This is a genomic window from Streptomyces marianii, from assembly GCF_005795905.1.
Lineage (GTDB): Bacteria > Actinomycetota > Actinomycetes > Streptomycetales > Streptomycetaceae > Streptomyces > Streptomyces marianii.
Genome location: NZ_VAWE01000002.1, coordinates 227917 through 282733, shown reverse-complemented (window position 1 = coordinate 282733; position 54817 = coordinate 227917). Strand labels below are relative to the sequence as shown.

Annotated in this window: 62 protein-coding genes and 1 pseudogene (2 of these 63 running past the window's edge); 20 read left to right on the top strand and 43 right to left on the bottom strand. The window is 69.6% G+C overall.

The genetic code is table 11. The features are described 5' to 3' along the window. From FEF34_RS41775 to FEF34_RS39260, 3 genes are all read left to right on the top strand, one after another. Positions 1-854 carry the 3' end of a hypothetical protein gene (locus FEF34_RS41775; protein ID WP_171053383.1) on the top strand. Its footprint begins 3688 nt before the window's first position, so only the last 854 of its 4542 coding nucleotides appear in the window; the start codon falls outside the window, past its left edge; its stop codon occupies positions 852-854. Positions 855-1178: 324 nt separating this feature from the next. After that, positions 1179-1493: a hypothetical protein gene (locus FEF34_RS39265; RefSeq protein WP_138058231.1), complete on the top strand. Its 315-nt coding sequence runs from the start codon at positions 1179-1181 to the stop codon at positions 1491-1493. A 130-nt stretch (positions 1494-1623) separates the two neighbouring features. Then, on the top strand, positions 1624-1875 hold the full coding sequence (locus FEF34_RS39260) for a hypothetical protein (RefSeq protein WP_138058230.1): 252 nt from the start codon (positions 1624-1626) through the stop codon (positions 1873-1875). A gap of 86 nt (positions 1876-1961) precedes the next feature. On the opposite strand, the gene FEF34_RS39255 is transcribed toward FEF34_RS39260, so the two are convergent. Beyond that, complete coding sequence (locus FEF34_RS39255) at positions 1962-4565, bottom strand: MXAN_6230/SCO0854 family RING domain-containing protein (RefSeq protein ID WP_138058229.1); 2604 nt, start codon at positions 4563-4565, stop codon at positions 1962-1964. A 577-nt stretch (positions 4566-5142) separates the two neighbouring features. Here FEF34_RS39255 and FEF34_RS39250 point away from each other — a divergent pair. Both FEF34_RS39250 and FEF34_RS39245 read left to right on the top strand, forming a co-directional pair. Further along, positions 5143-5586, top strand: coding sequence for a hypothetical protein (locus FEF34_RS39250; RefSeq protein ID WP_138058228.1), 444 nt, complete (start codon positions 5143-5145; stop codon positions 5584-5586). 49 nt (positions 5587-5635) lie between these two features. Further along, the gene (locus FEF34_RS39245) at positions 5636-5968 is read left to right on the top strand and encodes an amidohydrolase family protein (RefSeq protein ID WP_138058227.1); all 333 of its coding nucleotides are present in this window, start codon (positions 5636-5638) and stop codon (positions 5966-5968) included. A 92-nt stretch (positions 5969-6060) separates the two neighbouring features. On the opposite strand, the gene FEF34_RS39240 is transcribed toward FEF34_RS39245, so the two are convergent. The 4 genes from FEF34_RS39240 to FEF34_RS39225 all read right to left on the bottom strand — a co-directional run bounded on the left by FEF34_RS39240 (position 6061) and on the right by FEF34_RS39225 (position 10034). Further along, positions 6061-6474 carry a hypothetical protein gene (locus FEF34_RS39240; RefSeq protein WP_138058226.1) on the bottom strand — a complete coding sequence of 138 codons (414 nt, stop codon included), beginning with the start codon at positions 6472-6474 and terminating at the stop codon, positions 6061-6063. Positions 6475-6542: 68 nt separating this feature from the next. Then, complete coding sequence (locus tag FEF34_RS39235; RefSeq protein ID WP_138058225.1) at positions 6543-7145, bottom strand: helix-turn-helix domain-containing protein; 603 nt, start codon at positions 7143-7145, stop codon at positions 6543-6545. Then, the gene (locus FEF34_RS39230) at positions 7142-9226 is read right to left on the bottom strand and encodes a hypothetical protein (RefSeq protein ID WP_138058224.1); all 2085 of its coding nucleotides are present in this window, start codon (positions 9224-9226) and stop codon (positions 7142-7144) included. Before FEF34_RS39230 ends, FEF34_RS39235 begins: the two co-directional genes overlap by 4 nt. Beyond that, positions 9219-10034: a hypothetical protein gene (locus tag FEF34_RS39225; RefSeq protein ID WP_138058223.1), complete on the bottom strand. Its 816-nt coding sequence runs from the start codon at positions 10032-10034 to the stop codon at positions 9219-9221. Before FEF34_RS39225 ends, FEF34_RS39230 begins: the two co-directional genes overlap by 8 nt. 909 nt (positions 10035-10943) lie before the next feature. Between FEF34_RS39225 and FEF34_RS39220 the strand changes: the two genes are divergently transcribed. Continuing rightward, positions 10944-11423, top strand: a complete 480-nt coding sequence (locus FEF34_RS39220) for a hypothetical protein (protein WP_138058222.1) — start codon at positions 10944-10946, stop codon at positions 11421-11423. A gap of 386 nt (positions 11424-11809) precedes the next feature. Here the strand turns inward: FEF34_RS39220 and FEF34_RS39215 are convergent, their stop codons facing one another. From FEF34_RS39215 to FEF34_RS39200, 5 genes are all read right to left on the bottom strand, one after another. Next, a complete protein-coding gene (locus tag FEF34_RS39215) occupies positions 11810-13042 on the bottom strand; it encodes an ATP-grasp domain-containing protein (RefSeq protein ID WP_138058221.1) in 1233 nt (410 codons plus the stop codon). Positions 13043-13079: 37 nt separating this feature from the next. Beyond that, positions 13080-13826: a nuclease-related domain-containing protein gene (locus tag FEF34_RS39210; RefSeq protein WP_138058220.1), complete on the bottom strand. Its 747-nt coding sequence runs from the start codon at positions 13824-13826 to the stop codon at positions 13080-13082. 322 nt (positions 13827-14148) lie between these two features. After that, positions 14149-14319: a hypothetical protein gene (locus FEF34_RS41770; protein WP_171053382.1), complete on the bottom strand. Its 171-nt coding sequence runs from the start codon at positions 14317-14319 to the stop codon at positions 14149-14151. Continuing rightward, positions 14316-14636, bottom strand: coding sequence for a hypothetical protein (locus FEF34_RS42210; RefSeq protein WP_199800776.1), 321 nt, complete (start codon positions 14634-14636; stop codon positions 14316-14318). Before FEF34_RS42210 ends, FEF34_RS41770 begins: the two co-directional genes overlap by 4 nt. Positions 14637-14936: 300 nt before the next feature. Next, positions 14937-15641: a hypothetical protein gene (locus tag FEF34_RS39200; RefSeq protein ID WP_138058219.1), complete on the bottom strand. Its 705-nt coding sequence runs from the start codon at positions 15639-15641 to the stop codon at positions 14937-14939. Between the two features lie 181 nt (positions 15642-15822). Here FEF34_RS39200 and FEF34_RS39195 point away from each other — a divergent pair, with 181 nt between their 5' ends. Further along, positions 15823-16617 carry a hypothetical protein gene (locus FEF34_RS39195; protein WP_138058218.1) on the top strand — a complete coding sequence of 265 codons (795 nt, stop codon included), beginning with the start codon at positions 15823-15825 and terminating at the stop codon, positions 16615-16617. A 273-nt stretch (positions 16618-16890) separates the two neighbouring features. Here FEF34_RS39195 and FEF34_RS41765 read toward each other — a convergent pair. From FEF34_RS41765 to FEF34_RS39150, 8 genes and pseudogenes are all read right to left on the bottom strand, one after another. Then, a pseudogene (locus FEF34_RS41765) lies at positions 16891-17647 on the bottom strand (phosphotransferase family protein). Positions 17648-17651: 4 nt separating this feature from the next. After that, positions 17652-18122: an NUDIX domain-containing protein gene (locus FEF34_RS39180; protein ID WP_171053380.1), complete on the bottom strand. Its 471-nt coding sequence runs from the start codon at positions 18120-18122 to the stop codon at positions 17652-17654. 32 nt (positions 18123-18154) lie between these two features. Beyond that, positions 18155-18622 (bottom strand): hypothetical protein, encoded by a 468-nt coding sequence (locus FEF34_RS39175; protein ID WP_138058214.1) that lies wholly within the window; start codon positions 18620-18622, stop codon positions 18155-18157. A gap of 56 nt (positions 18623-18678) precedes the next feature. Continuing rightward, positions 18679-19569: a Mom family adenine methylcarbamoylation protein gene (locus FEF34_RS39170; RefSeq protein ID WP_234043338.1), complete on the bottom strand. Its 891-nt coding sequence runs from the start codon at positions 19567-19569 to the stop codon at positions 18679-18681. After that, complete coding sequence (locus FEF34_RS39165; protein ID WP_138058213.1) at positions 19566-20054, bottom strand: hypothetical protein; 489 nt, start codon at positions 20052-20054, stop codon at positions 19566-19568. The genes FEF34_RS39170 and FEF34_RS39165 overlap by 4 nt, the downstream gene beginning before the upstream one ends. A gap of 232 nt (positions 20055-20286) precedes the next feature. Further along, a complete protein-coding gene (locus FEF34_RS39160; RefSeq protein ID WP_138058212.1) occupies positions 20287-20823 on the bottom strand; it encodes a hypothetical protein in 537 nt (178 codons plus the stop codon). Between the two features lie 71 nt (positions 20824-20894). Beyond that, on the bottom strand, positions 20895-21398 hold the full coding sequence (locus tag FEF34_RS39155) for a hypothetical protein (RefSeq protein ID WP_138058211.1): 504 nt from the start codon (positions 21396-21398) through the stop codon (positions 20895-20897). A gap of 177 nt (positions 21399-21575) precedes the next feature. After that, positions 21576-22283 carry a hypothetical protein gene (locus tag FEF34_RS39150; RefSeq protein WP_138058210.1) on the bottom strand — a complete coding sequence of 236 codons (708 nt, stop codon included), beginning with the start codon at positions 22281-22283 and terminating at the stop codon, positions 21576-21578. 400 nt (positions 22284-22683) lie between these two features. Here FEF34_RS39150 and FEF34_RS39145 point away from each other — a divergent pair, with 400 nt between their 5' ends. Both FEF34_RS39145 and FEF34_RS39140 read left to right on the top strand, forming a co-directional pair. Next, positions 22684-23115: a hypothetical protein gene (locus FEF34_RS39145; protein WP_138058209.1), complete on the top strand. Its 432-nt coding sequence runs from the start codon at positions 22684-22686 to the stop codon at positions 23113-23115. A gap of 303 nt (positions 23116-23418) precedes the next feature. Continuing rightward, positions 23419-23670, top strand: a complete 252-nt coding sequence (locus FEF34_RS39140; protein WP_138058208.1) for a P-loop NTPase family protein — start codon at positions 23419-23421, stop codon at positions 23668-23670. An 85-nt stretch (positions 23671-23755) separates the two neighbouring features. Here FEF34_RS39140 and FEF34_RS39135 read toward each other — a convergent pair whose 3' ends face one another. The 5 genes from FEF34_RS39135 to FEF34_RS39115 form a co-directional block, all read right to left on the bottom strand. Then, positions 23756-24544: a glycosyltransferase family 2 protein gene (locus FEF34_RS39135; RefSeq protein ID WP_138058207.1), complete on the bottom strand. Its 789-nt coding sequence runs from the start codon at positions 24542-24544 to the stop codon at positions 23756-23758. A gap of 33 nt (positions 24545-24577) precedes the next feature. Beyond that, a complete protein-coding gene (locus FEF34_RS39130; RefSeq protein ID WP_138058206.1) occupies positions 24578-24949 on the bottom strand; it encodes a hypothetical protein in 372 nt (123 codons plus the stop codon). A 27-nt stretch (positions 24950-24976) separates the two neighbouring features. Beyond that, entirely contained in the window at positions 24977-26323 is a 1347-nt protein-coding gene (locus FEF34_RS39125; protein ID WP_199800775.1) for a PTS transporter subunit EIIC, read from the bottom strand. Beyond that, complete coding sequence (locus FEF34_RS39120; RefSeq protein ID WP_138058205.1) at positions 26295-27545, bottom strand: MFS transporter; 1251 nt, start codon at positions 27543-27545, stop codon at positions 26295-26297. The genes FEF34_RS39125 and FEF34_RS39120 overlap by 29 nt, the downstream gene beginning before the upstream one ends. Positions 27546-27790: 245 nt before the next feature. Next, positions 27791-28165 (bottom strand): SH3 domain-containing protein, encoded by a 375-nt coding sequence (locus FEF34_RS39115; RefSeq protein ID WP_138058204.1) that lies wholly within the window; start codon positions 28163-28165, stop codon positions 27791-27793. A 458-nt stretch (positions 28166-28623) separates the two neighbouring features. Between FEF34_RS39115 and lexA the strand changes: the two genes are divergently transcribed. Continuing rightward, positions 28624-29337 (top strand): transcriptional repressor LexA, encoded by a 714-nt coding sequence (gene lexA / locus FEF34_RS39110; RefSeq protein WP_138058203.1) that lies wholly within the window; start codon positions 28624-28626, stop codon positions 29335-29337. A gap of 106 nt (positions 29338-29443) precedes the next feature. On the opposite strand, the gene FEF34_RS39105 is transcribed toward lexA, so the two are convergent. From FEF34_RS39105 to FEF34_RS39055, 12 genes are all read right to left on the bottom strand, one after another. Then, a complete protein-coding gene (locus FEF34_RS39105; RefSeq protein WP_138058202.1) occupies positions 29444-29776 on the bottom strand; it encodes a hypothetical protein in 333 nt (110 codons plus the stop codon). Between the two features lie 233 nt (positions 29777-30009). Continuing rightward, positions 30010-30906, bottom strand: a complete 897-nt coding sequence (locus FEF34_RS39100; RefSeq protein ID WP_138058201.1) for a nucleotidyltransferase domain-containing protein — start codon at positions 30904-30906, stop codon at positions 30010-30012. A gap of 210 nt (positions 30907-31116) precedes the next feature. Then, positions 31117-32022: an alpha/beta fold hydrolase gene (locus FEF34_RS39095; protein WP_138058200.1), complete on the bottom strand. Its 906-nt coding sequence runs from the start codon at positions 32020-32022 to the stop codon at positions 31117-31119. 2 nt (positions 32023-32024) lie between these two features. Further along, a complete protein-coding gene (locus FEF34_RS39090; protein ID WP_171053379.1) occupies positions 32025-32558 on the bottom strand; it encodes a GNAT family N-acetyltransferase in 534 nt (177 codons plus the stop codon). Between the two features lie 104 nt (positions 32559-32662). Then, positions 32663-32854 carry a hypothetical protein gene (locus tag FEF34_RS39085; RefSeq protein WP_138058198.1) on the bottom strand — a complete coding sequence of 64 codons (192 nt, stop codon included), beginning with the start codon at positions 32852-32854 and terminating at the stop codon, positions 32663-32665. Then, positions 32851-33261 (bottom strand): WhiB family transcriptional regulator, encoded by a 411-nt coding sequence (locus tag FEF34_RS39080; protein ID WP_138058197.1) that lies wholly within the window; start codon positions 33259-33261, stop codon positions 32851-32853. The genes FEF34_RS39085 and FEF34_RS39080 overlap by 4 nt, the downstream gene beginning before the upstream one ends. Further along, positions 33258-33428, bottom strand: coding sequence for a hypothetical protein (locus tag FEF34_RS41760; protein WP_171053378.1), 171 nt, complete (start codon positions 33426-33428; stop codon positions 33258-33260). The genes FEF34_RS39080 and FEF34_RS41760 overlap by 4 nt, the downstream gene beginning before the upstream one ends. A 49-nt stretch (positions 33429-33477) precedes the next feature. After that, positions 33478-34329, bottom strand: a complete 852-nt coding sequence (locus FEF34_RS39075) for a DciA family protein (protein WP_171053377.1) — start codon at positions 34327-34329, stop codon at positions 33478-33480. After that, the gene (locus FEF34_RS39070) at positions 34326-35714 is read right to left on the bottom strand and encodes a helix-turn-helix domain-containing protein (RefSeq protein ID WP_138058195.1); all 1389 of its coding nucleotides are present in this window, start codon (positions 35712-35714) and stop codon (positions 34326-34328) included. The genes FEF34_RS39075 and FEF34_RS39070 overlap by 4 nt, the downstream gene beginning before the upstream one ends. 88 nt (positions 35715-35802) lie before the next feature. Beyond that, positions 35803-36201 (bottom strand): hypothetical protein, encoded by a 399-nt coding sequence (locus tag FEF34_RS39065; protein WP_138058194.1) that lies wholly within the window; start codon positions 36199-36201, stop codon positions 35803-35805. Beyond that, positions 36201-37028 (bottom strand): sortase, encoded by an 828-nt coding sequence (locus FEF34_RS39060; protein ID WP_138058193.1) that lies wholly within the window; start codon positions 37026-37028, stop codon positions 36201-36203. Before FEF34_RS39060 ends, FEF34_RS39065 begins: the two co-directional genes overlap by 1 nt. Positions 37029-37157: 129 nt before the next feature. Continuing rightward, positions 37158-38405, bottom strand: a complete 1248-nt coding sequence (locus tag FEF34_RS39055) for a prealbumin-like fold domain-containing protein (RefSeq protein WP_138058192.1) — start codon at positions 38403-38405, stop codon at positions 37158-37160. A 266-nt stretch (positions 38406-38671) separates the two neighbouring features. Here FEF34_RS39055 and FEF34_RS39050 point away from each other — a divergent pair, with 266 nt between their 5' ends. Continuing rightward, positions 38672-39547: a helix-turn-helix transcriptional regulator gene (locus FEF34_RS39050; protein ID WP_138058191.1), complete on the top strand. Its 876-nt coding sequence runs from the start codon at positions 38672-38674 to the stop codon at positions 39545-39547. Between the two features lie 206 nt (positions 39548-39753). Here FEF34_RS39050 and FEF34_RS39045 read toward each other — a convergent pair whose 3' ends face one another. The 3 genes from FEF34_RS39045 to FEF34_RS39035 form a co-directional block, all read right to left on the bottom strand. After that, entirely contained in the window at positions 39754-40383 is a 630-nt protein-coding gene (locus FEF34_RS39045; protein WP_138058190.1) for an HAD-IA family hydrolase, read from the bottom strand. Positions 40384-40701: 318 nt separating this feature from the next. Beyond that, entirely contained in the window at positions 40702-41937 is a 1236-nt protein-coding gene (locus tag FEF34_RS39040) for an MAB_1171c family putative transporter (protein WP_138058189.1), read from the bottom strand. An 8-nt stretch (positions 41938-41945) separates the two neighbouring features. After that, positions 41946-42473: a hypothetical protein gene (locus tag FEF34_RS39035; RefSeq protein WP_138058188.1), complete on the bottom strand. Its 528-nt coding sequence runs from the start codon at positions 42471-42473 to the stop codon at positions 41946-41948. Between the two features lie 926 nt (positions 42474-43399). On the opposite strand from FEF34_RS39035, the gene FEF34_RS39030 reads away from it, so the two are divergent. From FEF34_RS39030 to FEF34_RS39015, 4 genes are read left to right on the top strand one after another with little or no spacing between them, the layout of a single operon-like run. Continuing rightward, a complete protein-coding gene (locus FEF34_RS39030) occupies positions 43400-43879 on the top strand; it encodes a hypothetical protein (RefSeq protein ID WP_234043336.1) in 480 nt (159 codons plus the stop codon). A gap of 46 nt (positions 43880-43925) precedes the next feature. Then, positions 43926-44480 carry a hypothetical protein gene (locus tag FEF34_RS39025; protein WP_234043335.1) on the top strand — a complete coding sequence of 185 codons (555 nt, stop codon included), beginning with the start codon at positions 43926-43928 and terminating at the stop codon, positions 44478-44480. Between the two features lie 15 nt (positions 44481-44495). Beyond that, complete coding sequence (locus FEF34_RS39020; RefSeq protein WP_138058187.1) at positions 44496-45716, top strand: MAB_1171c family putative transporter; 1221 nt, start codon at positions 44496-44498, stop codon at positions 45714-45716. After that, positions 45713-47278: an amidase family protein gene (locus FEF34_RS39015; RefSeq protein ID WP_138058186.1), complete on the top strand. Its 1566-nt coding sequence runs from the start codon at positions 45713-45715 to the stop codon at positions 47276-47278. The genes FEF34_RS39020 and FEF34_RS39015 overlap by 4 nt, the downstream gene beginning before the upstream one ends. 235 nt (positions 47279-47513) lie before the next feature. On the opposite strand, the gene FEF34_RS39010 is transcribed toward FEF34_RS39015, so the two are convergent. Genes FEF34_RS39010 through FEF34_RS39000 form a run of 3 tightly spaced genes read right to left on the bottom strand, consistent with a single transcriptional unit; the run spans position 47514 to position 49799 of the window. After that, the gene (locus tag FEF34_RS39010; RefSeq protein ID WP_138058185.1) at positions 47514-48002 is read right to left on the bottom strand and encodes a gamma-glutamylcyclotransferase family protein; all 489 of its coding nucleotides are present in this window, start codon (positions 48000-48002) and stop codon (positions 47514-47516) included. 13 nt (positions 48003-48015) lie between these two features. Continuing rightward, positions 48016-48588: a GNAT family N-acetyltransferase gene (locus tag FEF34_RS39005; protein WP_138058184.1), complete on the bottom strand. Its 573-nt coding sequence runs from the start codon at positions 48586-48588 to the stop codon at positions 48016-48018. Further along, positions 48585-49799, bottom strand: coding sequence for a hypothetical protein (locus FEF34_RS39000; protein WP_138058183.1), 1215 nt, complete (start codon positions 49797-49799; stop codon positions 48585-48587). Before FEF34_RS39000 ends, FEF34_RS39005 begins: the two co-directional genes overlap by 4 nt. Positions 49800-50123: 324 nt before the next feature. Here FEF34_RS39000 and FEF34_RS38995 point away from each other — a divergent pair, with 324 nt between their 5' ends. Then, positions 50124-50717, top strand: a complete 594-nt coding sequence (locus FEF34_RS38995; RefSeq protein ID WP_138058182.1) for a hypothetical protein — start codon at positions 50124-50126, stop codon at positions 50715-50717. 68 nt (positions 50718-50785) lie between these two features. Here the strand turns inward: FEF34_RS38995 and FEF34_RS38990 are convergent, their stop codons facing one another. Beyond that, positions 50786-51274, bottom strand: a complete 489-nt coding sequence (locus tag FEF34_RS38990; RefSeq protein WP_030379314.1) for a TrmO family methyltransferase domain-containing protein — start codon at positions 51272-51274, stop codon at positions 50786-50788. Between the two features lie 78 nt (positions 51275-51352). After that, positions 51353-52738, bottom strand: coding sequence for a tetratricopeptide repeat protein (locus FEF34_RS38985; RefSeq protein ID WP_030379313.1), 1386 nt, complete (start codon positions 52736-52738; stop codon positions 51353-51355). 209 nt (positions 52739-52947) lie between these two features. Here FEF34_RS38985 and FEF34_RS38980 point away from each other — a divergent pair, with 209 nt between their 5' ends. The 4 genes from FEF34_RS38980 to FEF34_RS38965 form a co-directional block, all read left to right on the top strand. Next, a complete protein-coding gene (locus tag FEF34_RS38980) occupies positions 52948-53499 on the top strand; it encodes an ATP-binding protein (RefSeq protein ID WP_138058181.1) in 552 nt (183 codons plus the stop codon). Then, complete coding sequence (locus FEF34_RS43525; protein WP_267905306.1) at positions 53496-54071, top strand: DUF5999 family protein; 576 nt, start codon at positions 53496-53498, stop codon at positions 54069-54071. Before FEF34_RS38980 ends, FEF34_RS43525 begins: the two co-directional genes overlap by 4 nt. Continuing rightward, positions 54068-54484 (top strand): DUF6302 family protein, encoded by a 417-nt coding sequence (locus FEF34_RS38970; protein WP_138058180.1) that lies wholly within the window; start codon positions 54068-54070, stop codon positions 54482-54484. The genes FEF34_RS43525 and FEF34_RS38970 overlap by 4 nt, the downstream gene beginning before the upstream one ends. A gap of 327 nt (positions 54485-54811) precedes the next feature. Further along, positions 54812-54817, top strand: the 5' end (the start) of a protein-coding gene (locus FEF34_RS38965) for a Scr1 family TA system antitoxin-like transcriptional regulator (protein WP_138058179.1). The gene runs 915 nt beyond the window's last position; only the first 6 of its 921 coding nucleotides appear in the window; it begins with the start codon at positions 54812-54814; its stop codon lies beyond the right edge, outside the window.

The window sequence follows — 54817 nt, the reverse complement described above, 5'->3', positions numbered from 1 at the left end:
AGGGCCAGGGCCGCCGGGTGCGGGCCGCCCTGGTCGAACTGCTGGTATCCGGCGCCTACATCGCGGTGCCCCGTGCTGGCCGGCGCGGCCCTGTCACGGTCACTCCCGACGGCGTCACCGCACACCGCTGGTGCGCCGCCGCCCCTGATCTGCTGCACGCGGACCATCGGGCCGCCTACTGGGCCCGGGTGCGGATCCACCACACCGGCCGCACCAGCAAGCAGACGGCGCGGGACCGGGCCAGGCGCCTTGCTCCGCTGCCGAACGGGGTGGAGGAGAAGCGCCGCCGCGCCGCACAGTTGCGGCAGGTCGAGCAGTGGGCCAAGGAGATGCAGGCCACGCGGACACGACTCGCGGCCGAGCAGGCGGAGCGGGAGGCGCAGGCCGAGCAGGCGCGGGCGGCCGAGTGGGCGCGGAGCCAGCAGGAGGCCGAGGAGCGGCAGGCAGTGGAGGAGGACCGCCGCGATGACGGTCTCGTCATGTCGCAGTACGGCCCGCAGGAGTTTGTCATGGGCACGGGCAAGCGTCGCGTAACAGTGACGCGGATCAGCCCGAGCATGTGGGACGCGGTGCACCGCGGAACCGTCTACCTGGTGTCGAAGGAGGGCAGCGAAGACGGGTCCTGGCTGGTCATCGCGCCGGACAACACGCGCATCGGCGTCTGTTCGGTGCTCAATGACGCTCCCTACGCGTCCAGCGTCCGGGACATCGTCCGCAGCCACGCCGACGCCATGGAGCGGGGCGAGGCGCTCGTCGGGGGGACGTCGCCCGACGCAGTCGCTGTGCCCGAGGGGACCTGCCAGGGCGGCCCGCCGCCACCGGAGATAGGCGGGCCGAGCAGGAGTCGGCGCTGAGCTACCCGTGAGAAGGCTGGCCGCACGGTGACGACCTTGATGCCGGGCGTCGTGGGGAGGCTACGACTGGACCGCGACCGGGCCGCGGGGCGATCTCCCTGGTGCCGCCGGCCTTCACACGATCGGCAGGACGTGCAGCGGCGTCGCCTCCGACACGCGCAGGACGAGGCTCGCTCCTTCACCCGTACCCTCTGCTCGGCATCACCGGCATTGCCGCAATCCGGAGCCTCGGACGCTGTCCACAGCTGCCTGCGATGAGAGTCATGGCGTCGGGGTGGAGAAGAGGCCCCGGCCGCAAAACTCTCGACTTCGAGGAGACCCTCTGTGATCGTCGCCATGCTCGACGTGTTGCTGACCATCCTGCTGCCACTGGTAATGGGCGCGGCGATCACATGCACCAGTCCCAGCGGCGTCTTGTTCACACGCCCGCCGGAGCAACCCTTGGTCGGGCGGGGCCGCTTGGCCCCGATGCGGGTGCTGCTCTTGTTGCTGCCTGTGGTGTGGCAGCCGCTGGCGAGCAGGTACCTGCTCGCGGAGCGGCTGTTCGGCGTGTTCGTCATCGCCGTCATCGGGATGGGGTTGGGTCGCGTCGGGCGCGCGGTGGCCCGGCGGCTTCCGGGTACGCGGAGCGGCAGTTGACCGCCCGCTGGCAGACCTTCTTGCCGCCAACGTCTCAGAAGCGCCGGGCCGCCCGGGGCGCTCAGACGTCAGGTAGGGCATGAAGGAATGGTCAGCAGGCGAGTCTGCACACTGCAGCCGTCCTGGACTCGTGTTGGCGGCTTGGGGCGGCCTCGCCGGGTGCCTTGTCTTCTACGTCGGCGTCCTGCGGGGCGGCCCGATCGTGCTTGCCGCGGTCGCCGGCGGGGCCGTGCCGGTTGTCCTCGTGCCGACCGTGAGCCTGCTCCTTCTGTTCGCGCAGGTGGCTGGCCTTGTGGGGCTCTGCCTTTCCGGCTGGCGCGCGCTGTTCACCGCTTCGGCGTACGTGATGGCCGTCCGCGCGGCCCGACGTGAGCCTCGGTGAGGGACGGCGTTCGCACACCAAAGCCCTTGAGGGGCCCGCGTGGAGCGGGCGTCCCTCAAGGGCTCATGCCGTTCGCCGGCTGACCGCTACTGCGGCACGAGCGCGGAGACAAGATCGGAGGCTCCGAGCAGGCGCACCTGGCGGGCGTCGAGCCCGGCCGGGTACAGGGCGTATGCCTCCGCGCCCTCGGCCAGGGGCAGGTCGCCGCGCACCAGGTACGCGAGATCCACGTCGGTGGTGTCCAGGTCGAGCTGCCGGTCGGTGTGCGCAGTACCGATGCGTGCGGCGAAGTCCGTGGTGGTCTCCTCCGGGTGGCGCTGGTAGGTGGTGGTGGAGCCGTCGAGGTGACGGAGGACGACGTTCGTGGCCCGTGCAGCTGCCTGCCAGGTGGCGAGTTCACCGAGTCCGACACGGGCGCCGGAGGTGAACAGACTGGTCAGGCCCTCCCCGAGGGTGGCGAGGTCGTTCGCGTGCCGGTGGACGGCGTGGTGCGTGCCGGTCACGCCGCGGACGATGTCGAGCCAACGCATGGTGCGCCCCTGGACGTCGATCAGCAGGGGGACGCTGGCGCGGGCCTGGCCGGTCAGGTCGAAGCGCTGTTCGACCTGGCGCGGGTCGAAGACCGCCCCGGTGTTGCCGTCCTCGTCGCGGGACATGAATCCGGCGAAGGCTTCGGCGAGTTCGTCGAAGGGCACGTTGTTGTAGGAGAAGACCGCAGCGACGAGGTAGCGAACCCCTGCGGCGGCCAGCTGGTCGAGGTCGAGGTCGACGAACTCGCTGGCGCCCTGCGGGGCGGGGGCGCTCTGCAGGTCGCCGGAGTGAACGGCCGCTGCTCCGGCGAAGCGGAGCCGGGTGTAGTCGCAGGTGCCGACGTGCTGCCAGGCATCGTTGAACATCGCCGTGGACAGGTCCAGGTCGGTGCGCCCGGAGTCGGCGCTCTCCATCCAGTGGAGGAAGAGGCGGACGGTGCGTCCGTCGGGCAGGGGCAGTTCGCTGCCGCGCGGCAGGGTGACCAGGGCGCGCGAGGCGGTCCGCTCGGCGAACGGTGCGATCATGCCGTCCAGGCCGGCGTCGATGACGGCGGTGTCCGCCGGGGTGAGCCGGCCCGCGCGGCGCAGAATCTCGCCGGTCAGGATGGAGACGGCGCGGTCGACGACGGCGCCCGGGAGCGGGTCGCGCTCGTCCGCGACGATGTGTGCCTTGGCGTTGCCGCCCTTGGGGAAGAAGACCCGCTCGGTTCCCTTCCGGGTCCGGGTGCGGATCTCTCCGAGCGCCGACAGGAGTACGGCCGGTGCGACGCGGGGGGCTGCCTGTTCCAGGACGTCGAGGACGCGCTGGGTGTGGTCGTCTGCGGCCGTGCGCAGAACGTGGTCCAGACGGCGGAGCAGTTCGCCGGGCCGCTGGGCGAGCAGGGTCAGCGCACGGGGAACGTCGCTCTCGGCGAAGGCCGTCTCCACCTGGGCGGACCAGAGTGCGAGGGTGACCTTCGGGCGGTTGGTGCTGGCGGCCGGGACCCGGCGCGCCGTCGTCCGCAGGGTGTGGGAGAGGACGTCGTCGGTGAGCTTGGTCTCGCGCAGGGCGGCGATGGCGAGGGCGGTCTGCGGGTAGCGGGTGGCGTACTCGAAGGGGTGCAGCCGCTCGGCCAGGTGCTTCCACGCCTGGGCGTGGCGGCGCATGTCCTCCGCGACCAGGTTCACGTCGAGGCCTTCGAGGGCCTGCAGGAGGGCGCGGCGCAGCGGCCGCGGGATGGCGGTGAAGCGGGTGGGGGTGACCAGTCCGGCGTCGCCGCCGGAGCGGACTGCCTCCAGGCGCAGGATGTCGGTGGCCGTGGTGATGCGGGCGGTCACGGCCGGAAGGACAGCCTGGTACTGGTCGGGGTCATTGAGGAGCCAGGCCAGAACGCGGGCCTTGGTCTCGCGTGCGGGGATGGTCTCGGGCAGCCACGTCAGGTCGGTGCGGTCGCCCGCCTCGTCGAGGAGGGTGACGAGGTCGTCGGTGTCCTGCGGGCTGAGCGCGCTGGTACGCGAGAGGAGGCCGGCGAGTTCGGCTGCGGCGTCGGCCTTGCGGTCCGCGAGGTCACCGCCGTGGGTGAGGACGCGCAGCCGGTCGGGGAGGGCGCGGCGCGTCCCGGCGATGGGCCGGTGGTGCTGCGGGCGCAGGAAGGGGTCGTTCGCGTTGATGCGGCACTGGCAGATCGGGCAGGCTGCGAGGTCGGCACCGTCGAAGCACGCCGTGCAGACCAGGTGCGCGCACGGGGCGACCGGGTGGACGGTGGCGGTCGAGCCGCACAGCACGCACGGCTGCTCGGGGCTCTGGAGGAGAACAGTCAGCACCCGGTCGACGTAGAGGGCGAGGGTGTCGGTGGGAGTGCTGGCCGGAAAGCTGCGGAACAGAGGGGTGTGGTCGCGGTCCGCGCCGAGCGCTGCGTCGATGTCGTCCGTCAGGGCCCGGCCGATGGTGGCGAGCCGTGTGTCGCTGCAGCCAGCGAGTACCTGGCGAAGCTCGTTCGACAGCAGGAAGCCGCGCTCGATGAGGTCGGCTTCCAGCAGGGTGATGCCGGCGAGGGAGCCAGCGGGCGAGGAGGCCGGCGAGGCCTGGGGGTTCAGGTAGACGGATCCACGACGGGAAAGGAGCGTTGCGGCCAGGCTGCGACGGACTCCGCTGGTGGTGGTGATGGTCGTGATCGTCATTGCCGTCCTCCCCCTGTCCCGGCGGGTTCCGGGTCTCCAGGGCCCTGGTCTCCAGGGCTTCGTCTACGTGAGCCGAGGCGGACGGGGCTCTGTCCCGGGGAGGGGTAAGCACCTGAGAGCCGCTCGGCGTTGCCGAAAGTTCGATCTCATCGCGATCAACGGGCGCAGCAAAGGCACCTGTTGTTCGTGCAGGGCACGGTGTGAGGCTCTCGGAAGCGGGGCGGAAAGTGAACGCGCTGAGTCTTTTCCAAAGAGAGTGAGAAGGAAGCACGTATCGGAGCCGCCCCGCAGCCGGGACACTACCAACCGTTGAATCTCCGTTGCACGGGGATTTCGCTGTCGGGCCGGCGAAGGGGTTGAACCTTGCCGCGCGGTACGGCCGCGGACCCTGCTGTTGCACGGCCAGAGCCTCGCTTCCGACACGAAGAATGTACCAACAACAAACCTCCACGTCAAGTTATTAGCGTCACAAGTGGGCGCAGCCACCCAATGACCCTTATAACTTGCTTTAGATCTACCTGTTTGGTACATTTATACATGGCTGATATCGGCCCTCCCTCTGAGCAGAGAGACCGCCTTGGCTGACACCTCGTACCCCGACGACCGCCCGTTCACCTCCGGCCCCGTCCCCCTGGAGCTTCTCCCCTTCCTGCCGGAGGACTTCCACGACGGCGGTGACGCCGCTGACTGGCTGGCGCACCTGGCGCCGTGGGGATGGACCGGCGTCCGTGACTGGGGAAGCGACGGATGGGACCTGAGCAACTGGCCCTACGAGGCGGTGGCCTTGTACGACTCTCCGTTCGAAATCTGCTATGCACTCGTGGTCTACACGGAGGGCGACGTAAGCGTCGAGGCCTGGGCCACCCGTGAAGAGCGCAACGACTCGGTCACGGCCCTCGCTCTGTCCTACTGGAGCCGCTCCAGCCACGGCCCTGCCGATGCGCCCGGTCCGGGCACCCCGCCCGGACAGGTCCCCGCCCGCTTCCGCAGCCCGTACATCCCCGACGACCGCGCGACCTGACGTCGTACCCCGCCCGCCGACACCAACCGCCTCACAGAGCTGGAGCTGCATGACCGCGCCCGACGATCTCCACGACACCGAACGCACCACCGCAGAACTCGCCGAGGTCATGTTCAGCGGCAACGTCATCGAGGTGCGCTTCGGCGCCCTGCTCACCTTCCGCGTCTCCCTCAGCGGCGTCGACATCCTCGTCCGCCACTCCCTGAGCTCGGATCAGATCGTGTCCCTGGCCTCAGGCCTTGGCCGCGGCCAGGTCCCGATCCCCACGGCGGCCCCTCCTCGGTCCGGTGCTCCTCTGATCGTCGACCCCGGCGAGGCCGCGCTCCTGAGCCGCGCCCTCGAAGCACGGGCAACGCTCGTCGGCGGATCGCCGTCGCTCTGAGGCACAAAGACGAGCGGGCGCGGTCCTGGTCGCCCTTCCCTGAACGGCTTCAGCCCTGGCGTGGTGCCCTTCCGGGAGAGACCGGCCGGCCGCTAGAAGAGGACGTTGTCGTCCGTCGGTGGCACGGCACGCTCCGTGGTGGGCGGCCGGTAGTGGATCTCGACCCAGCCGTCCCGCCGGTAGACCCGCATCTCGTCGCACTGCGGGCACCGCACCGCGTAGTGGGTGTTGCACCAGTACGGCCTGTGCTGGACGCGCACCCACTGGGACGCCTGTCCGGAAGAGGATCTCCGGGCACGGGCCAGGGTCGGCTCGGGCGTGTACCAGGTCTGGCCGGAGGCGGTCGACAGAGGGCCGGGGAAGGCACACGTGGGGCAGGAGGGGTCTATGTGCGTGGCTTCGATGGCAGGTTCCCATCTCCCCCAGCGGATCACGCCGTCCTCCTGGTCGCGGTCCGGTAGGGCGGGAAGGATCCTCGTGAGGTCGGGCTCGGCCGATGTCGCCATGGCTTCCAGTGTGCCTGCACGCTCTGACACCGGCGGCATGCCAGCGTCCGACAGGGGCCGCCCGTGCGTCATTCGCTTGTCTGGCTGGATCCGGTCATCGTGGGCACGTTGAAGACGACGGAGCCCGCGTCGTACCCGAAGTCTCCGGGGTGGAAGCCTCCAGCGACCCCGCCGTTGAAGTACGAGGCGATCCCCGCCTGGACGATGGCGTCGACCTCCGCCTCGCTCTCCGCTCGCGCGAGGGCGGCGAGGTCCCGTCCGCTGAGAGAGATGGAGATGTCCCGGGAGCGAATCGCGTCCGAGCCGCGGACCGTGAAGTTGTTGACGCGCGGCACCAGGACGTCACCGCGGTGGTGTTCTGCCTGTCGAGCTCGGCGCTCGCGGCCGCGCTTGGTCGTCTGCGCGGCGGTGGCGTCCCGCAGGAGCCGAGCGGCGTTCGCGCCCTTCGGGGTGCGTGTTCCGTCGAGCCAGCGCCGAACGGTGCGGGGGGACACGTTGTAGGCGGCGGCCATGGCCGCCGCCTGGCCGCCGTAAATCCGTTCGAGGGCGTGCGCGGTCTGAGTGGTGGTGCGCGCGGGGGCCTGCTTGGAGGTGTAGAAGAGCTTGTTGACCCGGGAGTACATCTCGGTCAGCTCGGCCTGCTTGGCGTCTTGCTCTCGGTTCGGGGTCACGGCTGTCCTTCTACGGCGATGCCGTCGGTGGTGTAGTCGTGGGTGAGGCGGGAGGGGTGCTCGTCACTGTTCAGGAGCTCCATGACTTCCTGCATGGGGATGCTCGCCTCGTGCTTGAACTGGCCAGGCCCGATTCCCAGGCGCAGAACGCCGAGTACCGGCTTGCCGTTCTCCGCGGGTGTCAGCAGCTCCAGCGGCGACGGCTCCTGGGTGGCGTAGAGGTAGGAGTCGACATTGACCGCGAACGGGGCCCGGCCGGTCTTCTTGTAGGTCTTGCGCATGCGCCTGTGGTTGGCGATGCGGGCGGCGGAGATGACGGTGTAACGCACTTCGGGCCGGTATGACCAGTTGGACACGATCTGCTGCAGCCAGGTCTCCTCGTCGAGGTAGGCGGCCCCGTCGGCCCACTTTCCGACGCCGCCCTTGTAGATGGCCTTGTAGAGGCCGGCGAGCACCAGGGCGTCGCTGCGTTCGGTGTCCCCGGGGTCGATGTCCTTGTGCACCGCGTAGGCGGCAAGGAACTCCTCTGCCTCCTGGCCGTCCGTGAGCCCGAGCGCTCCGTAAGCGCCCTTGTACGCCTCACGCAGCCGGTTGGTCCACTCCTTGAGGAACGGCACCGTCATGGTCGACAGATACGCCTCGGTGATGGTCCCGGGGTCGAAGCCGTACTCGGTCACCATGTAGGCGACGGTCGGGGTGGCGTACCAGCCGGGCCCGGCGGGGTGCTCTCCGTGGAACGTCGCAGGGTGCGGCAGCAGGGAGTCCACCTCAATGCCGGTGAAGTCGCACCACCACAGCCCGGCAGGAGCCGACTTGGTCTCCCAGACCGGGTCGGAGTGGTGTTCCAGCGGTCCCACGGGCAGGCGAAGTGACATGGTCACCGACAGATACGAGGCGCACACGTCGCAGGCGACGGCGTACGGCATGGCGGCTTCGGCCGCGGTGAGGGGTCGGGACCAGTACTTGTAGTCCTCCTCCTCGCACAGGACCTCGCCGCGCTGCTGGAGCTCTCGGGTCAGTGGGTGGCGAGCGCCGGCGGCCGGCGGTACGACTGTGTCGCCGCCGGGAAGAGCTCCGTCGCGGAGCCGGGAGCTCCATTCCCCCTGCTCGTCCTGGAACGGCTCGGAACGCGGGCGGACTGCGTCGAGGAGCAGCTTGCTGGTGGTGGCAGGGGTGACCCCGGGCGCGATCCCGAGGTCGGCGACGTACTTGCGGATGCGGCGCGCGAGGGTCTCTGCGTCGAGCTCTCCGGTGGGGGCGGCCGCGAGCTGGGCCAGCATCGCGCCGGTCACCTGCTGCTTGTCGCTGCCCTGCCCGAGCCATGGCGTGACGACCACACGCAGCGAGGACTTCGGGCCGCCGGCGCTTCCGGCACGGCGGAACGCATGGAAGACGGGGCCGAGTTCCTGGGACAGTTCCATGCCGACGCTGGCGGCGGCCGTGTTCAGCTTCTTCGTGAGGGCGGCGAGCGCCTTCTCGGTAGCGGGGTACGAAGCGGGCAGGCCGAGGGTCTTGAGCGCTGCGGCTGACAGGCAGACGATACCGTCACCGGTCCGGCCTGCCCCGTGGACGCGGTCGATACGCAGCGGCAGGCCGGTGCCAAGCCAGGCGAACCAGTCCGTGAGCTTCGTTCCGGCAGGCGGCGGGAGCTGGGCGATGTCCGTGTGCCAGCCCTGGGCGTCGTGGCCGAGGGCGACCGCCGGCCACCGGCGAGGGGCGTTCACGGCCGAGGCGGAGGCGCCGCCGCTACGGGCGGGGGCGCGGTGACGCCCTGGGCGTGTGGCTGCCTGTGCGGGGCGACCGCGGTACGCGGGCCGAGACGTGACGGCGGAGGGGCGTTCCGGTACAGGCACGGGACGCGAGGGCGCGGGCGGCGCGGTGGGCTGGGCGCTTTGAGCTTGCTCGGCGCGACGCTTCTGCTGTCGCTCCACGGCCGCGGCGCGGGAGGCGGCGGTGCACTGCTCGGGGCAGCGCTTCCACTTCGAGACCATCTTGTCGCTCTCGAGGACCCACGCGACAACGTAGCCGGGACGGGGACTGCCGATGCAGCCGGCGCAGCCGGCAAGGCGTGCCTCAGCCATCGTTGCTCTTCCCCTCGTGGCGGGTTCCGGAAGGCTGTCGCGGATCGTGACGTGGTGCAGATCGAGAGCCGCTCTGAACGCCGAACAGCTGCTGCCTGGCGGCAAGTCGGGACGCGTCCTGTGCCGCTCTGGCTCGTGTGGCTTGGTCGCGGGGAGCGATCCGCTCCAGCTCGGCCTGAGCAGCGGCGTAGATGCGCTCGGGTGATATCCGGCGCCCGCGCTCGACTCCCTGCAGGTTGAGCGCGACCTCCTGAAGCAGGCGGTCGACCGCTGTTCCCGGCCGGACGTCGTGGGCCTTGCCGGCATCGGCGAGATTCGACGCCATGATCAGGTAGTTGACACGTTCCGAGTCCGGCCCCAGAAGCCTTTGAGCAAGCGGCCAGGCCGACGAGACAAGGACCGAGCGAGCGGGCTGGAAGCCGTCCGCGGTCAGGGCCGGGCACACGTAGGTGCGGGAAGAAGCGCGGCTGAGGTAACTGCGCTCCTCGTCTCGCCGAAGGGTGGCCGTACGAGAATCCGGCAGCTCGGTCCCGAAGAACGCCTCGTGCACCGTCCGGATCACCTTCCGCGCCGCGGGGGCGCCGATCAGGTTCAGAGTCTGGACGACCTGCTCTCGGGCGGACTTGAGAGATGCCGTCAGCGGACGGTCCGCCGGCATGCCCAGGAGGTCGTCCCAGGCGTTCTGCGCATTCGTCAGCTGCGTACGGAGCTCTTCGAGCCGGTCGAGATCGGCGGCTGCGCGGGCGGCGCGCATCTCGACCCGAAGTCGCGAGATCCGGTCCTCGATCGCATCCAGAGCTTCGTCCACGGGCCCCAACTTACCAGAGTTTCCCTGTGTTCCCCTGAGAAATCCTGGTTCTGTGAGGCTGATGGCAGCGGCGCCTGAGGGGCCACAACGCGACGCAAAGGCACCTGGCCGCGAAGGCGCCGCGGCGGCCACCGCGACGGTTCCGCCGTAGCGTTACGCACCCTTGGTGCCCGCCCTGGACTTCGCCCCCGCGGCGACCTCACGCTGCCCCCGACGGGAACGGTGATGGCCCCACCGGTTGCGGAGCTCGCGTTCGCATATGCGCGCCATGCTGCCAGCCACCACTGACATCAACGCCCGCGCACCCGGCAGGCCGTTCACTGTCCGGTGACAAGGACTCCACACTCAGGCCGCACAACGAAGGCGTGCCCAGCGCCGGACCTCACGCCCTCCGCCTCTCGCTTCCAGGCAACCCCCGCCCCGGACCCCGCACCCGACCCTCCGGCTTCTGGCGACGGCGCGAGCGACACTTCGCGCCTCCACCACCGGGCATCCGACCCTTTTTAGTTGCCGCATACTGTGTCCGTGAGATAATGTAAAGGGGTCAAGCGGGCAGGCTCTGCGGAGCTTCGCATGCTGACCCCCAGCCCGCCGTCCGGTGCCCCCTACGCCCACCGGACGGCTTCCTGCGACGGGCCCGCCCATCCCCCTGGGCGGGCCCGTCGGCCTTGTCGTCAAGGGCCGTCTCCAGGGCCAGCCCTGCATGACTCCACCGATACCGAAGTCGCACAGTCGCGGTTCCAGCAGGAGCGCCGCACCTCGCGCGCGGGCCGTCATCGTGCCCGTGATGCGCAGTACCGCGCTCTTCTTTCCTGGCCGCGGGCGCAACCGTAGGCGTTCGGCCGGTCACGCGCCCTTCGGCGCGGACCGTCCGCTGCGTCTCCGTCAGCTACGTAGAAGGAGGACTCCATGTCAAAGGCCCCGAGACAGGCCACCGCCGCCGAGACCAGGCATCTCAAGGCCGCCTCCGCCGATCCGCATGGGCATCTTCCCGTGACGGTGTCCGCGCGGCTGCTGAAGGCAATGCTCGAGGCGGGCTTCATCTACCGCGAGGATCGCGACGGGTTCCGCCTCGCCAGCGCAGAGGCTCTTGCCCATGCGGACGGCACCTGGCGGATCACCTTGGCGGGCCGGCGGGCGGCGCTCACCGCAGCTCAGTGGCGCACCCTCACGGAGCGGGTCGCGGAAGACGGGGCGTTCACCACCCGGGTCAACTGGGTCACGAAGGACGGCCTCGCTGCCGTGGGGCTGGCCGAGTACCGCGACGACGAAGGAGTGGTCCAGCCCCACGACGGCAGTTCGGGTGTGCTCGGGCCGCGCTTCCGCTGCTACCGCACCGAGTTGGGGCTCCGTGTCGCTCAGTTGGCCGACGAGGACGAGCTTCGGTGACCTCGCTGTCAGGCCTCGGGAACGCTGCGGCCTGACAGCGGTACGAACGGCGCGCCTGGGCGCCGCGGTCCGGCTCGTCGGGACGACCACCACGTGCACCATGGCCAGTCGGGCGTAGCTGCCGGCACACGCGCCCGGCCGGCGATCTGGACCGGGTCTACGTGCCTGCCCAGTGCCAGGTTCGCGAGGGAATCGTCTCAGCCGCTGAAAGTACTGTGCCCCGGGTCGCGTGCTGCGAGAAGCAGAGGCGAACACCGGGGCTCAGGGGGCTCTACCCCGGACAGTGTGCGTGGCAGTGACTGCTACCCAGGGCGTACTGGCTGATCATATGCGAGCGTCCGAGGCGGTTGCCACTGAATTTCGTGCCCGCCTCGCTCCGGGCGGGCTCAGACGGTGTGCAGGCCCTGGCGCTCCCAGCGTCGCAGGCGGGCGTAGTCCCGTTCCACGGCGGACCGCTCGTCGGCGGCCAGGTAGGCGTAGCCGGGAGAGGTCAGCAGGTCGGCTGTCGGAGCGATCTGCTCGCCGGGTTCGACTGCGGAGACGACGGCGACCGCGCTGGGGAGCCTGGCGATCCTCTGAGCAGCGCGGGCGTCGGCCGGTCCGTGGCGGTGGTTGACGAACTCGACGTTGCGGACCGTCGCGCTCCAGGTGGTGTGGGTGTCCTGGAAGTCCAGGAGGTGTTGGGGGTCAAGGAGGGTTGCCGCTGTCAGCGCGGTCTGCGAAACGCCGGAGTAGCGCTCGACGATGTCGGGTTGGGTCGCGCCGCCCAGCCGGGCTCCGGTCTCGATCAGTACGGGTCCTCGGGAGGTGAGCATGACTTCGGTGTGTGCGGGCGTGGAACGGATGCCGAGCGCGTCGAGGACGGCGAAGGTGAAGTGCCGCAGGGTCTTGGCGATCTGGGTGGTGGCTTCGACTGGCTCTTCGTAGTCGTAGAGCGGTGTGGAGTCGGCTCCGACCTGCTTGACGTAGCGCCAGATCTCCGCGACGCGGTGGTGGCCGTCGTAGGAGACGGTGTTGATGTAGAACTCGGGTCCCCTCAGGCGTTCCTGTACGAGGACGGCGCGGTTGGGCTCACCGAAGACCGTGCGGGCCGCCAGGACGGCGGCGCTGGCGGTTTCGACCTGCAGGGCGGTGGAGCAGAACGTGACGTTGTCGGTGCCGGCGGACGACAGGGGTTTCACGACGGCCGCAGGCAGTCCGGACGCCTGGAACCAGGCAGCGGCTTCTCCCGGCGTCGTGGCCAAGGTGGCCTGGGGCGTCGCCAGACCCGCCGCGGCGACAGCTTGAGCCATCAGGTGTTTGTCCCGCCGGGCGGCTATGTGTTCGGCCGAGTTGGTGGGCAGCCCGAGGAGGAGGGAGAGCCGCTCGGCGAGAGTGACTCCGGACTCGGCGCCGGCGGTGATCCTCGTGGCGCCGAGCTCGCGCAGACGGTGGGCGACCGCCTGGAGGTCGGGGTCGTGGCCAAGGTCGGTGATGTAGGAGTCCGGGTCGAACGACCGGCGCAGGTACCCGCTGACGTGGGGCTGGCTTCGGACGTGGATGCAGGGCTGGTCCAGGCTGTGCAGCCGCCGGGCCAGAGCGGCTCCGGTCGAGTATCCGTCGACAATGGCGATGGTCATGGTGGGGGTACCTCGTGCGTCGGTCGGGGGGCTTCGGTCACGCTGCGGGGCGTAGATGCTGCTCGGCAAGGAGAGCGGCTTGCCGGACGCGGGCTCGGTCCCAGCCCGGCTCCTTGGGCAGAGCTCGCAGGAAGCGGCGGAGCTCAGTGGACTGGATGATGGTCACGCCGTGGCTGACCAGCCCGCCGGGGGGTACGGCGGCGTGATGGACTGCGACGACTGCCTGAACGCGGTGGCCGAGGACTTCGGCGGCCCGGCTGGCTTCCCACTGAACCGTCTCGAGGGTTTTCTGCTGTGGGTGCCTGCCGTACCAGAGTGTTCCGCCGCGCATGTGCACCTTGGCGTTCTTCGCCTTCCAGGTCTTGGTGTCGACGTAGACCGGACCGCACTTTCCCAGGACGAGATGATCCAGGTTGGCGCGGGATCGAGGTATCTGGCGGTCGTGGAGGACCGCCCAGCGGCCGAGCCCGAACCAGACGAGCGGAGCAAGGATCCAGCGCGTGCGGCGTTCGCCGGCGGCACCGGTAGCCCACGTGCTGCCCTTGGTGCGGTAGATGCGGCGCAGGGCGAGCACGACCGTCACCAGGGCGACGGCAGTGCCGGCCTGCCAGTTGGTCACGCAGGCCGCGAAGTACCCGGCGGCAAGTGCGACGGGGGCGACCATCAGAGGGATCGCCCATGCGGCGGTGCGGTGCTGCCTTCTGCGCTCGGTCGCGCGGATGCTGTCGGCCATGGCCTGGGCGCTCGCCCCGGCGCCGGAGCGGCGCTTGGGTCGGGTCGGCATTCGGTCTCCTCGGAGATCATGCAGGTGGGGAAAGGGCGATGGTGCGTGGGCCGGGCTGTGGACAGAGTCCGCTGGTCGCAGAGCTGTGGGCTTGACGCTCAGGACGGAGTCGATGTCCTGTGCCGTACAGCAGTGGCGGGAGCTTGCTGTCGGGACGTCTTCCAGTCGCCAGACCGGGCTGCCCTGAACAGGCGGGTCGATGGCGCCATGCCCGCCGGAGCGTCTGCGGGCGCTGCTGACGCGGGCGGCTCCGTCGCGCAGTACGAGAGGGAGTCCTGCTCAGCGGTCGCGGCTTCTGGTGCGGGTGGCGACGTCGGTGGTGTCAGTCATCGGGGTCGGCGGCTTTCTTCGGGAGCCGCTCTCCTCCCCGGCACAGGTACCAATCGGGGTTGAGGTGAGGGCGCAGGACTGCTCCGCGCCACATGTACTCGATGGGCTCGCCGCAGGCGGTGCAGGTGCCGTAGTCCGAGCGGCGGCGGTCCGGTCGGGTCACAGCAGGTTGTCCGCGGTCCGGTCGTCGGCGAGAGGGAGGGCCCTGCAGCGCGCGTCCCGGCACGCGTGGCGGTCGTGGTAGCCCTGGGCAAGGCTGTCGATCTCGTCGGCGACCGCTTCGGGGACGTCCGCGGCGTGCGTGGTGGTGGAGTTGAACCATTCGTGGTCGGGGCCGCCTGCACCCGGGTCCACGACGTGGACGGCCAGTCGGCTGCCGGTGACCTTCGCACCGTCGAGGTACACGGTGACGTCCGTATCGGCGTCCGGGTCGCGGTCGACGACGACGTCGATACGTCCGGGCGGGGCCGGGCGGCGCAACTCGTAGCGCAGACGGCCGTTGATGCGGATCTCGTACGTTCCTGCGCGGGGGTCGAGTTCGCGGACGAGGGCGTGCCGGTTCGTGTCGTACGCCGCCCATGCCTCGTATCCTTCCGCGGGCGTTCCAGTGGTGTCCTGGGCGCCGTTGTGGCGGGTGCAGAGGGTCAGTTCCTGGCGCAGATCGGCAAGGACTCGGGTGTGGTTGCGAGCGATGGTGCGGATCGTGGCTCCTGGGGTGCGGCCCGCGGCGGGGGCGGGGCGGAGGCTGCGCAGGAGCGGTCTGCGCAGCCTCCGGAGTGGTCACTGCGGGAAGTTGAGGACCACGATCGTCGGGGTCTTCGACTGCGCCGCTGCGGAGATCGCCGCGGTGACCGCCTCGGTCAGGGTGGCGGCATCGGTCGGCTTCGGCTGAACGCTCTGAGCCGGGACGGCGGAAGGCGAAGTCACGGCGGTGGCCTCGGGCTGGGCGTCACGGATGACGCACAGGAGGTGACGTACGAGGAACTCGGCCCGGGTGCTCACCCTGGTGGCCATCCGGCCTCCGGGCCTGACACGGCGCGCGATGGCCGTCATCTGCCGAGCGTCGAGTGCGTCGATGAGCTCGGTGGTCGGCAGGCCGTCGAACTCGTTCCAGAACGCGTCGAAGGCGATGGGAATCGCCTGCTGAAGGTCCTCGGAGAACCCGGCGAGCCACGGCGGCTGGTGGACGCTGCGGCTCCGGCCGGAGGGCTGCGCCGTACGGAAGGCGTGCAGGAAGTCGGTGATCAGCTGAGCGGTCGGGCTGGCGTTGGACTTGACGGTCGGAGGCCGCTCGTTGATCCGGCGTGCCGCGAGCGCCATGTGCTCGTGGGTGAGGGTGTTGACCTCGCGCGCGGTGATCACGCCGCCGAAGTGGCTCTTCCTGAGTTCCACGGCAGTGAGCAGGGCCTTGCGCACCCGGTTGTGGAACTCGTGCGGGCTGTAGATCTCCTTGTCGATCTCCTGGGCGAGGGGCAGCTGAAGCATGGAACTCCCGGGTTCGGGGGGCGAGGGAACACCCCTCGCGTGACCCTTCTATCTTACGATAAGATGACCTCTTTAATCAAGTTAAAAGAGACGACGGGTTCGTGCTTCGCTCCCCTGTCGGCTCGCCGCCCACTCATCCGCCGGCTCGCCAGCCGGCGTTAGCCCACGGGGGTATCCACCCATGCAGTACACGACGCACCCCACGTCCACACGCACACGCCCCGGCTGCCTCATGCTGCCCTTCGCCCTGGCCGCCCGGGTCTTCCGCCCGTCCCGCCCCGGCCGGATCGCCGACAGAACGATCGAGGGCTTGCAGATAGCCCGGACCGGCATCGGCCTCGGAGCAACCGCGTGGGTGCTCTACGCGTACCCGATGCAGGAGTCGCTGCCCTCGTTCGCGAAGGACGAGCTCACCGAGATCCTCATCAGCACAGGCGTGCTCGTCGTCGCCGGCCCCATGGCCCTCGCTCTCTTCGTCGCCGCCGCCCGGGCACCCGGACGCGCGGTGTACGTCCGCCGACTGTCGGGGCCGCTGGTCGGCTTCGGCGCACTGTTCGCGTCCGTGCTCGTCCTGTTCCTTCTCCTGCAGAACAGTGGCGGGGCCCGCTTGGCCCCGCAGTTCGGGCCCTTCCAGATCGTGTTCTTGCTCGTGGCGCTGGCTGCGGTACTCTTCGCCGTGCCCTTCGGGCTCGCCTCCGCGGTGCTGTGTGTGCACTACGTCTTCCGCACCGGCGACGTCCACGAGATCCTCCCGCCGCTGCTCTCCCCCTTGCTGGTCTGGGTGATGTTCGGCTTCCAGCTGGCCGACGGACCCCCGGTAGCCGCACCCGAGCAGGTACAGCTCCTCTTCCTGGTCGGTCCCCCGCTGTCCGTCACCCTGCTGTCCCTATGGGAGCTCCGCCGACTCCGAACCCGGTTCGGCATCACAATTCGCGGAGCCCTGCACCGGAGCTGCGGGCCGGCTACCGGCCGGTGACCACTCGGTGCCGCGGTTCCGGCCCTGCGGGCCCTGCTCCTGCGCAGTGTGGGGCGGCCATGCCCAGGCCCTTGCCGGAGAAGTCGTGCGCGCGGCGGATGCGCTCCATAGCGTCAAGAAGCTGAGCGATGACGGTGTCCGCGGTCTGCCGATCGTCAGGGAACGAGAAGGCACGGGCAGCCTCACTCAGGATGGAGGCGCCGTATTCAGCGAGGCCGAGGCTGTGCATCTGCTGGCTGGGTAGCACCTAGATCAACTCCCTGTCGAGGACGGTCATCGCAGGGACACGGCGTGCGCACGGACTGCGGGGTCTGTGGCCAGTGCCGCGTCGGCGAGGAGGTGGAGGCGCCAGTACAGGTCCAGGCGCTGGTGGGTGGCTGAATCGGCCCCGTGGGCGAGCACGGGGCTCGGGTCCGGCAGGCGGAGGCGTGCGGCAAGGCGGGCGCGGTCGGAGATGGGGTCGCCGAAGGCGGCAAGTTCCCAGTCCAGCAAGAACCGGAGACCGTCTGTGGTGCGGACGAGGTGTCCGGGCTGGAGGTCGTGGTGGAGCAGCCGTGGCTCGGTGTCGAGGTTCACTCGGTCGAGGTCTCGGCGGAGAGCCGCTGCGGCCGTAGCAAGTTCGGGTGCTGTGGCCGTGTAGAGGTGCAGGCGGTCGTGGAGGTAGGCGCGCCAGGTGGGGTGCCGGGTGGCTCCGGCGAGACGCCCGAAGTGAGTTCCGGCGATGGCGTGGACTGCGGCGAGCGGGCCAGCGAGGTCATCGAGAAACCGTTCGGCGGGTACGGGCTCGGCCTGGACGGCGCTCTGCGCGGTCCAGGCCGGCTGCCCCTCCGAGTGCGTCGAGCAGTCGGGGGCCGGGAGCGCGGTGGTGGGTGAGGAGAGTGAGTGCGGCGGCTTCGTTGGCGGCGCGGGCCGGGTCTCTGTAGTGCTTGAGGACGTACGGCTCGCGTCCGCCGATGTACCAGACGCGGTTGGCCTGACCGGTGGTGATTTCGGTGGCGCCGTCGGGGACGCGGCCGTCGATCCTCCCCACGGCGTCAGGCGATGTCGCCGAGGTAGCGGGTCGGGGACTCGCCAAGCGCGAGGTCGGCGATCAGGTTGCGCAGACCGTGGGGCAGCAGGTTGAGGCCGGGCACCTTCTCCAGCTCAACCCATTCCAGACCGGTCTGCACGTCGTCTTCGGCATGGCCACCGAGCTTGTCCGGATCACCCTCGGGCCGGCACAGGAAGATCGCTTCGACCCGGTGGTCTTCCGGCGCGCCGCCGTGGTTGGCGCCGATGTACTCGCGCAGCCACAGCAGACGCTCGGGTGTAACGTCCAGGCCAGTCTCCTCGAGGACCTCGCGGCGAACCGCGGAACCGAGGGCCTCTCCGGGAATCTGACCTCCGCCGGGCAGAAAGTAGCAGTCCTGGCCCTCCCAGTGGGCGCGCTGAAGCAGGACACGACCGTTGTGGAGGACGACGGCCTTGGCCGCGTTGCGGACGGTAGCGGTAACGGGTTCAACCACAGGAAGCTCCCAGGTGATCGGGCGTTGGGTGTTCAGCGTTCAGTCTTACCGAAGCCGAGGCGGTGTCCGGTTGCCTTGGCCCAGATCAGCCGCCAGGGCCCGGCCAGCCGGACGAAGGGCTGCAGAGGGCTGGCCGCGACGAGCACGATCGGCCGAGCTGCGGCAGTGCGCGGGAGTTGCCCGGTTGTGGCGGGCGGGGTGAAGCGGTGGTACAGGGCCGGTGCCAGGACGAGCAGCCGAGCGGTCGTGACGGGTCCGTGCAGCAGGACACCGACTACGGCGAGCCCGGCCCACCAGGGTCCGGCCCACCAGGGTCCGGCCCACCAGGCGCTGACCACGGCGGCGGCCAGCAGCGGGGCGCCGAGGAGCCAGGCGGCTTCGTCCGCCCACTCCCGCAGCATCAGGACGGTCCTGGCCGGGCGGGAGAGGCCGCTGGGCAGATGGGCGCCGGCTCGGGCGTGGTGGTCGGGTCGGGCCGCGGGTGTCGGTGTAGGGCTCATCCAGGACCAGGGCCGCGGCCGGCGCGAAGTCGGCGCCAAGGAGGGAGAGACGGTGTTCAGTCGGCCGGGTCCGGGGCCTTGGGGTAGGCGGTCAGGGGCGGGTGGCCCAGGCGGATGCCTTCGCGCTCGCGACGATTACCCGGAAGGCGAAATACGTACCGATGCGGGCCGCGATGCCTGATCCTGCGGGCTCCGATGTCGGCCAGTGCGTCCCGCAGCCACTCGGCGGGGTTCACTCCGGCGCGTGGGACGGTGGCACCGAACCGGATTAGCTTCTCCTCGCAGTACCGGTGACCTTGTTCCTGTTTGCGGATCTTCTGGGCGGCCCGGTCGTGGAGGATGGTGCCGTCGGGCAGCAGGACGAGCGTGCGTGCCGCCCCGCGGCCCGTGTAGACGGCGTTCGTAGCTTGATAGATTCGCCCCATATGTCCTATTGCGGTGAGGGTGCCGTCCGTGCTGCGCCGGGGAACGGGGTCGGCGAAGGAGACGACTCCCTTCACGCCGGTCGCGCGCAGCTCGGAGAAGCATCTCGCCAGGAACCAGGACTCGGAATTGCCGGGGCAGGCGTCGGTCAGCACGAACCGGGAGCACACCAACGCCTCGACGTTCGGGCGAAGTTCGGGCAGTGCCCGGGTGAGGACGCTCGCGCCGGCCGGGGTGCCGAAGACGGCCACGCCGGAGAGCTGGGGCTCGCCCGCGTCCACCCGGTAGAGGCCGAACCTCCTGGTAGCGGACGGGTAGGAGGCGGAGTAGTGGTGCGCGAGGACAAAGTCCTTGGCCAGCCTCTCCGGCAGCGGGTGGACCTCGAAGGTGCGGGCGTCGAAGCCTCCGTCGCTCCGGTGCCTCCATGACGGTTTGCGGTTCGTCCAGCGGCGGCACCAGTCCGACGCGGTCGGGACCTCGGGCAGGTCCTCGGCAGGCGGCCCGTCGAGGAAGCGGCCGGTCATCGCAGCTCCTGGGCGTCGGGAGCGACCGGCTCCGTGTCGTAGGCCGCGCCGAGCACGGCGGGCGGGTAGAGCCAGGTTCCGTGGTCTGGGTAGCTGACGCGGGCCGTGAAGGTCGGCCTCCAGGTGGCGCCGCGGTCGTCGCTGGACATCGTGGGGCCGAGGTAGGTGACTGGGTGACCGGACGGGCCCGTCAGCGTGGCACCGGGGACGATCTCCCGCCCGGTGGCGTTCTCCCGCAGGATCCGGATGGGCTCGTCAGCGCGGTGCAGCTCCTCGCGCAGCGGGTTGCGGGTCAGCGTGTAGGAGAGGGCGTCCAGGGCGGACTTGTGCTCCAGGTACGAGTCGAGTGCGTCACTGCCGGCGGAGGTGAGTTCCAGGCTGACGCCGTCGCTGCGGTACCGGAGGAGTTCCGCGGTGAACAGTTCCGGCGGCGGCGCGCCGAGGTAGGAGGGGATGTCGCCGGAGCGGTCGACGAGGTAGCGCACGGCGCCGTACTCGGTGACGGCGCTCAGGGCACCGCGCCGGGCCGCCTGGAGGTAGCGGGCGTCGCGGTCGACGAGGGTGGTGCGGTGAGTGATCGGGACTCCCGAGGTCGGCTGGATATGCGGAAGGCGTGTGGCCGGGCCTGGTGTTGCTCAGGCGGCGTCGGTTGCCGTCGCGTTCGTCCACTGGTTGGCCTGGTGCGGGCTAGGCCCGAGGGGGGCGGACCTGCGCCGGTCACTGGGCGTCGGGAAACAGGCCCGCCGGAGCGTCTGGCAGCGGTGCCCACCAGATCTTCGCGCTAAGGCGGCATTCGTAGACCTGCGTGCCGCTCTCGTCCGTGGCGTCCAGGCTGTACCAGCCTTCGGTGTTGTAGGTGACGCACACGGTGGTGTCCTGTGTCGGCTCGACGGCGCTGCGCGTAGCCGGGCCGCCGAAGCGGATCCGCAGGTTCTTGGTACGCGCGCTCGCGCCGGTCTCCCGCAGCGTGGTGGCGCGCCACAGGTTGAGATCCTGCTCAGGGGTGTGGGCGATGCGCCCCGTGTCCGGGTAGAGCATCAGCCGGTTGGACAGGGCAGGGGCGTCATCGCGCTTGCCGATGTAGACGAGCCAGCCCTCCTCACGGCCACTGTGGCGCTGTCCGGTCTCGGGGCGGGGTGCGGCAAGGAGGTATCCGGCGCGCGCGGTGTCGACACCCCGGCTGTCCGTACCGTGGGCGTGGACGTGGTCGCCGGCGTTCAGTGCGGCGACGTTGGTTTCCAGGTTGGCCTGCAAAGCGGAGCTCCTTCGAGCAGAACGAGGGGCCATAGGGGGGCGCGGCAGCGGAGGCCGGGCGCGGGGGCGGTCTAGGTCGTGAGCTGGGCGGTTCCGGCGTCGCGGGCCTTGACGAGGTCCAGGTGGTACTCGCCGTTCCTGCTGTCGAACCGGCTGCAGAGCGGGCGCCACGCCGCGGCGTTGCCGTCGACCAGGTTGAGGACGGCGTCGTCCTCGTCCAGGTCGTCGTCCTCGTCGTCGGTCAAGGGGCGTACGGTGCCGTTGGCGCCGACGACGCTGCGGGCGCTCCGCCAGTTCGGGGAGTCGCCTTCCCCGATGATGAGGGCCACGGCGTGAGGATCGTGCCGAAGCACCACATGGGCGGCGAGCGAGCACGAGTACACGGCAAGGGCGTGATCGTCAGCGGTGTTCCCGGTGGCGAAGTACGAAGTCAGCGCCTCGTGCAGGGCGGTGCGGATGGCGGCTTCGGCGCCGGTGGTGCTCACGGGTGTCCCTTCGGTTGTGCTGCGGCGGTGCGCCTCGGTGGCCTGGGCGGGGCCGTGCGCGGTCATCCCGAGTGACTGGTCGGGGGGCACGTTGTCCGTGGTGCGGTGCCGCCGGGCGCGGGGGCTGGCGCACCGCCGCCCGGAGATGTCGTCGCGCGGCGGTAGGGGCTGTGGCTCGACCCGGTTTCGGGCAGCGCTCCCGGGCACCGGGGGTGCTGTACGCACCCCCGGTGTGGGTATCCCGTTGGAGCTGGGCGGCGCGGCCGCCTACTGGGGGAAGCTGAGAACGACGATCGTCGGGGTCTTCGACTCCGATGCCGCCGCGATCGCGGCCGCCACAGCCTCCGGGAGGCTGGTCACGTCGCCCTGCCGGGGCTGGCCGAGCTGAGCCGCAGTGACGGGCGCAGGCATGGACTCGGGGGCGTCGGGCTGTGCGTCGTGGATGACGCGCAGCAGGTGCCGCACGAGGAGTTCTGCGCGGGTGCTCACCTGGGTGGGCATGCGTCCGTCGGGCCTGATGCGGCGTGCCGCGGAAGTCATCTGGCGGACGCTGAGACCGTCGATGAGGTCGGTCGTCGGGCGGCCGTTGAACTTGTTCCAGAAGGCGTCGAAGGCGATCGGGATCGCCTGGTGGAGGTCCGTGGTGAACTCCGCGACCCATCGCGGCTGGTGGGCACTGCGGCTGCGGCCGACGGAGGGCTGGGCCGTCCGGATGACGTCCAGAAATGCGGTGATCAGGTCGGCGGTCGGGCTGCCGCTGGGCCGGACGCTCGGAGGGTTCTCGTTGATCTGGCGCGCCGCGAGCGCCATGTGGTCCTGTGTGAGGGCGGAGAGCTCGCGTGGCGTGATGACACCGGCGAAGTGGCTGGTCCGCAGTTCCGCGGTGATGAGCAGTGCCTTGCGTACCCGGTTGTGGAACTCGTGCGGGCTGTAGATCTCCTTGTCGAGATCCTGGGCGAGAGGCAGGTGAAGCATGGAACTCCCGGGTTCGGGGAGCGAGGGCACGACCCTCGCGCGACCCTTTTAATCTACACTTTGACGCCAGCGTGCGTCAACTTAATTGCGTCAATCTGGTTGTGGCGAGACTCCCTCGGGCCGCGGGCTGCTGGCAGGCCCCGAACCCGACTGCTCCGGCATCGGTTCGATCCCCTCGCAATCAGCTCCACTTGCTTGCCGGCTCCGTACCGGCCTGAACCCCACGGGATTCCCCATGGCCTACACGACGTCACACCCATCCGACGGACGGCGCCCCCGGCTGCTGATGCTGCCCTTCGCCCTCGCGTCCCGCGTCTTCCGCCCGGCCCGGCTGGCTGACCGACGGGGCCATCGAGGCCGCCCAGATGATGCGGACCGGCATCGGGGTCGCGGCGACGGCATGGACGATCTACGCGTACCCGCTGCAGCAGTCGGTGTCCTCGTTCGCCCGGGAAGGCTAGCCGAGACCCTCATCAGCATCGGCGTACTCATCGCGGCCGGCCCGCTGGCGCTCATGGCCTCCGTGGCCGCAGCGCGCCCGCCGGGCAGAGCCGTGTACGTGCGCCGGCTATCGGGGCCGGTGACGGGCTTCGGCGCCCTGTTCGTGACCGTGCTCGTCCTCTTCCTCCTGCTGCAGAACAGCGGCGGGGCCCGCCTAGCCTCGCAGTTGGGCCCCTTCCGGTTCATCTTCCTGCTCGTGGCCCTGGCCGCGGTGCTCTTCGCCGTGCCCTTCGGCCTCGCGTCGGCGTTCCTGTGCGTCCACTACGTCTTCCGCACCGGCGACGTACACGAGGTCCTCCCCCGCTCCTCTCTCCGCTGCTGGTCTGGGTGATGTTCGGGTTCCAGCTCGCCGGTGGGTCGCCCGTCGCTGCGCCGCAGACGGTCCAGTGCCTATTCCTGTTCGGACCGCCGCTGTCCGTCACCCTGCTGTCGGCGTGGGAACTGCGCCGCCTACGCACCCGGTTCGGAGTCACGGTTCGTGGGGCGCTGCACCGCGGGCACCGGCCGGGGCGGTGGTAGCCGCTCCGGCCGGTGCCGTCCGGTCGGACCGAACTGCGGTCGGCGCTGCCCTGTATGTGCGACAGTGGTCGGCATCTGCACAGACCGATTCCCGTTCGAGAGCTGGAGACTGCGCATGTCCGAAGAGCGCACAGCACGCACCCCGGATCCCGTCCGGGGCGCCGCGCCCGCGGCCCATGTCCGCCGGCATCTGCCTCTCGTCTTCGCGATGACCAAGGGCGGTCAGCCGAAGCGGGACGAGCCCGGATCTCCCAGTTCGTTCTCCCGGCTACTGGCGCTTCAGTTCGTCACCCAAGTCACCCGCGTGCTCGTGACGGACCTCGATCCGCAGGACACCGCCACCAGCCCCCGCTGTGCGGAGCAGTAGGGGCCCGGCGCACGATGGACGAGTGGCCCCCGCGGCCGGACGGCGCGGGGGCCTTGTGCTGTTTCTCAGATCCGCGGAGCCCCGTTCAGCTGGCCTTGGGCAGCAGTGCCGTGTCCGTGCCGCTTTCCCGCCGGCGCAGTTCCCGCTCGTCACGTCCCTGGAACCAGGCGAAGATCCGGGCACCCCTTTCATCGTCGTCCAGGTAGGTGTCGGCTTCGGTCATCTGGTGCTCGTGGTCGCGGTAGTGGTAAGTCACCACCGGCAGCAGTTCACCGGCGCTGCGGCCGGTTACCGACATGACGTAGACGTAGTCCTCGCCCTTCCATAGCCCCCCGTGCCCGCCGCTGGCGCGCGCGATCTCGGTGCGGGTGAGCAGCATGGTGTGGCCGAGCGGGGGCTTCTTGGCTGGGGAGGGCCAGTACGTCCAGACGTCGCCTGCCTCGTGGCGGCCGACCGGGGTCGGGCATACCCAGGTGTGCAGGGTCCCGTCGCTCAGCAGGTCGGCGGACCATCCCGCCACCCAGCCCAGGTCCTCGGCGACCGCGTGCTGGTAGCGGACTTCGAGGGAGTCGGGTGGCAGGAGGTCGTCGTCGTCGACGAAGCAGGTGAAGGGTGCGCTGATCTGGTTCATGGCGATGTTGCGGGCCGGGGCCGCGCCGGGCTTGGGGCGCGGGCAGATGGTGACGCGCGGGTCCTGCTTGATCGGGTCGGGAATCGTGTCGGGGTCGGCGGGGCCGTTGGGCGCGATGAGCCATTCGAAGGGGACGGTCTGGGCGTCGAGGCTCTGGTGGAGGTCGAGGAGGTAGGCGCGGCGCTCGGGGTCCAGGCAGGTCGGGGTGATGACGGCTACCTGGGGGGCTGCGGGGCGGAACACAGAGAGGCCTTCCGGGTTGTGCGGGCTGTGCGGTTACGCGGCTTGGTGGGGCAGGGCGGCTCCCGGTCGTTGCGACCAGGGGCCGATGACGTGGGGGGCGGGAATGTCCGTCAGGTACAGGCCGGGCGGAAGTGACGCCTGGAACGCGGCGAGTTCGGCGTGCCTGGGCGGGGCGGCGGGTGCGCGGGCGGCGGCGGCTTCGAGGAGGGCGGGTGCCTGGGCTTCTTCGTCCGGCGTCCCTGTCCAGCGCAGTACGAGCATTCCGTGGTCGTGGTCGGGCTGCTGTTCAGGCAGGCCTGGGTGGCTGGGGCGGCGCCATCGGTGGACGGGGTCGAGAACGATGATCGGGTAGATGCTGCCGATGCCGTGGTGGGCGGCCTGCACCCCTGAGTAGGTCAAGGTCATTCGGTGCTCCTTCGGCGGTGGTTGCGGTCAGGTGCGGGTTGGAGCGGAGTTCGGCGGCTCGGCGGTGGTTTCGCAGGGGTTCTGCGCCGGTGGCTTGTCGCTTGGTGGCGTGGGTGTGCGTCCGGGAGTGGGGAGGTTGAAGCGGGTGATCGCGAATCGGAAGATGCCGTAGTAGAGGGCCCCGTAGACGAGGGCGAGGGGGAGCAGGAGGAGCGGTCGCTGGGAGATCGAGAAGTTGAGGACGTAGTCGATCGCTCCGGCTGAGAAGACGAAGCCGGCGTGGATGTCCAGCAGGTTGACCAGGGCGAGGCTGAGGCCGGTCAGGACGGCATGCACGAGGTAGAGCGGGAAGGCCGCGAAGGCGAAGGTCAGCTCGATGGGCTCGGTGACGCCGGTGAGAGAGCAGAGGGCGGCGGCGGGCAGCAGGAGGGCGCCGACGCGGCGGCGGTGCTCGGGGAGCGCGCTGCGCCACATCGCCAGGGCGGCGGCCGGAAGGCCGGCCATGTAGACGGGGAAGAAGCCGCCCATGAACACGCCCGCGGTCGGTGAGTGTTCCTGGATGAAGCAGGGCACGTCGCCTTTCACTCCGTTGCCGCAGTCGCCGGTCAGGTACCAGACGACGGCGTTGAGTGGTTGGTGCAGGCCGATGGGGCCCAGGAGGCGGTTGAGGAAGCCGAAGACGCCGCCGCCGATGACGGCGTGGTCCGAGACGGCGGTCGCGGAGGCGGTGAGCGCTCGCTCGACGGCGGGGTAGGCGAGTCCGAGCAGGGATCCGGCGAGAGTGGCGGCGACCGCGACAATCGCGTAGGTGACGAACGGGGGGATGCGGCGGCGGCTCGCGTCGATGCGCTTCCAGATGGCCAGGGCCAGTAGGGCGGCGCTGATGCCGGCGAGCGCTCCGTAGGGCCATCGGGCCGGTGGGGCGTCGAGTTGGTCGGCGGGCAGCGGGTTGAGGACCAGGACCACCTTGGCCAGGACGAGGTAGGAGATCAGGGCCGCGAGTACGGGGCCGGCGGCGTCCTTGGCACGGTTCAGGCCCAGGGCGATGCCGACGGCGAAGAGGGCGGGCAGGTAGTCGAGCACCGCGGCGCCCGCCCCCGAGATGATCGACGCCGCCGTACGAAGACGCTCGTAGCGCCCCAGAAGGTCGTCTTGGCCCAGACGTAGAAGGAGGCCCGCGGCGGGCATCGCGGCGATCGGCAGCGCGATGCCCTGTCCCATGCGGCGTAGGCGTGCGGTGGTGGTGTGGCCGGCCGGTGACTCGTTCTCGTTGGGCGGGGACGGTGGGCGAAGACCTCGTGGAGCGGCGGCGGGCAGGGCGCGGGGCATGACGAGCGGCTTCCGGTCAGTGGGTGGCGGGGGTGGGGTGGGCACGGCGTACGAGGGTGGCGAGGGGCCAGGACAGGGCGGCGCCGAGCAGTCCGACGGTGAAGGTGGTGGCGGCGGCCAGTTGGTCGCCGCCATGGGTGAGCGCCCACCCGGCCAGGGCGGGGGCGATGATGACCGCGCCGGCCAGCGTGGTGCCCCATATGCCTGCGTACAGTCCGCGGGCGGTAGGCGGTGACAGGCGGTTGAGGAGGTCGGCGGCGGCGACGAACACGACGATCTCGCCGGGGACGGCGAAGGCGGCGGCCGCGGAGTAGCCGAGGGTGGTGGAGGCGAATCCGGCGGCGCCCATGCTCGTGCCCAAGGTGACGGAGCTCGCCGCGAAGAGGCCGGTCATCGGAGTGCCGGTCTCGGCCTGGCGCTTGAGCCACCGGTTGAGGAGCGGCGAGAGCAGCAGGACCGCTGCGGCGTTCGCGGTCTGGGTCCAGCCGTAGTCGGCTGCCGTGAGGCCGTCTCGGGCCATGAGCATCGGCATGGAGGAGAACAGGCTGGCGACGCAGGTGAGGGCGCACAGGCTGGCCAGGATGAGGAGCCACAGTCCGCGGTCGGACAGCGCGGTGCGGCAGTTACTCCGGGCTTCGCGGGTGCTGTGGAGCTGACGTTCCTGGTGGGGTAGGCAGTGCCACACGAGGAGGGCGAGCAGGGCGCAGGCGGCGGCGTTGACGCGGATCAGGTTGGGGATGCCGAGAGGCGCGGCGAGCATGCCTCCGGCCGTGCCTGCGACGGCCGCGCCGACGTTGACGGAGAAGTTCCGCCATGCGTTCGCGGAGGCGCGGGTGGCGTCGTCGGGGAAGGTGTCGGCGATCGCGGCGGTGAACACGGGGCGGACGGCGTCGTAGACGATGCCGGTGGTGAAGGCGGCGGCTGTCAGCGCGGGGACGGCGCTCGCCTGTGCGAGCAAGGGAAGTGCGACCGTGGCGAGCAGCATGGCCGTGATGAGCGTCGTGCGGTGGCCGATTTTGTCGGCGAGCCAGCCCCACAGGATGGAGCCCAGGAGCCAGCCGGCACCGAATGCGGCGAGGACGGTGCTGACGGTGCGGGTGGTCAGGCTCAGGTGGTCGAGATGGTACGGGAGGAAGGGGTAGGTGAACCCGAGTCCTCGGACGAGGAAGGTGCCGACCATGAGCGTCCAGATCGCCGTCGGCCATCGGCGTGTGGCTCTGGTCCCGGCCTTGTCCGGTCCGGCGGCTGGCGTGGCAGTGGTGGACACACAGACTCCAGCTGGGGTGCGGCGCTGTCGGGCGGCGCCGAGCAGAAGCGAGGGGGCGGGGGTGCCGCCAGGCGCTGGGGCGGCACCCCCTGGGGCCGGGACGGGTCAGCTTCGGAGGGGGCTGACCTGGGCGCCGCTTCGGGACGTGAAGGGCGGTCCTCGGCCGGGCCCGGCCGGGCAGGGGGGCGCCCGGCCGGGAGATCACGGGCGCGACGGAGCGGAGCCGTACGCCGGTGTGGGGTAGGTCAGTTGAGCTGCATGTAGACGCACTGGTGGATGTAGGTCTTGTAGACCCAGCCGGTCGTGCCCGCCCTCAGGCCCGTCTTGGACCTGTGGTCGAGCCGGATCTTGATCCAGGAACCGCTGCTGGCCACCTTGGTGCCGGAGTCGCCGGTGTACAGCTGGCCGATCGCGCGGTAGCCGGTGGACGGCCCGCTGCGGAAGTTGACGCCCTTGCCGTACACGGTCCAGGTGGGGCAGGTGTTCTTCGCGGCGAGAGCGGTCGGGGCCTGCGCGGGGGTACTGGCGAGCGCGGTCGGCGCGGACGCCAGGGTGGCGGTGGCGCCCATGGCGACAGCTGCAAGCGCGATACCTGCGCGCCGTGCGAGTTTGGTCTGCATTCGTCGTCTCCTGAGCCGTGGACAGCATTTCTGGCGCACGCCTTCCAATTTCGGGAACGGGGCGGATTTCTGTGCCCGGCGAACGTCATGGAAAGCGAGCTCCTGAAAAGCTAAGAGAATGCGCCTGTGGATAAGTTCCGCCGATTTCAGACCCCGAGGACGACAAGAAGAAGCGAGGGCGTCCCGCGAGCCTGCTGGACAATCTGCCGCAACTCAGACAGGAGGAACGGGACTGGAAATGACGCTGGGGAAGCACCTGCCGACCTCACGGGAGGCGTGCGCGGTGGGGCGTCTTGGGTCAGAGATCCGTCACGCCGCCGTGACGGCAACCAGCCCGAACGTCCCCCGCTCCCGGTCTTGCGCCAGCCCTCAAGGCCATCCGCCGGGTTCGATTACCAGTTCGCTTTTCTGGTGTGCCGGGATACGGTTTGCTCGGAAAACGCGAACGAGGGGGCCGCATGCAGGGCATCACCAGTACCGGCCGGCGGACCGGGCGTCCGCCCGGTATCCGAACCGGCGCAGATGGGCTCACTGAGCGGCAACGAAGGGTGCTCGACTTCATCACCGAGTCGGTGAATCAGCGCGGCTATCCGCCGTCGATGCGCGAGATAGGACAGGCGGTGGGCCTTTCGAGTACGTCGTCGGTAGCTCACCAGCTGACCGTCCTGGAGAAAAAGGGATGCCTCCGGCGAGACCCGCACCGGCCGCGGTCCTACGCCCTGGCCCGGAAGCCGGAGCCCGACTCGAACGACGAGACCGTCGAAGGGCTGGCGCAGAGGGCCCAGAGCCCGGCTGCGGCCGTCGAAGCCCCGCTCGTGGGCCGAATCGCCGCCGGCACCCCGATCACCGCCGAGCAGCACGTCGACGACGTGCTGACACTCCCGCGCCAGCTGGTGGGATCCGGCGACCTCTTCGTCCTCACCGTGGTCGGGGACTCCATGTCAGGTGACGGCAGCATCCTCGACGGTGATCTGGTCGTCGTGCGGGCACAACAGACTGCGGAGCAAGGGGCCATCGTGGCCGCCATGCTCGACGGCGAGGCTACGGTGAAGCGCCTCAAGCGCGACGGTGCCGACACGTGGCTGGTGGCGGACAACAAGAGCTACGAGCCCATCAACGGCAACGGCGCCGCCATCCTCGGCAAGGTCGTCGCGGTGCTGCGCAGCCTCTGAGCCGAGCGGCCGGTACGGCGTCTGCGACACTGGGGCGCCACACCGGTAGCCGTGTGGGAGTCCACGGCCGCGGGCCCCGGCGGGCGAACTCCCGCACACCCCTCGATCACGGCGCCCAGGTCGTCAGAGCCTGCGCTACCGCTCGCGGCCAGCGCCGGGGAGACTCCCCGACGGGGATAACCTTCTGCATCATGTACGGCCCCATCTCCGGGTCGTCGGAGCCGTCGCCTCCGAACTCCTCTGCGGGGGCGAGCCACAGGTACAGCGGCCGGACCGTGCCGTCCTTGTCCTGGACCGCCAGGTAGGCGCGCCCTTTCGCCAGGCTCGCGTCGACGGCCACCACGGTTGCACCCTCACCTCCGTAGTAGTCGCGGAGGGCGTCGGCCACCGATCGGCGTCGGCGGCTCTGGTCCGTCAGCTTGAGGTCGTCCCACGGCACCGGCTGGCTCCCATCCGTTGAGGTGCGGGTGTCTCCCATCCTGCCGTTGTCGGCGGGGGCACGACGGTGCGTTCCGTCCTTTCACCCGAGGAGGTTTCCGGAGAGCGACAGTTCCGGTCGTGCGTGGCCGAGAACGCTCAGCCCGGCGCACGACTTGGTGAGGCACTCTCCGGACCTGGCCTGTCCACCGTCGCCACGCAGAGGCCTTCGGTTTCAGTTGGCGGGCCTGTTCCTCAGCCGCGGAAGTCGCGGGCCTTCGGCCCGGGCTGGATGAGCAGGGCGGTCAGCGGGCGGGTTCGGGTGGGCTGGACTACCTCCAGCCAGCCGTCCCCGCTGGTGACGCAGTACGGGATGCCCGAGTAGCCCTGCCACTTCCAGCTGATCCACCAGCGTGGTTCGCTGCGGTGGCCGGCGCGGCGTCGCGCAGTGGGCAGCCGCTGGCCGGCCAGGTCGATGTCGTCGAGTTCGGCGCCGCGCTCCTGCAGATAGGTCAAGCCCGCCAGGGCGGCACGCCGCAGCGGGCTGTCGTCCTGCCACCGGCGGAAGGCCCACTTCATACCGGGGGTCGCCAGCAGGTCGGTTTCTCCCGGAGCGTCGGGCAGCGCGATGCGGGAGATGACGATGGCTCCCTGCTGCTGCCACGAGATCAGCTGCGCGCGTACGGGGCGAGGGACGTAGCGGTCGATGCCCTCGAAGGCGTCGATCATGTCGTGGCGCTCGGCTCGGCCGGCGTTCGGGTCCTCGGGGATGCCGTGCAGCACGGCGAGGGCCTGGGCGAGTGTGTCGCCCCTCTGCCACAGCGGCAGCATCGTTGTGCCCTCGGCCTCGAGTTGCTCACGCGTGTAGTCATCGAACTGGAACTGCAACCCGCGGGAGGTGCCTGCGAGTGCGCGGCGGAGGGGCGCGTGCGGATCTCCCCGGCCGGCTACCAAGGTTCGCACGACGACCTCGGTCATCCGCTCGTCGCGCTCGAATCGGATGGCGATATCGACGTCGTGTGGCTCGACGGCGCCTCGGGCGAAGCTCCCGAAGAGCCAGACCTGCTGCACCAGGCTCAGCGGCCAGTCATGATCGTCGTCGAGTCGACGAAGCATCGCCTCGACCAGCTCGACCGCTCGCGCACGCTTCATGTCCGGTCATTCCTCCTCGCTCCGGCCGCCAGGGTAGAGGAGCCGCTGACGCGTCGTGGGCACGAGAGCAGTCACCTTGTCCCGGGCGGCGCGGCTGGTTTGACGCGGTGAGCTGGGAGCGAGGTCTCGTGCGCTGCACGGGTCTGCCGGTCGCGCCACACCGTGGAGCGCCTCAGCCGGCGTCGGCCCGGCCGTGCCAAGTCGTGTTGGTCATCGCGGGCTGTGGTCCTTCGGCCGTGTCCGTCCTCGATCACGGCGGCTGAGCGGACGGTTCCACCGGCCGGCGGGCGGGAGCGCGTCGGCGCAGGCTCGTTCGAGGGCGGCGAGGAACTCGTCAGGGTGCTGGGTGGGCAGTCGGTGTCCGCCGCCGGGGATGACGTGGAGCCGGGCGGTGGGAATCTGAGCAGCAAGGCGTAGTGCGTGGATCGGAGGGATGGTCTGGTCGTTCTCGCCGACGAGGATGTGGACCGGGATCCGACCGAGGGCGTCCAGTTGTTCGGCGACATCGTGCCGCATGAGGGCCTTGAACCAGCGTGCGGCCTCCTCGATCGGCGGCTGCGCGTACGGGCGGGGCCGGACGAGTTCGCGGATGCGGTGAGCTGGGAGCGGGGCGCGGATGCAGAGGGCCGCCATCGCGTGGCGTGAGAGTCCGATCAGGCGCTTCAGTGGCGGGTACTGGGGGCCCCAGAGGTCCAGTCCTCCGCTCGTGGTGGCGGCGAGGAGGGCGGCGGTGACCTTGTCCCCGATGAGGTGGGGGTGCTGGGCTGCGAAGGCGAGGCAGGCCATGCCGCCCATGGAGTGCCCGGTCAGCAGAACGGGCAGGCGCCCGGGGGCGGTGGCGGTGATGACGGCCTTGAGGTCGTCGGCGAGCAGCGGGATCGAGGGCCGGGCTCGGCCTGCGGTGGAGTTGCCGTGCCCGCGCTGGTCGTAGCGGACGATGCGGGTGCGCGCGCGGGGGAGGTGGCGGACGTGTTCGTTCCACACGGAGGCGGCGGCTTGCCATCCGTGGGCCAGGATGAGCACGAGGTCGGGATCGCTGGGGCCGTCGATGTAGAGGGCGAGTCGGGCGCCGTCGGGCCGCTGGAGCGTGGAGTGGGGTGTGGGCAGCGGGGGCATGGTCAGCTCCTCTCGGGCGGGGGAAGGACGACGTCGATGAGGCCGGCGCGGGCGGCGGGGACGGGGATGCGGCGGCGGCGCAGGATGGCGAGGGCTCGCCGGTTTCCGGCGCCGAACAGTGCGGTGACGGTGCGGCAGTCAGGGTCGTCTGCGGCGGCGGCGAGGGCGTGGGCGGTGAGCTCGCTTCCCAGGCCGCGGCCTTGCCAGGGGTCGCCGATCAGGATCGCGAGTTCGAATGTGCCGGCGGTTCTTGTTTTCAGCAGGTGTGTGACGGCGACGGCGGTGTCGGGGTCGTCCTGCGGGGTGGTGAGCCAGCTGGTGCCGGCCGCGGGGTGTACGAGCCGGGCGAACTCGGTGGCCTTCAGCTCGCGGCGCGCGGTGGCGTACCGGGCGTAGCGGGATTCGAGTGAGCAGCGGCGGTGCAGTGCGTTGACACGGTCCAGGTCTTCCAGGCGTGCCCGGCGGGTGGTGAAGGGATGGGGGGCGGGCGGGGTGTGTTCCGGCGGGGCGGGCGTGATGGTTCCCGGGGTGAACAATCCGCTGCTCCTTGTCTGTTGAGGGCGCGCCCGGGGCGGGCGGAGGCAGGGAAAGGTTGGTGCCCGGTGCCTGTGGATAGAGCCCGCCGGCCGCTACTGGCGGGTCACTTGCGGGCTTTGCGCTGTCCGCGGCGCGGGCGTGCTGCGGCTCGGCGGGCGGCCCGGTTCGCGGTTGGCAGGTCGTCGTCCCAGGTGTCGTCAGCGACGATGGTCTCCGCCGAGGTCAGCACGGTCTCCCAGCGGGCTCCGGGGGTTGCCACGTGGTCGCCTCGCGGGGTGCTGCTCGGTCCGGTCATGCCGCGCTCCTTGTCCTGGTCGTGGCTGTGGTTCTGTGCCTGCGGGGTCGGGAGTCGCGTTCGGCGCGGCGGCGGTACTCGGCGGCCGTGCAGGGCGGACAGGGTTTCTGCTTGGCCCGCAGGTGACGGCGGTAGGCGGCGAGGGTTCCGCAGGGCTTGAGGCGGACCTTGTGCCCGCGGCCGCGCCAGCCGGCCGGCGGGTATCCCGCGGCTGCGCGTTCGGAGCTGGTCTCGCCGCCCCAGGTGCCCCACTCCCGGTCGATCCGGGCCTGTTCACGGCAAGGGTTGGTGAGGGGGCAGGCCGCGCACAGCTTCCTGGCCCGGGCGGTTCGGGCTTCGTTGTGGAAGATGTCGGGATCGGCTCCGGAGCAGGGAAGCGGAGTCGGCGCGTCGGTCGTGGTGTTCATGCCTCTGCTCCGGCGATGAGGGAGACGGCCAGCAGCCTCAGCAGTGCGTCGCGCTGGGCGTAGAGGGCTTCGAGCTGGGGGTCGGTGATGGTCGAGGCGGTCTGTCGCGCGAGCAGGTCCGTGTCGGTCGTGTCCGCGGAGGGCTGCTCGGCGAGGGGTGACTTCATGGATGGGCTGCTTTCGGTCCGGTCGTACGGGTGCTTGTGGCAGGGCTGGTCACGTGGTGCGGGCTCGGCTGCGGCTCTTGCCCTCCAGGTGCGCGCGGCGGGCGAGCTGGTATCCGGCTGACTTCCGGGTGTGGGCCTGCGCCTTGGGCTGTTCGAGGTCGGGGACGGGGGCGCCGATGTTCGCGAGCGCCTTGCGGTAGCCGTCGCAGCCGTCGTCCCGCGTGCGGACGGGTGTCGGCTCGGCGGGTGTGGCGGGCAGGGTCCTGATCAGGGCCCGGGCCTGCTGGTAGCCGTCGCAGCCGTCGTCCCGGGTGCGGACAGGTCCGCCGGTCGGTTCGGCCAGGACGGGGGAGATCGCTGCCTGCGCTTGGCGGTAGCCGTCCGAGGCCGTCTCCCGGGTGCGGATCTCTCCGCGCGCGATGGGCGCTGCCGGCTCGGCGGGTACTTCTGCGGCGGGGGTGCGGCGTGAGCCGGCCGGAAGTACGCGAATCTGGCGGACCGTCGTCGTGCCGACCGCGGAGTTGGCCTGCCGGATGAGCTGGGCGCTGATCAGGCGGGCCTGGGTCGCCCAGGCCTGGGTGGCGGGGAGCAGGTCGAGGCGGCCGGTGTGGGGGTCGTAGGCGACGGCGCGCAGGTTGTCGGCGATGTCGGGGGTGACGATGGTGTGCCACCGGTCGATGACCGATCCGCCGGCCGCGGGGGCCTCCCAGCCGCGTTCGGTGACGAGCTGGGCCAGGGCGCTGCCGAGACCCATGGGCTCGCGGCCGTCTCCGCGTGTGGCAGGGCGACGCTTGACGGTCCGCTTGGCCGAAGTGTGGGCGCCGCGCTCCTTGGCGGCCTTTTTCGCGGCGGCCAGGGCGACCCGGGCGAGGTCGACGCCGGTGGGCTTGTCGGTGGTCACGCTGGCCTCCATCCGTGGACGACGGTGCGTCCGAGTCGAGCGACGCGCTGGACCTGGTCGACCAGGGCGGACGTGTACAGGCGGCGGGCGTAGGTTTCGCCGCAGGTGTTGACGGTGGCGCGTACGAGGGCGGGGTCCTTGAGCGCGGCGGCCCGCAGCTCGATGACTTCGTCGCGGGTCAGCTGCTTGAGGTCGACCAGGCCGTCGTCGTCGAGGTCGAGTTCACGTTCGGCCGGCGCCGGGTCGGTCGGCTGCTGCAGCTGGGCGAAGGCGGCTTCCACCTCGCGGGCGACGGCGCGGCTGGCGGGCATGCGGCAGTCGTCGGCCCACCACTCCGCGTGCCGGTCGCGTTCTGCACGCCGGGTGTCGCGCCAGTGGTCGACGAGGGCGGCCCGCTTGGCGGGGGTGTCGTAGAGCAGGTGGGCGCCCTTGAGGCGGCTGGCGAGGAAGCCGGAGGGGCGGTGGACCCGGCGAGCGGGGGCTTCGAGACCGACGACCGCGATGACCTCGTCCGCGCTCCAGCCGGCGTCGGCGACGTGCCGGCAGATCCAGGCGATCCGCGGGGTGGCGGCGCGCCCGAGCCAGCCGATCTGCTGGATGAGCTGGGCGGCGAGCTGGTAGCGGCGCCCGGTCTTGTTGAGCTTGGGGGTGGGCTTCTTCGGGGTGGGGGACTTGCGCTTCCCGCTGGCGAGCTTGCTCTCAGAGGGAGAGGAGAGATCACCTGCAGTAGAAGAGCTAGAAGTACTACCCACCATTGGGGTGCAAGACGAGGTACCGGAAGGCGTCCGCCGCGCAGGGCGGTTGGCCCTCTTTGTCCGCTTCTGCCTGCGGGGCTTGCGGGCGGCGGTGTGGAGCTCCTTGAGCAGCGGGATGCGCTCCGGGGCAAAGCCGCGCACGGAGCGGATGAGGGTGTCGGAGGGGCCGGTACGCAGTCCTGCGGCGTCGTCGAAGATCTGGGGGATGGTGCGTTCGAACTCGCTTGCCCGGCTGCCGACGCCGCAGACGCGGGTGCCCTTGGAGCGGTAGGTGAGCAGGCCGCTCTCGCGAAGGATGCCGAGGTGGTACTGCACCGTGCGCTTGGAGAGGTTCAGCCACTCGACGAGCTTGCCGACGCTGGGACGGCATTCGGTGAGGTGGGCGATCTTCCTCGCCATGCGCAGGGTGGTGTCGCCGAACTTCTTCGGGCCGTGGGAGCTCGTGGAGGAGTAGGGCCCGTACTTGTAGAACCAGTACACGGCTTCGAGCCACGCCTCTCCGCTCGGCGCGATCCGGCCGGCCGTCGTGGACATCCACTGCCCGTTGGAGGGCACGCGGTGGCCGGCGACGGCATGCTCCGCGGCGGACGCCGAGGGCGTCGGCCGCGGGGGTGCAAGGGTCGTGGGCACAGGAGTTCCTGGGTTTGTGGGTGCGCGAAGTAGGCCCGTGGCGGGCGGGCCTGAAGGAACGGGGTGACGCCGGGGAAGGCGCCGGGTGTCAGCAGTCGAGCGCGAGCGTCATCTGGACGGGCTCGGACGTCTCGTCCGGTTGGTTGGGCCGGGGAGGTTCTGCCGAGGGTGTGGGGCGTCGGCGGGGCTGGCCGGGCAGGGCCTGGGCGCGGGCGCGCATGGCCTGGACGCGGGCGGGGGTGCGGCACACGATGCGCGGGTTGGCCGGGTTCTTGGCTTCCTCGGCGACCAGGGTCTGCAGCCGGCGGACGTTCTTGGGGGACAGTCCTGTGGCGTGGCGGACTCGGAGGTAGCTGGCGCCGCGGGTGAGCATCTCGATGGCGATGAGCTCGGCGCGGGCGCGGTCGACGTTGTAGACCGGCCAGGGCCGTGCTGGCAGGATCGTGACCTTCTCGGTCTCTTCCTGCGGTTCGTGCTCCTCGGACATCAGGCACCCCCCTTGGCGGAGACGAGGTCGGCCTCCACGACAACTCGCTTGGAGTGGCCGTTGGCCGGCCAGCAGGTGACGAGGGTGAGCTTGGCCTTGGTGGGGGTGGCGTCGGGCCGGCCGGGTACCTGGGCGATCACGTTCACGTCCGTCGGGGCGACGGTGTGCACGCGGGTGACGGTGTACGTGTAGGTGATGCGGTGCGCGGTGGTCACCTGGATCTCGGCGCCGGTGGTGATGCGGTCGATGTCGCGGAAGGCGGGGTCGGCGACGCCGGAGCGGTGGCCGGCGATCGCGAAGTTGCCGATCTGGCCTGGCTCCTCGGTGGTCGGGAAGTGTCCGACGCCGGCCCGCAGCTGCTTGTCTCCGACCCCGTCGTAGACCGGCTGGGCCCAGTCCTTGCCCAGGGCGGGGATGCGCAGGACCTCGCCGATGGGGCCACCCGGGCCGCTTCGGGGCTTGCTGCCCACCGCGTGCTTGCCGCTGGCGGCCGGGTTGCCGGCGCTCCAGTCGGACAGGGTCCGGGTGGCTGCGTCGCGGGAGGTGCTGGTGTTGTCGGCCGGCTTCGCGACGTCGCCGGTGGGAGCGGAGGAGGTGGTCAGCGGGTCCGGCGTGTGCACGGTGGGCGCCGGCGCGGCGGAGGACTTCACGGCTGCCGGCGAGCTGCCACCGGAGTCGTGACCGGCCTGCAGGGCCAGGAGGGCGGCGAAGGTGATGCCCGTGGCAGCCACCGCGGTGAGCGTGAGGCGGTGCCGGTTGGAGCGGGGGGCGGACTCGCGGGAGGAGGCGTTGTCGGTGGACTCGGAGTTGCTGGTGGTGCGAGGCATCGGTGATTCCTGCGAGTGAGGGCGGCGCGGTCCGGGCGGCCGGCCGGGGTGGTGATCGGCTGGGGGCTGGGGTCACCACCCCGGCGACGACGACGGTCAGGCCCGCGGTGAACGCGTGCGCAGTGGCGGTCAGGCGCCGGTCTGCGGCAGGACGGGGATGGTGACCGGGCGCGGCTTCGGCTTCGGCTGCTCGGGGATCTTGATGTCCTTGACCGCGACGTCGGCCTTGGCGCCGTCGGTGACGGTGACCTGCTGGTCGGCGGCGAGCTGGTAGCCCTCGACCGCCTTCACCTCGTGGACCGTGTAGGTGCCGGGGGTGAGGTCGTCGACCTTCCACGTCCCGTTGGTGTCGGTCGTGCCGGTGGAGACGGTCTTGCCGGCGCTGTCCTTGACCGCGAACTCGACGCCGGCGAGCGGCTTCTTCGTGTCGGCGGCGGTCTTGGTGACGATCAGCCCGCCCTTGGGGCTGTGGGTGGTGAGGTGGATCTCGGCCTGGGCGCTCGAGGAGCCGCCTGCCAGGACCAGGCGCTGGGCCTTGGCGTTGGTCGGGGTGAACGAGCGCAGCTGCGAGGCGGGAAGCGTCTTGGCCAGTGCCTTGAAGTCGACCGTGCCGCCTTCGGCGGGCGTCAGGCTCACGGTGGCGACGCCCTCGGCGTTGGTCGTGACGCTCGCGGCGCCGGCGGCCGCGCCGGAGACGTCGAGGTCGAGCTTGACGCCGGGCACCTTGTGGCCGGTGGCGGAGGTGACGTCGAGGGTGACAGAGGTCTTCGCCCCGGCCTTGAGCTGCTCGTCGGCCGGCTTGATGTTGATCTTGTAGGGGCCGGCGAACATGGCGGCCTCGTTGAGGTAGCCGGTGGCCCACTTCTTCGCGTCCGGGGAGACGTTGGGGTAGCCCAGACGCTCCAGGGCCCGCTTGCCGTTGGGCAGTGCGTAGGTGGAGCCGGCCTCGAGGTAGGTGTAGACGACGGCGTCGACGGCGGCGGCCTGCTCGTCGTTCTTCGTCTGGCCGTACTTGCCGAGCACGTATGCGGCCCGGGCGAGGTCTTCGGCCGAAGCGGTCTTGCCGGTGGCCTTGGAGGTCCAGGAGGTGACGGTCTGGGCGGAGCTGTATCCGTCGGCGGCGTCGGGGCCGGCGAGTTCCGGGTCTGCGCAGTACGCGACGCCGTCGACTCCGGGCACGTTGTACGCGCCGATGTGGGAGGTGTCCGGCTTGCCGGTGCTGTCCGGAATCAGGTATCCCGGGCCCCACTTGTCCGCCGCGACGGCCTGCGGCGCCAGCAGGATGCCCGCACCCAGCGCCACCGCCGTGCCAAACACGACATGACGCCGAATTCGGCTGGGGTCCTGCGGGGAGGGGCGCTTTGATGCAACACTCATCCAGATCTCCGTTCGGGGACTACCAACCGGACCCGGCCATTCAGGTTCCTAGGCCGTTGCATGACCGGGTCCGGTGGACCCGCCCGTTCGAGGCGGGTAGTTCAGCGATGGACTAACCAGGGCATAAGATCGACGCGCGATGCAGAGCCCCACCATCAGGTGCGATACAGAAACGTACGGTAGATGTGTGGATCGATCAAGCCGGTTGCCGTTATGGTTCTGTCGTCGCCACCCAGGGTCTAGACCGCCAAGTCGCAGGAGTTCATGTGCCACGTCAGTTCGACGGCAGCCGAGTTCGGGCTGTCAGACGGGGTAAGGAGCTCAGCCAGAAGGAGTTGGGCGCGCGAGTTGGCGTCCGCGGCCCGACCGTGGCGCGCTGGGAGAACGGCGAGGAGTTCCCCAAGGGGGAGAAACTCCCTGGCATCGCCAAGGCACTTGGCCAGGACCTCGATGTGCTCTTCCCTCATGACGGACCCGTCGACCTGCAGCTCCTTCGCTGCGACGCCGGCCTCAGCGTGGCGCAGGCCTCCGAGATCATCAACGCCAGTCGCGTACCGCTGAGCAACGCGGAGTCCGGCAGGCGCCGGCTCCAGGATGCCTACGTGGGCCCGCTCGCGGACGCCTACGGAGTCACGACGGAGGAGCTGCTAGCCGCTCAGGACGTGTCCTTCGGGATACGCCGGGTGCGGTCGCTGCGAGATGTGCGGCCGTCCGCACCTCGCACGGTCGGCGAGAAGATCAACTATCTCCTGGAGCACGGGTACGTCGGCCGGACGCCTCCGTCCGACGAGCAGATCGCACGGGCCGTCAACGAGCACAGCGGCACGGCCGGCATAACCGCCGCCGACATCGCCTCACTCCGTTCCGGCGCCACGACGACTGCTTCGGACGCAGTCCGTGCCGGGCTGGCTCATGCCCTCCAGGTCGACGTCGCTCTCTTCCAAGACGACGCGGAGCTGAGTCCCGCGGCCGGTGAGTTCCTGGAAGCCATTCGCTTCCTCGGGTCGATTCAGCAAGGTCAGATCCTCGGTCTGGCCGCCCGCGGCAACCAGGCAGGCCTGTCGGCCGGCATGATGGCCAAGATCAACGAGGTCGTCGGAGAGCTGAAGAACAAGCTGCCGGACACACACGGCGAGGAGTGACCCGCGGGCAGCGGGTCCGGACACGCCGCCCAACTGCCCACGCGGCGTCGCAGCAGGGCCTGCCGGGGACGTCGCACACGGCTCCGAGGCGCACGGCCTAGGCTCGATCAGCCCCCAGAAACACAAACCCCCGGCCGTCGTGACCTCGCTACGAGGTGACGACGGCCGGGGGCGGCTGAACCGGGCGGCGCCCGCCCGGGGGACGACTACGGCGCGGCGGTGAGGTCCACGCCCAGCAGGTTCGAGAGGGCAGCCACCGTCTGCTTGGGGTCCTTGTTGTACACCCCTGCGAAACCGAGCTGCTCCGCCGCCTGGACGTACGCCTCGGTGTCGTCGACGAACACGCACTCCTCGGCGGGCATCTCCATGAGCTTGAGCGTGATCTCGAAGAGCTCAGGGTCGGGCTTGCGCAACTGGTGGTGCTCGGAGATCACGACGACGTCGTAGAGCTTCTCCAGGTCGTAGCCGTCGTAGAGGTCCCAGGGAGCGAGCCCCACACTGTTGGACAGGATGCCCACCTTGATCCCCGCTCGCCTTGCCGCGGCGGCCGCGTTGATCAGCAGCGGCTCCGGGCGCAGGCCGCCGAAGATCCTGCCCATCAGGTTGTCGGGAGAGACTCCCAGCTTCTTGCCGGCGATCTCATTCCACTCCGTCTGGGTGACGGCTCCGCGCTCGAGGTCGCTGGTGATCCGGACGCCTTCCTCGTCCAGGTACAGGGCGGCGATGCAGGCGCCCTCGGGAAGGCCTTCGCGCTGCTCGAAGTCGATCACCACGGGCAGGAGCGGCGTAGTGAGCACGCCTCCGAAGTCGAGGACGAGGCCGGTGCGCTGAGACATGCAGGAACTCCAGTGCTGAGAATCTGGTCGCCGCCCGTACTGGACAGCTTCCCGGCCCCGGCGTACGCGTGGCGGCGGCAGCGCCTGCGCTTCGCTTGCCAGGGTCGGCGGTATCTACAGGGCGGAAAACGATGCCACCCACATCTGACCCACGGTACCATTCACCACTTTGCGGAGCTTGTGACCCCGTCCACATTCAGTGATGCCGCATGGCACCCTGGACTTCCCTATGCCAGGTACCCTCCAAATGGAATCGAATTTCCCAGCTCAAGGAACTGGTACAGAATTACGGGAACCCGCATTTCCGGTTGCAGCTTTTCACGCGTCCGATTCAAGGCTCAGTTCTGCGGACTGCTGCAGAAGCTCCTGAGCGGCGTCCGGGGCGATGAGCGTGTACGCCTTGCTCACCCGGATGAGCCAGGCCGCCTCGCTGTTCGTGTCAACGAAAGGTTTCTCCTGAAGCGGACCGGTCGCGTACTGGCTGGCCTTCGTGGTGGCAGCAGCACGGAGGGCTGCGGCGATCCAGTACGCCTCGGCCGCCGGCTCGGGATCGGGGTGCGAGGCGGCTGCGTCTTCCGCAGTCCACAAGAGCGCCTCCGGGGCGTAGTACCGGAGCTTCTCGCAGGCGTCGGCGATGTCCTGGGTCCATCGGTCCAGGCGAACGTCGCTTGGGACCCGCATGTGGATCAGCTCGGCCAGGCGCGACCCGGGCGGGTAGAGGCTGGTTCCAGGGAAGGCCTTCACCAGGTCGAACCAGAGCGGGTGGAGCCGGTAGAGGGTTTTCCATGTCTTCCAGCGAGCGGCTACAACGCTGGTCGTGGGAATGCTCGCGCCCACCGCCACAATGAGGAAGAGCAAGTTCATCCACATTGCCGTGAGATCGATGAGCGTCTCCACTGTGGAACGGCTCATCGGGAAGAGCACCGCCGTCCACACGATGACGATTCGAGCCGTCGTGTGGAGGAGCCCCATCCACATGGAGATACCCATGAGCCTGAGGCCGATGCGCATACTGGTCGTCTCGGCGGCTCGCGCTCCCCTTGACCACTGGTAGCCGCAGACTGCCGTGGTGACCAACGGGAAGAAATAGAAGACGCTCATGTACGCTGCGGCGCCCCATTCCCCTGCGTGGTCGATGAGGAAGTCTTCGCTCTGTCGCTGGCGGTCTACCACGAAGAAAAAGAGGAAAGTGAGCAGAGTCACGCCGATTGCGCCTGCTTTGTAGGAAGCGCGGGCTATCCAGCGGGACACCGTGACGTGCCGGGGCGTCACGGCCTCGGAGCTCTTGCCGTAGCTGGTCGCCACGTACGTCAAGGACGCGATGATCGCCGCGGTGCTGGCGAAGTGCCTGAGGAGAGCGTTTAGGTCGATCACGGGGATGCGGTCCACCGCATCCATCGCGGCCGGCGTGTAGAGCCACAAGGCCACGGAGAATCCGGCGTAGCCGCCCCAGAGGGCGCGGCGGTGCGCGTCGCCGTACCGGACGGCGGGGAATCGCCACACTGCAATGAGGGTCATCACTGCAGCGGTCAGGTACCTGAAGAAGTCGAGCATGCCGTCCGTTATTCGTGTTTGGAGCCACGCCGCGGCGGAGCAACGGGATGAGAAAGCGAGGACTCCAGGAGGCTGACCATGTCGTCGCCGGTCGGCGGCTGACGGCGCGCCAACCGCTTGATCAGGGAAGCTGACAGCTCGGCTTGCTGCTCCTCAGGGCTGTCGTAGTTGACGCGTCCCTGGACCAGAGCCGAGGGGAACCGGCGAAGGACTTCCTCCCGGATGTGTTCAGGGACGTATCGCTCGGTCTCTTCCGCGGTCAGGGTGCTTCCGTGGTCCAACCACTCGTGCGCCAGTTCGTGGAGGATGATGTGCTCGGTCTGGTTGCGGCTGATTCGGCGGCGGTAGAGCACGACCGTGAAGTCTGGTGTCTTGACTCGAAGGCCGCAGGCTGTGCCTAGCCCGCCGTCTGGGTCGTCGAACGGCACGAGCCGAATCTGACGCTGCAGTGCGTGCTCCATGTTTCGGACGAGTGCCTCGACGCTGAAGGGGGTGGGCACCGGCAGATCGGCGAGGAGCTTCTCGCACTCCTTCATGAGGTCTCGCCGTGCAGGGTTCCTGCGCCACCGCATGACAGCGTTCGCGAGCTGTCGCGTTCTACCGCCCGGTTCTGCGCGCGAGCCGCGGCTCTCCACGCACTGGGTGGTCGTCTGTCGTGGAACCCATTTCATCATCCCGTCCTCCTCGCCCTGCCCGGATCCACGTCCGAGGGCACGCCCCGCACCGCTCGCGCGACCAGCAAGTAGTGGCCGCCCTGTGCTTTCGGAGCCCCCCTGTCGCTCAGCGTGATCAAAACGCGGCGACCATGCGCAAGCATTCGGTTGCGCAGCGCGCCCACTATGTCCACCGGGTCACGCAAATGCAACCACGAATTCCACTTACCTGACGGGCTCCCACTTCGGGGCACTGTGTCTGGCGATGCAGAAAACGGAGGTGAGTCGCAAATGGGATACGCCGGGCCGGACCTCAGAGCGGACGTCGCAGCTTTGCCCAGCTCATAATGGGTTTGGATGGAGACGGGGCAGCGGCATGTTCGGTTCTCTTCGCCAGCGGCGTCTGCTGCGGCGCGAGGTGAGAGTCGCACCCACTCCTGGCAGGTAAGGCGCTCCGCCGGTACGCGGCCGCCGGCCCGCCTCCTGCCGTGCGGCTGCCGACCGACAGGCCGCGGCAGAAAGAGGTATCGCCGCATGCTTGCCTTGATCGTGGGTACTCTGCGTAATATCCGCACCGGCATCGACTTGGTGCGCCGGCATGCATCGGATGGTGCCCAGCGAGCCCAGGAGAGGCCGGACTTGCCCGGCCCGCCGCATGCTCATCACTGGTACACCTCTGGTCGTTCATCGCAGGGGTGCCGCCCCCATAGGAGACCCCCCGTTTCTCGCCAGGTGAACGTAGTCTCCCAGCCATCACAGCGTCAACTATAGTTTAGGCACTTCGAGAGAGAGCAGTGACTGTGGCCCGAGTGAACGAGAAGCTGGAGAGCGAGACGCCGGAGGCGGCTCCGCCGGTTCCCGTTCCCGGCCCGGGGGCCTCCTTCGCCGAGCGCCTGAACTACCTGTTCGACCGCGTGCGCCCGCCGGGGGCGGAGGAGTACAGCAACGCGCACGTCGCCCGGACAATCTCTTCGTATGGTGAGACAAGCATCACAGGCGCCTACATCGGGCAGCTCCGCAAAGGCGCCAAGACACCAGGGCTGCAGCTGGTCCCGCTGTTCGCGAAGTTCTTCGGCGTCAAGGCCGCCTTCTTCGTCGAGGACGAGACAACCCGTAGGGTTACTGGCCAGTTCGAGCTGTTGCGTGAGCTGAGTCAGGCGGGTGTGAAGCAGGTCGCCCTTCGTGCGATCGGGCTCTCCCCGCAGAGCCTCAACGAGGTGATGAAGAAGATCGAGGCCGTACGGGCGCAGGAGGGCCTGCCGCCCGCCCCGGAAGACGATCTTTCCTGACCTGCTACTACGCTTCGGCTCCAGGGGGATCTCGAGAGGAACACGCATGTGGCATCGCCGTCGTGCGCGTCGGCCTGCGGACAAGTCCGCGGAGATCGAAGAGCGTAGCCGTGCTTTCGTCAAGGACCTGGGACTGCCGGCGGTCGACAGTGTTCTCGACCTCGTGCCCTTCATGGAGCAGCTCACGGGTCGAGAGATCCGTCTCATGCCGTTCACTCCGGACGTGTCGGACCCCGACTCCCTGGAGCCGGTGGCGGCGTGCGGCGCGTGGCTGGCGACGGCCACCACTGACTACCTCTTCTACGACGAGGGAGTGAGCCCGGCGTACGCCGAGGTCGTCGCAGGCCACGAGTTCGCCCACATGCTCAGGCACCGGGACTCCAAGGAGTCCCTGGACCTCTCCAGCCTCAGTGGCCTCATCACGGACATCGATCCCGCCACTGCCCAGCTGATCCTCGGTCGCACCCGCTTCACCGAGCCGGACGAGTTCGAGGCCGAGATGATCGGCTCCCTCCTGCAGGAGCACGTCCGCAGGTCCCGCGCCGCGGCAGCCCGCGCGCCGGAGGCCGACGATCCCATCGCCCGCACGCTGCTGCGCTGACCGGAACAGAGCACCTTGAAAGACATACTTCACCCGCTGTGCCTGGGTATCGCCGGCACCGGGTTCCTTCTCCTGCTTCGTGACATGAGCAAGCACCGGCGCAACCCGGCACTGGTCGCTCTGGGCTTCACCTACGGGTTCTCCGCGCTCAGCTACGCCATCTCGCTCACGTGGGTGTGGGTGCGCATCGACGGTGTCTTCGGCGTCCCGAACATCGCCGTGCCGATCGCCCAGAGCTGTGTGGTGCTGGTCCTGGCCCTCCAGGCCAGCGTCCTGGCGTACTGGTCCAAGCCCGCCGACGCCGCGCGTCGGCGCACCCGGCACCTGCTCCTCGCCGCCGGACTCGTCATCGCCGCGATGGGCGTGCTGTTCAACCTCCTCACCCCCACCGCGCAGCGCCCCACCGACTTCTCGCTCTACTACGCGCACGACCCGTACTTCCAGGCCTACCTGTTCCTCTACATCGGCGTATACACCGCAGCCGAGTTGTACCTCGTCCGGTCTTGCTGGAAGTACGCCCGCTCCGCGTCGAACCGGTCGATCGCCACCGGCCTGAGGGTCGTAGCAGTCGGCGCGACCATCACCCTCGGCTACAGCGGCATCCGTATCGCCGGTGCCCTCGGAGGGATCTTCGGCTTCAGCGTCAAGAGCCTCGACCCCTACGCCTGGCTCTGCGGCGACATCGGCGCCACCCTCACCCAGATCGGCTACTTCCTGCCCGTGCTGGCCCTCCGCGCGGACTCGCTCAGGGCATGGGTCAACACCCACCTCGTCTACCGCCGGCTGCGGGGCCTGTGGACCGCGCTCACCGAGGCCCACCCCGGCATCAGTCTGCTCCAGCCGAACCGGCAGCAGGAAGCCCTCCTCCAAGGCCGCAGCGTCAACTTCCCCCTGCAGCGCCGCAGCACCGAGATCCGCCACGGCCAGAAACTGCTCCGCATCTACCTGGACCCCGCCGTACGCGCCGAGTCCGAAGCCCTCCGCCGACAGGAAGGGCTCGCGGATGCCGACCTGATCGCGGCCGTCACCGCCGACCAGCTCCAGGCCGCGCTCACGCGCCTTCACGCCGGCGCGCCGGTCAGCGACCCGGCCGAGTACGCGGACTCGGATTTGCCCCTGCCGTCCTACGAAGACGAGCTGCGTCACCTCGAACGCGTCGCCGGCTTCTTCACCCCGCCACGCGCGGAGACCTCCGTCACCGACCCCGCCAGCACCACATCAGGAGCTCGTACGTGATCCTCCGCCGAACCGTGCTCACCGCTGCGACGGCTCTTGCCGCGGTCACCGCCATAGCCACTCCAGCCAGCGCACGTCACCGCCACCCATGGCAGACGTCGCAGCTGCATCTGGCGTCCGCCGGCGAGCAGCTCACCGCACTACGCGAAGGCCGGATCACCAGCCGCCGCCTGCTCGAACAGCACCTCGCTCACATCACGCGAGCGAACCCGGCTCTCAACGCCATCGTCACGCTGGACGCCGACGGCGCCCGCGCTGCCGCGGACAGGGCCGACACGCACCTCCGCCGGACCGGCGAGCCACTCGGAGCCCTCCACGGTCTGCCGATGACCGTCAAGGACGCCCTCGAGGTCGCGGGGATGCGCACGACCTGCGGCTCTCCCGACCTGTCGGAGCACGTTCCCGACCGCGACGCAGACGCGGTCGCCCTCCTGCGCGCAGCCGGCGCGATCATCATCGGCCACACCAACGTGCCGGCGATGTGCCAGGACATCCAGACGTCGAACGCGCTCTTCGGGAAGACCGCGAACCCCTTCGACGCCCAGCGGACCGCGGGCGGCTCTTCCGGCGGTCCCGCCGCCGCCGTTGCCGCAGGGCTCACAAGCCTGGAGGTCGGCTCCGACCTCGCCGGATCCCTGCGCCTCCCGGCCGCCTACTGCGGTGTCTACGCCCTGCGTACCTCCCGCGGCGCGAGCCCGATCGTGCCCACGCGCGGCCACATCCCCCGTCCTCCCGGCTGGTCCACCAGCAGCGACATGCTCACGCTCGGCCCGATCGCCCGCACCGTCGACGACCTCGCTCTGCTCCTGGACGTCCTCGCTGCCCCGGCCCCCGCCGACCGAGCCGGCTGGAAGGTCGACCTGCCGGCTCCGGCCAAGCGCAGGCTGGGCGACTACCGCATCGGGATCTGGGCCGACGACCCGTACTGCCACGTCGACGCCGACACCCGCGCGCTGCTCCAGCACGTCACCGAACTCGTCCGAGACGCCGGCGCAGACATCGACGACACCACCCGGCCCGTCGACTTCCGCGAGAGCGACACGCTGTTCCAGCGACTCATGTACGCCACCTCGTCCGCGGCCACGACCGATGCCGCCTTCGCCGCGGAGGTCGAGGCAGCCGAGAAGATCCCGGCCGGTGACCCGAGCGGCATGTTCCTCCACTCCCGGACCATGCGACACAGAGACTGGTGCGTCGCCGATGAGGCCCGCCAGAAGCTCCGCACGACCTGGGAGAACTACTTCTCGGAGCACGACATCCTCATCACGCCGGCCACGCCTACCGCTGCCGTTCTCGACCAGACGAGCACGCCGCCACCTCAGCGATACATCACCGTCGACGGACAGAAGCGCTCGTACTACGACCAGACCGGCTGGCTCAACCTGACCAGTCCCGTTGGCCTGCCCTCTCTCGTGCTCCCCGCTGGAAAGACCGCGGACGGACTGCCGCTCGCCATCCAGATCATCGGGCCCTACCACAGTGATCGAACGGTTCTAGAAGCAGCCAGGCAGCTCGCCCGTCGTCTTCCCAAGCCGCCCCGGCCGCCCGCGTTCTCGGCGTAGCGCTGGTTCGGCGGACGGCACAGGCCAGTCGACGACGCTGGTGGGCGAGCCAAGCAGTCGTCACGAGATCGGCGCGGCGGAAGCCAGAAGCACGGCAGCGTCCGTCCTCGTCTGGGTGGAGGAGGGACGCTGCACTGCTGGAGCCCTTGATCAGCTCCCGGCGCTCATGCGGGACGGTCGGCCGAAGCCATCCGCTTCACTGGGCAGCAGCCGAACATCTGGGGGATGCGTCGGTCTACTCGCCCTTCGGCCGCCCTGAGGCCAGCCCAGGGGCAAGCCGCGCGCAGCGGGCCGCGTAAGCAGCTAGGTGCTGGGCTTCGAACTCGGCGGCGTCCCAGTCACTTGCCTGTACATCGCCTCCGGGCCAGACGTACGCCCAACCCCGCCCACCGTTGGCCAGCGGCAACTCTCGCAGCTCGTATCGGGTGTCCTCGAACGCGTCGAGGATGCGCCACTCCTTGTCGCTCAGGTCGGTCAAAAGCACCCCGGAGGCGAGGTTGGCGGGCGGTCCGACGACAAGGCCCGGGTAGACGCGGCCTTCGAGTGCGGCGGCGCGGTAGCCCGGCACGAAAGCCGGAGTTTTCTGCGGAACTCGACCCAGTAGGGCCCGGAGGACGACATCGAACTGGAGCGTTCCGTAGCAGAACAGCGCGTCGGGGCGTTGCGAGAGTCGGTTTTGGCGCTGAGTGCTTTCAGGAACCGAGGAGGCTATGGCTTGCGTCATGTGCTTTCCGGTCTCAGTGGGAGGTCAGGTACATCGCGTCGTAGACGGGTGATTCGGGGGCGTGCTTGATCTGGCCGAGGACCGTGTACCCCCACCGGAGATAGGCATCGTGAGCTGGCTGGTTATCCACGATGCAGGTCAGGGCTGTGACGGTCTCCTCCCGGCCGGAGATGACGGTGTCGTGGATCTGGCGTCCGAGACCGCGATTTTGCTGAGCAGGCAGCACCATGAGCTCCCGCAGCCAGAAGATGCCGCCCGAGTCGGCGAGTTCCTGCAACAGGGTCGGTCGCCGGGTTCCGAGGGACGTCCACCAGGGCTTGTCGGGGGGCAGGGTGGCGCCGTGGACGTATCCGACGATCCGGCCGTCCAGCCGGGCTGTCACCGTCTCGAAGCCTTCGGTGTCGAATGCGGCCTCGAGTCGATTCCGGAACGAGTCGACGGAGAAGAAGGGGTCGCCGATGTAGGGCGGCGTGTCGTACACCGTGGCGTAGACGTCGACCAGCTCGGTGAGCATCGCCTTCGCTGACTGCGCGTCGTGCCGCTGGAACTCCGGGTCCACCGTCTGCACTCTCCTCTGCTTGCTCACGCGACGTGAGTTCGGATCTGTTCGAGTAGGTCCCCCACGCCGCGGGCGCGTCGATGGGGAATCAAGCCGTCATGAACGATCGTCAACTGCGCAGTCGTCCGTGTGGACGACATCCCGCTTTCGACGAGCTGGAGTGCCTGCGTCGCGGCGGCCAGGCCGTGGTCGATGTCGCCGTTCTGCACAGCCGCGACCGCGAGCCGGCCAAGGCACATCCCGCGGTTCCTGGAGTGGGCGACGTCCTGAAGCGTCTCAGACCGTGCGAGAAGCTCTTGAGCTCGGGCCACCTGTCCGAGGTCGAGCCGGCACATGCCCTCCAGACATGTCAGCTCGGCCAGGTTGAGGAAGTGCGCCCAGTCCGGGTCCAGCTCGTGGTCTCCGCGCTCCCACTCCTGCCAGGCGCGCCTGATGGCAGCCTCGGCGTTGAAGACGTCCCCGATGCGTGCGTGGCCCTGGGCCTCTCGGATAGCCAGCAGCGCGGTGACGCGGCTCGGCGCGTTCCAGAGCTCGGCATGCCGCTGTCCGAGCTTGGCGAACCGCACGGCTTCCCGTCCCTTGTTCAGGTCGACGGCCTGGCGGGCCATGTTGCTCAGGGTGCGGCTGGCCAGCACGTCGTCGCTGGTGTAGTTGGCCGCGTTGAGCGCCTCGGAGAAGTACTGGCGGGCCTGGGTCTGCAGTCCTGCGTCGTAGCAGAACCATCCGAGCGACGTCGTCAGCTTCCCCGCGAGCGCGTGCAGCCGCTGGCCCAGAGCCTCGTCGTAGATACCCCGGTCGATCATGTGGTGTGTCCAGAGCAGATGAGCCCTGGTCGGTCGCCACAGTCGATTCGCGCCGAACTGCTGGTCAATCGCGTAATTGTCGTCGGCTGCGCCGGACAGCAGCTCGACCTCCTCCGGCGAGATTCGCCACTCGCCGCTGCGGTTGGTACCGGTAGTCGTCTCGGCCAGCCATGGGGGCGGCGCCTCATCCGTGAGAGGACTGGAGCCGGCGGCGACCAGGAGAGGACCGGGTGAGGCCTGGCTCACCAAAGGCACCGGCGTGAGAACCGCAGGACCCGCCTCCTCATCCGTTGGAGGGCGGAATCCCAGTTCCTCGACGGGGCAGTTCCAGTAGGCGGCCAATACCGTCCGGCTGTCAGGATGCGGCCAGGGAGGAGGGTCGGAGTTCTCCCACTTGGAGTACTGGCGGATCGTGAACGTAGGCGTCTTGCTCAAGCGCCCTTCTGCCCGAAGGCGTCGGGCAAGGGCTGAGAGTTCCCGTACGACGTCCTCTTGCGTGCGGTTTGCACGGGTGCGTAACCGCTTGAGTTCACGCATGGCCACCTCCTCACCGTCTGGATGGCCTCACGGTAGCGACTTCGACAGCCTCGCGTGAGGGTTCGTCACCTAGATCCCCAGGTCAGAGGGAAAGGGCAGGTGAAAGGGCGGCCAAAGGGCGTGTAGGAGGCGGCCAGAGTTCCGGGGAAAAGACCTGTTCACCGCTCCAGTCGTTCGCTGCACTAGGTGACGTTGCAGACACCGTGTGTTTCATCGCGATACGTGGGAGAGCTCATGGAGGTCGGCGAGGTCGCCGAGAGCACGGCTCTGTCCGTGTGGTTCTCCACGGCTACCCCGTGCCCGGACACGGCGGCCAACTGGTGGCAGGAGAACCCTCACCTTCCACGCCGTCTTAAGTGCGGCGTGACCTTCGACGTCGTCATGGCAGATCGGCAGCTGATCGAAGCTGCCTACCGGCTCCTTGATCAGTACGAGCAGCCCCTTGGGCCCGCTGTGAGGTTCACCAGCCTCCGCTCCGCCGCCGTGTTGGTGCCGAGCGGCACAGTTGAGAGCTGGAGCAGTCTGGTGGCCGCCTCCCAGTGGCCGAGTGGGCTCCCCAGGCCGGCCTGCCTCGGCCTAGGCCACGCCATCCTCGTGCCCGCCCCCGCCCCCCGATTGGCGACCGGAGTCGCACAGTGGCTCGTCCCGCCCGACGAGGAGCAGGCGATCGGCGGAGCGCCGCTGCTGACAAGCCCTGCGCCGCTCGCCCGATGCCTCGCGGAGGCTCTCACCCTCCACGCCCCCGCGGAGCAAACGCCACTGCGTCGTGCCGTGGCAGTGGTCAGGTCCGCTCTGCCGTCCTCCAGGAGGTCGTGATGGCGACGACACCAGCACAGACGCCGCGTACAGCTGTATCGGGGCGACTTCCTGGGGAACAGAACGGCTCAGGGGCGCTCGCTAGCGTTCTTCCAGTAGTTCTGAAGCATGTCGGTGGGCCATGGCGGCTGGTGCACCGTTCCGCGGGGCAGCATCTCCTGGAAGACCGGCGCCAGGTCGACGACAGGGGTGCCGGCGTCCGCGTCCAGGTCCGTGACGCGCAGGTCCCGTCCTTCCACTCCCAGCAGGCGCGGGTAGGAGATTCCGATCCGGGCCGGCCGCCTGTGGTTGCGGTGAACGAGGCCGCCGGTGGCCGGCCAGTCCGGATTGCCGCGGGGACTCCGGGGCTCGAGCTCGATGTCGCTGTCCGATCCCAGGCTGAAGTGCCAGACCACTTCCAGGTGGCTGAACTCCTCGATGCCCTGGAGGGCACTTTCGGGGATGCTCGGGACGAGACGGATGATCGACTCGACTCCGCCTTTGTAGTCGTCAAGGCGACCGGTCTGGCCCCCTACGACCGTGGCGATCACGGGCACCTGGATGAACTGGTCGAACACGCTTCCGCTCCCCTCCTGGACCTTCTCCTCGGGCGCCGACGCACGCGCGTTCCGCTCCGGGCTTCCTTACCGTACGGGCTACCGGTCTGCAAGGACGGCACGGGCTCGTACGTCGAGGTCGGCGGCCGGGCCTCCGCCTCGGCGGAGAACGGGGCTCAGCGCGCGGCGCATCTGCACCACGGTCTGTCGGGCTCGCCCGGACTGGACGCCGGTCATCGTGTCGAGTGCCTGATGCCACGTGGCGCAGGCCGCCTCGAGTTGCCCCTGCTGGACCTGTACCTCACCGAGGTACCCGAGGGTGACGGAGTGGGTCCGCTTGAACGGCGTTTGGCGCGTGCGGACGCTCCGCTTGAACTGCTGCTCAGCACCCTTCAGATCGCCCATGTCCCGCAACGCGGCGGCGGTCTCATGTGCGAGGCTCGCCTCGCCGAAGAACCACACCCGAGCGGGCTCGTCGCCGTCCTGGGGGGCGCGCGAGAGATCGGACTCTGCACGGTTGAGCGCCTCCGCGGCCTGCTTCTTGTAGCCAGCGGCGGCCAGTCCGCGGGCATGGACGACGCCGAGGAGGGCCTTCTCCCTCCAACAGGCCTCGGCGTAGCGCCGGCTGGAGAGAGAGCCCTCGGCCAGGCGTACGGCTTCCTTGGGCTGATGCAGGTCCACGGCCTGGTGGGCCATCGCCCGCAGCACGTGCCCGGCGAGCGGCGCGTCGCCGGCCTCCTCGGCCAACTGGGTTGCGAGAGTCAGCCACCGCAGCGCAATCGGGTGTTCCCCGGCGTCGAAACTCGTCCAGCCCGCGAGGTAGGCGAGCTCGGCAGCGGCCGACGTCATATCCCGGCGCAGACCATCGGAGGAGAAGCGTCCCCCAAGGAGTTCGGTGACGTCGGTGCGCAGGTAGGCCACCAGGGCGGCGCGCCCCACCCCCCGGCCGCCGCGTTGCTGGTCCCGCCGGGACAGGAAGGCCGTCATCTCGCGCACGCTGGTGACGTCCTCGGCCGTCACCGTGTGCTTCGACAGGGGCTTGCGGGTGCGGGCTCGGGCAGCAGATTCCTGCCACCAGCCTTCGGTGGGCAGGGCCAGGCCGGCGACCGAGTAGGCCGACTGTGCCAGTACCTGGCGCCGTGCAATGTCCATGTCCGTGCTCCCGAGGGTCGCCAGCGTCGCGAGGGTGTCGACGCTCCACGTCGGCGTCTGTGGGTCGGCGGCATCGTCCGTTGCCAGCCCGATGTCGGTCAGCGTGATGGTGCGGCCGAGGCCACGGGAGAGCGTCTCGGCCAAGATATGCGCTGCACGGCCTTCGGGTGTGGCGCCACCGATCCAGCGGGCGATGCGGGAATGGTCATAGCGCAGGAGCTCGGTCGCGCCGTTCTCTGCGGCGACAGCCCGGAAGCGAGCGGCCAGTTGCCGCTGCGACAGGCCCCATTCCTGGACGACGGCTTCCAGTCGAGTGTTGCGTGTGCGCCCCATACGTGTGCGCCCCTGTCCCCGAAACGATCTTGCACCACGTGCACCACATCGGCGCGCTGGCCGGGATTCCCGTCAGCCCTCGCACGCGGTTGTCTCGTGAAGACGATATTCCTCCAACCCTCCTGCCTTGCAACGGAATCGGCCACGTCATGCCTACGAGCTCGGACGGTGACCGGAATTGGCCCCTATGGGGCTGAGAAGGGGAGCTGATGAACGTGCACGACTCCGCGGTCGACCTCTACCAGCCGGCCAACGCCACCCTGGCCGCCCGCAGTCTGCAGGGGCCTAACGTTGCCGAAGCGGTCATGGCCCAGGCGCCCGGCCGTATCTCGCCGACGTCGCTTGAGTGGCGCCCCTTCGAGAAGGTGGTCGTGGTCTCTGCGGACCCGGCCGCTGTGCCCCAGGCCCGTCGACAGCTGCACCGGTTGATGTGCAATTTCGGACTGGCCTTGGTCGCGGACGACCTCACGCTTGGCGCCCAGGAGCTGATGGCGAACGCGGTGACCCACGGTTGCCGCGGACAGGCGGCAAGGGAGTTCACACTTAAGGCGTCCTGCCTGCGTGGACGTGTTCGGATCGAAGTGCAGGACCCTTCCCCCGACCTACCGCTCCCTCGTTCTGCGAGCGACGACTGCGAGGGAGGCCGGGGCCTGGTGCTCGTCAACGAGGTCGCCACGCGCTGGGGATCCAAGCCGGGGCCCGGCCAAGGCAAGACGGTGTGGATGGAACTGGACGCTGCCGATGAGGAGGCCGCGTCGTGAACCTCCGTCTGTCACGAGTCACCATTCGCCGCAGGTCCGCTGAGGTAGTTGGCAGCTCCCGCTCTTTTGCAGCTCCCGTCAGGGAGACCCTGGCCCTGGTGCTCGACGAGAACGCACCCATCCTCGACAGCGACCAAGACATCGACGACGTAGTCCTCCGTCTGCGCGGTCACCTCATGGAACTCGGTCATGCCACGCCCGAGCCGCCACGTCCGGCCATCGAGGAAGCGTTCAAGGCAGCCCGGCTGCTTGCGGACATCGACGTGCCGACGGGGCACGTTCAGGCTCGCGTTCATCTGCGACAGCTGGCCGAAGCCGTGAACCTGGTCATCACCGAGCTGACCAACGCCGGCGCGGTGTGCGGTCACCAGCCCGAATGTCCCTCCGTTGAGAACCGTGACTTCCAGGCCGCGCAGGTACGTGTTCGCCACTCCGAGATCGGGTGCAGCGAGCTGTGCAACGGTGTCCTCGTCTTCGACGACACCGGATGTCTCCTCCCGTCCGGCAAGGTCGTCGACCCGCGGCGGCCTCTGCCTCTGGTCGCAAGCGGCCCGAAGGCGGTGACGTCGTGATCTCCACGTACCTGACTTCTCCCGCTCGGCAGGACCTGGGAGTCCACATCCTTGCCCCCGAGGAGGCGTGCGACTTCGAGTACTGGGCCGCGCGGCTCGTCCACATCGAGCTTCTGCGTGACGCAGTAGCGGTGGCCCTGTACCGGCTCCCCCTCCTCGCGGTCCCGGCCGGCAGGGGACGCCGCGGCGGTCGCATGGACATGGTCTTCGCCGGCTGCGCGGAACTCGCCGCGCGCGAGCTTCACGGACGCCCCGGATTCCACAGCGTCGCAGCGATAGGGACGGACGTCGTATGGGGCGAGCCGGTACCCAAGGACCTGACCCCCGATGCCCGACGCCGGTTCTTCGGTCTTCACGCACAGCCCCAGGCCCGGCCGTCGACCGCGTACCAACGGCAGGCGTGCCATGCCTGAACCGCCGTCGGTAAAGCGATCACGGACATGGCGACCGAGCCGTCTTCAGGTCCGCATCGCGGTCTTCGTCCTGGCGATGGTCACCATCAGCTATGCCGGATCCGGGCCGACGCCGTGGTGACCACCCCCGGTGTGATCATCACCGTTCTCATCGTGACGGCCATGGGCCTCCTCATCCACTTCGGAGCGCGAACCGGCCGGCCTTGGCCGCCTCGGCCGGACCACAAGCCCTCGACGCGACCGCACGAGCGCCCTGATCACCACAGTCCGTCCCCGCCGCGCGACCTGTCCTGACTCATCCGAACGACGACACAAGGACCCACCTCCATGCTT

Excerpts from the sequence above, each read along its gene's own strand:
- FEF34_RS39255 (WP_138058229.1), bottom strand. The coding sequence starts at position 4,565 with ATGACGATCACGACCATCACCACCACCAGCGGAGTCCGTCGCAGCCTG.
- FEF34_RS39245 (WP_138058227.1), top strand. The coding sequence starts at position 5,636 with ATGACCGCGCCCGACGATCTCCACGACACCGAACGCACCACCGCAGAA.
- FEF34_RS39240 (WP_138058226.1), bottom strand. The coding sequence starts at position 6,474 with ATGGCGACATCGGCCGAGCCCGACCTCACGAGGATCCTTCCCGCCCTA.
- FEF34_RS39230 (WP_138058224.1), bottom strand. The coding sequence starts at position 9,226 with ATGGCTGAGGCACGCCTTGCCGGCTGCGCCGGCTGCATCGGCAGTCCC.
- FEF34_RS39220 (WP_138058222.1), top strand. The coding sequence starts at position 10,944 with ATGTCAAAGGCCCCGAGACAGGCCACCGCCGCCGAGACCAGGCATCTC.
- FEF34_RS39215 (WP_138058221.1), bottom strand. The coding sequence starts at position 13,042 with ATGACCATCGCCATTGTCGACGGATACTCGACCGGAGCCGCTCTGGCC.
- FEF34_RS39210 (WP_138058220.1), bottom strand. The coding sequence starts at position 13,826 with ATGCCGACCCGACCCAAGCGCCGCTCCGGCGCCGGGGCGAGCGCCCAG.
- FEF34_RS39200 (WP_138058219.1), bottom strand. The coding sequence starts at position 15,641 with ATGCTTCAGCTGCCCCTCGCCCAGGAGATCGACAAGGAGATCTACAGC.
- FEF34_RS39195 (WP_138058218.1), top strand. The coding sequence starts at position 15,823 with ATGCAGTACACGACGCACCCCACGTCCACACGCACACGCCCCGGCTGC.
- FEF34_RS39175 (WP_138058214.1), bottom strand. The coding sequence starts at position 18,622 with ATGAGCCCTACACCGACACCCGCGGCCCGACCCGACCACCACGCCCGA.
- FEF34_RS39170 (WP_234043338.1), bottom strand. The coding sequence starts at position 19,569 with ATGACCGGCCGCTTCCTCGACGGGCCGCCTGCCGAGGACCTGCCCGAG.
- FEF34_RS39150 (WP_138058210.1), bottom strand. The coding sequence starts at position 22,283 with ATGCTTCACCTGCCTCTCGCCCAGGATCTCGACAAGGAGATCTACAGC.
- FEF34_RS39145 (WP_138058209.1), top strand. The coding sequence starts at position 22,684 with ATGGACGATCTACGCGTACCCGCTGCAGCAGTCGGTGTCCTCGTTCGC.
- FEF34_RS39140 (WP_138058208.1), top strand. The coding sequence starts at position 23,419 with ATGTCCGAAGAGCGCACAGCACGCACCCCGGATCCCGTCCGGGGCGCC.
- FEF34_RS39130 (WP_138058206.1), bottom strand. The coding sequence starts at position 24,949 with ATGACCTTGACCTACTCAGGGGTGCAGGCCGCCCACCACGGCATCGGC.
- FEF34_RS39115 (WP_138058204.1), bottom strand. The coding sequence starts at position 28,165 with ATGCAGACCAAACTCGCACGGCGCGCAGGTATCGCGCTTGCAGCTGTC.
- lexA (WP_138058203.1), top strand. The coding sequence starts at position 28,624 with ATGCAGGGCATCACCAGTACCGGCCGGCGGACCGGGCGTCCGCCCGGT.
- FEF34_RS39100 (WP_138058201.1), bottom strand. The coding sequence starts at position 30,906 with ATGAAGCGTGCGCGAGCGGTCGAGCTGGTCGAGGCGATGCTTCGTCGA.
- FEF34_RS39095 (WP_138058200.1), bottom strand. The coding sequence starts at position 32,022 with ATGCCCCCGCTGCCCACACCCCACTCCACGCTCCAGCGGCCCGACGGC.
- FEF34_RS39085 (WP_138058198.1), bottom strand. The coding sequence starts at position 32,854 with ATGACCGGACCGAGCAGCACCCCGCGAGGCGACCACGTGGCAACCCCC.
- FEF34_RS39080 (WP_138058197.1), bottom strand. The coding sequence starts at position 33,261 with ATGAACACCACGACCGACGCGCCGACTCCGCTTCCCTGCTCCGGAGCC.
- FEF34_RS41760 (WP_171053378.1), bottom strand. The coding sequence starts at position 33,428 with ATGAAGTCACCCCTCGCCGAGCAGCCCTCCGCGGACACGACCGACACG.
- FEF34_RS39065 (WP_138058194.1), bottom strand. The coding sequence starts at position 36,201 with ATGTCCGAGGAGCACGAACCGCAGGAAGAGACCGAGAAGGTCACGATC.
- FEF34_RS39060 (WP_138058193.1), bottom strand. The coding sequence starts at position 37,028 with ATGCCTCGCACCACCAGCAACTCCGAGTCCACCGACAACGCCTCCTCC.
- FEF34_RS39055 (WP_138058192.1), bottom strand. The coding sequence starts at position 38,405 with ATGAGTGTTGCATCAAAGCGCCCCTCCCCGCAGGACCCCAGCCGAATT.
- FEF34_RS39045 (WP_138058190.1), bottom strand. The coding sequence starts at position 40,383 with ATGTCTCAGCGCACCGGCCTCGTCCTCGACTTCGGAGGCGTGCTCACT.
- FEF34_RS39040 (WP_138058189.1), bottom strand. The coding sequence starts at position 41,937 with ATGCTCGACTTCTTCAGGTACCTGACCGCTGCAGTGATGACCCTCATT.
- FEF34_RS39035 (WP_138058188.1), bottom strand. The coding sequence starts at position 42,473 with ATGAAGGAGTGCGAGAAGCTCCTCGCCGATCTGCCGGTGCCCACCCCC.
- FEF34_RS39025 (WP_234043335.1), top strand. The coding sequence starts at position 43,926 with ATGTGGCATCGCCGTCGTGCGCGTCGGCCTGCGGACAAGTCCGCGGAG.
- FEF34_RS39010 (WP_138058185.1), bottom strand. The coding sequence starts at position 48,002 with ATGACGCAAGCCATAGCCTCCTCGGTTCCTGAAAGCACTCAGCGCCAA.
- FEF34_RS38985 (WP_030379313.1), bottom strand. The coding sequence starts at position 52,738 with ATGGGGCGCACACGCAACACTCGACTGGAAGCCGTCGTCCAGGAATGG.
- FEF34_RS38980 (WP_138058181.1), top strand. The coding sequence starts at position 52,948 with ATGAACGTGCACGACTCCGCGGTCGACCTCTACCAGCCGGCCAACGCC.